Annotated in this window: 54 protein-coding genes, 1 tRNA gene, 1 pseudogene and 1 other annotated feature (1 of these 57 cut by a window edge); of the genes and pseudogenes, 49 read left to right on the top strand and 7 right to left on the bottom strand. The window is 43.6% G+C overall.

Annotated features, from left to right (window positions below; all coding sequences use genetic code 11):
• Window positions 1-304 precede the first annotated feature (304 nt).
• From B6K08_RS03985 to recO, 9 genes and pseudogenes are all read left to right on the top strand, one after another.
• Window positions 305-3319, top strand: a complete 3015-nt coding sequence (locus tag B6K08_RS03985) for a flagellin (protein ID WP_080325439.1) — start codon at window positions 305-307, stop codon at window positions 3317-3319.
• A 160-nt stretch (window positions 3320-3479) separates the two neighbouring features.
• Window positions 3480-3836 carry a hypothetical protein gene (locus B6K08_RS03980; protein ID WP_080325438.1) on the top strand — a complete coding sequence of 119 codons (357 nt, stop codon included), beginning with the start codon at window positions 3480-3482 and terminating at the stop codon, window positions 3834-3836.
• Between the two features lie 68 nt (window positions 3837-3904).
• Entirely contained in the window at window positions 3905-4243 is a 339-nt protein-coding gene (locus B6K08_RS03975) for a hypothetical protein (protein WP_080325437.1), read from the top strand.
• Window positions 4244-4398: 155 nt separating this feature from the next.
• Window positions 4399-5019 carry a hypothetical protein gene (locus B6K08_RS03970; protein WP_080325436.1) on the top strand — a complete coding sequence of 207 codons (621 nt, stop codon included), beginning with the start codon at window positions 4399-4401 and terminating at the stop codon, window positions 5017-5019.
• 12 nt (window positions 5020-5031) lie between these two features.
• A complete protein-coding gene (locus B6K08_RS03965; RefSeq protein WP_080325435.1) occupies window positions 5032-5478 on the top strand; it encodes a hypothetical protein in 447 nt (148 codons plus the stop codon).
• Between the two features lie 246 nt (window positions 5479-5724).
• Entirely contained in the window at window positions 5725-6648 is a 924-nt protein-coding gene (locus B6K08_RS03960; RefSeq protein ID WP_080325453.1) for a PhoH family protein, read from the top strand.
• A 15-nt stretch (window positions 6649-6663) separates the two neighbouring features.
• Window positions 6664-7128: pseudogene (gene ybeY / locus B6K08_RS13940) on the top strand (rRNA maturation RNase YbeY); the annotation flags it as partial.
• 114 nt (window positions 7129-7242) lie between these two features.
• Window positions 7243-8136: a GTPase Era gene (gene era, locus B6K08_RS03955; protein ID WP_234985204.1), complete on the top strand. Its 894-nt coding sequence runs from the start codon at window positions 7243-7245 to the stop codon at window positions 8134-8136.
• Window positions 8136-8873 (top strand): DNA repair protein RecO, encoded by a 738-nt coding sequence (gene recO, locus B6K08_RS03950; RefSeq protein ID WP_080325433.1) that lies wholly within the window; start codon window positions 8136-8138, stop codon window positions 8871-8873. The genes era and recO overlap by 1 nt, the downstream gene beginning before the upstream one ends.
• A gap of 106 nt (window positions 8874-8979) precedes the next feature.
• Here recO and B6K08_RS03945 read toward each other — a convergent pair whose 3' ends face one another.
• Together B6K08_RS03945 and B6K08_RS03940 are read right to left on the bottom strand one after the other, a co-directional pair.
• A complete protein-coding gene (locus B6K08_RS03945; RefSeq protein ID WP_027397212.1) occupies window positions 8980-9528 on the bottom strand; it encodes an NADH peroxidase in 549 nt (182 codons plus the stop codon).
• A 114-nt stretch (window positions 9529-9642) separates the two neighbouring features.
• Complete coding sequence (locus B6K08_RS03940) at window positions 9643-10641, bottom strand: phosphatase domain-containing putative toxin (RefSeq protein WP_080325432.1); 999 nt, start codon at window positions 10639-10641, stop codon at window positions 9643-9645.
• A gap of 198 nt (window positions 10642-10839) precedes the next feature.
• Between B6K08_RS03940 and tsaE the strand changes: the two genes are divergently transcribed.
• From tsaE to rny, 20 genes are all read left to right on the top strand, one after another.
• Complete coding sequence (gene tsaE / locus B6K08_RS03935; RefSeq protein ID WP_080325431.1) at window positions 10840-11316, top strand: tRNA (adenosine(37)-N6)-threonylcarbamoyltransferase complex ATPase subunit type 1 TsaE; 477 nt, start codon at window positions 10840-10842, stop codon at window positions 11314-11316.
• On the top strand, window positions 11304-12071 hold the full coding sequence (gene tsaB / locus B6K08_RS03930) for a tRNA (adenosine(37)-N6)-threonylcarbamoyltransferase complex dimerization subunit type 1 TsaB (RefSeq protein ID WP_080325430.1): 768 nt from the start codon (window positions 11304-11306) through the stop codon (window positions 12069-12071). The genes tsaE and tsaB overlap by 13 nt, the downstream gene beginning before the upstream one ends.
• Window positions 12068-12517, top strand: a complete 450-nt coding sequence (rimI, locus tag B6K08_RS03925) for a ribosomal protein S18-alanine N-acetyltransferase (RefSeq protein ID WP_080325429.1) — start codon at window positions 12068-12070, stop codon at window positions 12515-12517. The genes tsaB and rimI overlap by 4 nt, the downstream gene beginning before the upstream one ends.
• A gap of 26 nt (window positions 12518-12543) precedes the next feature.
• Window positions 12544-13584: a tRNA (adenosine(37)-N6)-threonylcarbamoyltransferase complex transferase subunit TsaD gene (gene tsaD, locus B6K08_RS03920; RefSeq protein ID WP_080325452.1), complete on the top strand. Its 1041-nt coding sequence runs from the start codon at window positions 12544-12546 to the stop codon at window positions 13582-13584.
• Between the two features lie 21 nt (window positions 13585-13605).
• The gene (locus B6K08_RS03915; protein WP_080325428.1) at window positions 13606-15033 is read left to right on the top strand and encodes a histidine kinase N-terminal domain-containing protein; all 1428 of its coding nucleotides are present in this window, start codon (window positions 13606-13608) and stop codon (window positions 15031-15033) included.
• A gap of 2 nt (window positions 15034-15035) precedes the next feature.
• A complete protein-coding gene (locus B6K08_RS03910; protein WP_080325427.1) occupies window positions 15036-15611 on the top strand; it encodes an ANTAR domain-containing response regulator in 576 nt (191 codons plus the stop codon).
• A 178-nt stretch (window positions 15612-15789) separates the two neighbouring features.
• Window positions 15790-16074, top strand: a complete 285-nt coding sequence (gene groES / locus B6K08_RS03905; RefSeq protein WP_027397220.1) for a co-chaperone GroES — start codon at window positions 15790-15792, stop codon at window positions 16072-16074.
• A gap of 64 nt (window positions 16075-16138) precedes the next feature.
• Entirely contained in the window at window positions 16139-17773 is a 1635-nt protein-coding gene (gene groL / locus B6K08_RS03900) for a chaperonin GroEL (protein WP_080325426.1), read from the top strand.
• A gap of 365 nt (window positions 17774-18138) precedes the next feature.
• Complete coding sequence (gene glmS, locus B6K08_RS03895; protein WP_080325425.1) at window positions 18139-19968, top strand: glutamine--fructose-6-phosphate transaminase (isomerizing); 1830 nt, start codon at window positions 18139-18141, stop codon at window positions 19966-19968.
• Window positions 19969-20120: 152 nt separating this feature from the next.
• Window positions 20121-21629, top strand: coding sequence for an IMP dehydrogenase (locus tag B6K08_RS03890; RefSeq protein ID WP_080325451.1), 1509 nt, complete (start codon window positions 20121-20123; stop codon window positions 21627-21629).
• Between the two features lie 174 nt (window positions 21630-21803).
• Complete coding sequence (locus B6K08_RS03885; RefSeq protein ID WP_027397224.1) at window positions 21804-22478, top strand: response regulator transcription factor; 675 nt, start codon at window positions 21804-21806, stop codon at window positions 22476-22478.
• Window positions 22450-23796 (top strand): sensor histidine kinase, encoded by a 1347-nt coding sequence (locus B6K08_RS03880; RefSeq protein WP_234985202.1) that lies wholly within the window; start codon window positions 22450-22452, stop codon window positions 23794-23796. The genes B6K08_RS03885 and B6K08_RS03880 overlap by 29 nt, the downstream gene beginning before the upstream one ends.
• A gap of 176 nt (window positions 23797-23972) precedes the next feature.
• Window positions 23973-26546: an ATP-dependent chaperone ClpB gene (gene clpB / locus B6K08_RS03875; RefSeq protein ID WP_080325424.1), complete on the top strand. Its 2574-nt coding sequence runs from the start codon at window positions 23973-23975 to the stop codon at window positions 26544-26546.
• Window positions 26547-26840: 294 nt separating this feature from the next.
• Window positions 26841-30005, top strand: coding sequence for a helicase-related protein (locus B6K08_RS03870; protein WP_080325423.1), 3165 nt, complete (start codon window positions 26841-26843; stop codon window positions 30003-30005).
• A gap of 3 nt (window positions 30006-30008) precedes the next feature.
• Window positions 30009-33731 (top strand): Eco57I restriction-modification methylase domain-containing protein, encoded by a 3723-nt coding sequence (locus B6K08_RS03865; protein ID WP_080325422.1) that lies wholly within the window; start codon window positions 30009-30011, stop codon window positions 33729-33731.
• Window positions 33732-33746: 15 nt separating this feature from the next.
• Entirely contained in the window at window positions 33747-33977 is a 231-nt protein-coding gene (locus tag B6K08_RS03860) for a YdbC family protein (protein ID WP_080325421.1), read from the top strand.
• Window positions 33970-34986 (top strand): PDDEXK nuclease domain-containing protein, encoded by a 1017-nt coding sequence (locus B6K08_RS03855; RefSeq protein ID WP_200810380.1) that lies wholly within the window; start codon window positions 33970-33972, stop codon window positions 34984-34986. Before B6K08_RS03860 ends, B6K08_RS03855 begins: the two co-directional genes overlap by 8 nt.
• Before the next feature lie 122 nt (window positions 34987-35108).
• Window positions 35109-35365 (top strand) — a binding site (T-box leader).
• Window positions 35366-35465: 100 nt separating this feature from the next.
• Window positions 35466-37136 carry a 2-isopropylmalate synthase gene (locus B6K08_RS03850; protein WP_027397227.1) on the top strand — a complete coding sequence of 557 codons (1671 nt, stop codon included), beginning with the start codon at window positions 35466-35468 and terminating at the stop codon, window positions 37134-37136.
• Between the two features lie 284 nt (window positions 37137-37420).
• Window positions 37421-37870 (top strand): D-aminoacyl-tRNA deacylase, encoded by a 450-nt coding sequence (gene dtd / locus B6K08_RS03845; RefSeq protein ID WP_039210758.1) that lies wholly within the window; start codon window positions 37421-37423, stop codon window positions 37868-37870.
• 156 nt (window positions 37871-38026) lie between these two features.
• On the top strand, window positions 38027-39562 hold the full coding sequence (gene rny / locus B6K08_RS03840; RefSeq protein ID WP_268761928.1) for a ribonuclease Y: 1536 nt from the start codon (window positions 38027-38029) through the stop codon (window positions 39560-39562).
• Between the two features lie 72 nt (window positions 39563-39634).
• On the opposite strand, the gene B6K08_RS03835 is transcribed toward rny, so the two are convergent.
• From B6K08_RS03835 to B6K08_RS03830, 3 genes are all read right to left on the bottom strand, one after another.
• Window positions 39635-39919 carry a HigA family addiction module antitoxin gene (locus tag B6K08_RS03835; RefSeq protein WP_080325419.1) on the bottom strand — a complete coding sequence of 95 codons (285 nt, stop codon included), beginning with the start codon at window positions 39917-39919 and terminating at the stop codon, window positions 39635-39637.
• A gap of 17 nt (window positions 39920-39936) precedes the next feature.
• Window positions 39937-40098 carry a hypothetical protein gene (locus B6K08_RS13695; RefSeq protein WP_159446681.1) on the bottom strand — a complete coding sequence of 54 codons (162 nt, stop codon included), beginning with the start codon at window positions 40096-40098 and terminating at the stop codon, window positions 39937-39939.
• A 211-nt stretch (window positions 40099-40309) separates the two neighbouring features.
• Window positions 40310-40741, bottom strand: coding sequence for a helix-turn-helix domain-containing protein (locus B6K08_RS03830; protein WP_080325418.1), 432 nt, complete (start codon window positions 40739-40741; stop codon window positions 40310-40312).
• 169 nt (window positions 40742-40910) lie between these two features.
• Between B6K08_RS03830 and B6K08_RS03825 the strand changes: the two genes are divergently transcribed.
• The 9 genes from B6K08_RS03825 (at window position 40911) to B6K08_RS03785 (ending at window position 47789) form a co-directional block, all read left to right on the top strand.
• On the top strand, window positions 40911-41594 hold the full coding sequence (locus B6K08_RS03825) for a class I SAM-dependent methyltransferase (RefSeq protein ID WP_080325417.1): 684 nt from the start codon (window positions 40911-40913) through the stop codon (window positions 41592-41594).
• Between the two features lie 224 nt (window positions 41595-41818).
• Window positions 41819-42631, top strand: coding sequence for an Rpn family recombination-promoting nuclease/putative transposase (locus B6K08_RS03820; protein ID WP_080325416.1), 813 nt, complete (start codon window positions 41819-41821; stop codon window positions 42629-42631).
• Window positions 42632-42756: 125 nt separating this feature from the next.
• A complete protein-coding gene (locus B6K08_RS03815; RefSeq protein WP_039210686.1) occupies window positions 42757-42939 on the top strand; it encodes a hypothetical protein in 183 nt (60 codons plus the stop codon).
• Between the two features lie 75 nt (window positions 42940-43014).
• The gene (gene budA, locus B6K08_RS03810; RefSeq protein WP_052212446.1) at window positions 43015-43833 is read left to right on the top strand and encodes an acetolactate decarboxylase; all 819 of its coding nucleotides are present in this window, start codon (window positions 43015-43017) and stop codon (window positions 43831-43833) included.
• A 54-nt stretch (window positions 43834-43887) separates the two neighbouring features.
• Window positions 43888-44571, top strand: a complete 684-nt coding sequence (locus B6K08_RS03805) for a lipid-binding SYLF domain-containing protein (RefSeq protein ID WP_052212449.1) — start codon at window positions 43888-43890, stop codon at window positions 44569-44571.
• A 113-nt stretch (window positions 44572-44684) separates the two neighbouring features.
• Window positions 44685-45203, top strand: coding sequence for a hypothetical protein (locus B6K08_RS03800; RefSeq protein ID WP_027397232.1), 519 nt, complete (start codon window positions 44685-44687; stop codon window positions 45201-45203).
• Window positions 45204-45217: 14 nt separating this feature from the next.
• Entirely contained in the window at window positions 45218-45994 is a 777-nt protein-coding gene (locus B6K08_RS03795; protein ID WP_039210688.1) for a TIGR00282 family metallophosphoesterase, read from the top strand.
• A gap of 71 nt (window positions 45995-46065) precedes the next feature.
• Window positions 46066-46893, top strand: coding sequence for a PHP domain-containing protein (locus B6K08_RS03790; RefSeq protein WP_039210689.1), 828 nt, complete (start codon window positions 46066-46068; stop codon window positions 46891-46893).
• Window positions 46894-46919: 26 nt separating this feature from the next.
• Complete coding sequence (locus B6K08_RS03785) at window positions 46920-47789, top strand: Asp23/Gls24 family envelope stress response protein (RefSeq protein ID WP_039210691.1); 870 nt, start codon at window positions 46920-46922, stop codon at window positions 47787-47789.
• A gap of 74 nt (window positions 47790-47863) precedes the next feature.
• Here B6K08_RS03785 and B6K08_RS03780 read toward each other — a convergent pair.
• A tRNA-Gln gene (locus B6K08_RS03780) sits at window positions 47864-47939 on the bottom strand.
• 63 nt (window positions 47940-48002) lie between these two features.
• A complete protein-coding gene (locus B6K08_RS03775) occupies window positions 48003-49643 on the bottom strand; it encodes a DUF4127 family protein (protein WP_039210693.1) in 1641 nt (546 codons plus the stop codon).
• Between the two features lie 412 nt (window positions 49644-50055).
• Between B6K08_RS03775 and rsmD the strand changes: the two genes are divergently transcribed.
• The 11 genes from rsmD to cysS all read left to right on the top strand — a co-directional run.
• Entirely contained in the window at window positions 50056-50622 is a 567-nt protein-coding gene (gene rsmD, locus B6K08_RS03770; RefSeq protein WP_039210695.1) for a 16S rRNA (guanine(966)-N(2))-methyltransferase RsmD, read from the top strand.
• Window positions 50619-51098, top strand: coding sequence for a pantetheine-phosphate adenylyltransferase (gene coaD / locus B6K08_RS03765; RefSeq protein WP_039210697.1), 480 nt, complete (start codon window positions 50619-50621; stop codon window positions 51096-51098). Before rsmD ends, coaD begins: the two co-directional genes overlap by 4 nt.
• Before the next feature lie 45 nt (window positions 51099-51143).
• The gene (locus B6K08_RS03760) at window positions 51144-51662 is read left to right on the top strand and encodes a hypothetical protein (protein ID WP_051555462.1); all 519 of its coding nucleotides are present in this window, start codon (window positions 51144-51146) and stop codon (window positions 51660-51662) included.
• Window positions 51663-51812: 150 nt separating this feature from the next.
• Window positions 51813-52262: a CtsR family transcriptional regulator gene (locus B6K08_RS03755; protein WP_039210700.1), complete on the top strand. Its 450-nt coding sequence runs from the start codon at window positions 51813-51815 to the stop codon at window positions 52260-52262.
• A gap of 19 nt (window positions 52263-52281) precedes the next feature.
• Window positions 52282-52434: a hypothetical protein gene (locus B6K08_RS13690; protein ID WP_159446680.1), complete on the top strand. Its 153-nt coding sequence runs from the start codon at window positions 52282-52284 to the stop codon at window positions 52432-52434.
• On the top strand, window positions 52434-53813 hold the full coding sequence (radA, locus tag B6K08_RS03750) for a DNA repair protein RadA (protein ID WP_039210702.1): 1380 nt from the start codon (window positions 52434-52436) through the stop codon (window positions 53811-53813). The genes B6K08_RS13690 and radA overlap by 1 nt, the downstream gene beginning before the upstream one ends.
• 255 nt (window positions 53814-54068) lie before the next feature.
• Window positions 54069-54560: a CarD family transcriptional regulator gene (locus B6K08_RS03745; protein ID WP_039210704.1), complete on the top strand. Its 492-nt coding sequence runs from the start codon at window positions 54069-54071 to the stop codon at window positions 54558-54560.
• Between the two features lie 110 nt (window positions 54561-54670).
• Entirely contained in the window at window positions 54671-55840 is a 1170-nt protein-coding gene (locus tag B6K08_RS03740; RefSeq protein WP_039210765.1) for a PIN/TRAM domain-containing protein, read from the top strand.
• 79 nt (window positions 55841-55919) lie between these two features.
• Window positions 55920-56678 carry a 2-C-methyl-D-erythritol 4-phosphate cytidylyltransferase gene (ispD, locus tag B6K08_RS03735; protein WP_080325415.1) on the top strand — a complete coding sequence of 253 codons (759 nt, stop codon included), beginning with the start codon at window positions 55920-55922 and terminating at the stop codon, window positions 56676-56678.
• 11 nt (window positions 56679-56689) lie between these two features.
• The gene (ispF, locus tag B6K08_RS03730) at window positions 56690-57163 is read left to right on the top strand and encodes a 2-C-methyl-D-erythritol 2,4-cyclodiphosphate synthase (RefSeq protein WP_039210709.1); all 474 of its coding nucleotides are present in this window, start codon (window positions 56690-56692) and stop codon (window positions 57161-57163) included.
• Window positions 57164-57219: 56 nt separating this feature from the next.
• Window positions 57220-57671, top strand: the beginning of a protein-coding gene (gene cysS, locus B6K08_RS03725; RefSeq protein WP_039210711.1) for a cysteine--tRNA ligase. The gene runs 988 nt beyond the window's last position; 452 of the gene's 1440 nt are visible here — the first part of the coding sequence; the start codon lies at window positions 57220-57222; the stop codon falls past the right edge of the window.

Genomic DNA, 57671 nt, shown 5'->3' with positions numbered 1-57671 from the left:
TTCCTGCGAGTCATTGTTGATAGTGAGCATGATAAAATAGTATAATTATATCGAAATCTGATATGCACTGCATGAGTGATGAATATCTCGTGCAGGAGCTAATGATGGAATAAATAATAATTGTCAAATTTGCAGTTGAACTATAAATTTGCCATGGAATGTAGGAGTCGTTGCGTTGCAATGGCTTCTTTTTTTATTGGGCTATTGGACTCAGAGTACAACACTTTTAAATGTATATTTGCTAAAGTAGTCTTAACATAATTTGAGTTTTGTGCTTAGGTTGTAAGTCTTGGGGGGAAGGCAAATGGTAATTGCAAATAACATTTCCTCAAATATGATCTTGGGGGAGTTACATAAAAATACAAAGAAGAAGTCCAAGGCTGCTGGTGAGCTATCTTTGGGGGAAAAGATACGCAATGCGGGGGATGATGCTTCCGGGTATGCTATTTCTGAGAAAATGAGAGTACGCATCAGAGCATTGGACCAGGATGACCAGAATGTTCAGAAGGGTTCGTCAATGCTTCGAATAGCAGAGGGGGCTATTCAGAGTCAGCTTGATATAATGAAAAAAATCAAGGAAAAGGTTATTGATGCCCATAATGATACCAATACTGATATAGACAGAGCTACTATTCAGAAGGAGCTGAACCAGAGCTATGATGAGATACAGCAGATAGCCTGGGAAACCACCTTTAATGGTAAGCTCCTTTTGGTGGGCAATACCAAGGCAGGTAAAATGTCCTCGTGGAAGGTGCTGGATAAGCCTATAAGGATTCCTGAATCAGAATATAATTTTATAGATGATGTATATGATGATTTGGATGGTATTTTTGGCCCATTTGATGTATTTTCACGTTATGGCACCCATGAGTCTACGATTGAGCCACTTTTGGGAGATAAATCCAGCGTAAATCTGGCTGGTGGCGTGAATAATGAGTATATTCAGCACGATCCACAGGAGATTACACCTGCCACCTTTACATGGGATTTGAGCAGCTATTTGGTGGGGGATTTAAATGGCAAAGGCTTTTCTTGTGGCGGATACAATTACGTGCTGACAACTGATACCAGTAAGAATTATAAAAATGCGATACAGATTGATATTAGCGGGTTAAGTACAACAGAGGAGATTGCGTCCAAAATTGCCAGCACCCTTTCAGGAAAATCACCGGTAGCCAGTGCTTCTGTTGAGGACTCTAAAATCACATTTACTACAACGAATCAGTACAATGATATAAAATACATAGATGGTTACAGCAGGTCAGCTAGTGAAGAGCCTGTTGTTGTTAAGCCAGGCGTGCCAGCTAAACCAGCCCATAATGGGCGTACGGCAGCGAATAGCACCAATGTATTTTCCAATGAGACTATTTATGGAACTAAAGAGGAAGTTATATATCATCCAGCTATAACGCATAAGGAACGGGATCCTGCTACAGATTTGGAAAAAATTGTGACTGACAAAGAGGAGTGGAATGAAAAAATCAAGGATGCCACTTCGGCTGTTTTGACAAAGAATATTTCCGGTGTAACAGCAGATACCGGCATTACCATAACAGGTTGCGGGGGTACAGCTTATCTAAAGATTGAGGAAGGTAATGCTGCTTTGCACCAGGATGACGAAGGAGTTTGGGTAGTGGGGAAAAATGCCAGCATATCTAAAACTCAATTAAAGTCTTGGGTGGAGATTGGAGACCCTAAAGCTGGTTCCACTATTGGTGTTACTTTTACAATGTCCGGGGGAGTGGTGACATTGGAGACTACAGGTAAAGGCGGGTCTTATTATATCACTGTAAAGGATGGGATTGCAGGGAAAGAGGCAATACCGGCAGAACCAGAAGTCCCGGCAGAATATGGTACTCCCAAATATTATGAGACAGTTACTGCTTTGGATACCAGTTCCGTCTCTCTTTCATCTGGTGGTATACCAAAAGGGCCAATCGAGACGCTGCCTGGCAAGGAAGCAAGCTATACCATGGATTTAACAGCCTATGATACCACCGACGAAGATAAATTAACTGAATTTGTGGATGCTTTGGTAGGAAAATGCTTAAAATCTACTAATGGTAGCTACTATGGATTCATTGACACAACGGAACCGAATTCCATGGAAGCAGTTCAGCAAAACAAGCCTGGACAATATGGCACAGTATATGATGTTGATTTGAAGATACTGCGGCAGACTGTAGAAGGCGGTACTAGCATAGCAGATGCCTTTATAAATTTAATGACATCGAAAGACAGCAGGCATTTTTCCGATGGAAGCGATGGTGGAGCAGGAACTAAAGCTTTAATCGCAAAGGCTGGTTATATTGGCGAAAGCGGTAACGACTTGACACTGGAAATTAGTGAAAGTAAGCTGGCTCAATATACTATAGATTTTAAAAAGGTTTTTGATGAAAAAAATCCAAAGCTGCCAGATGATTTGGTGGGTAAGGGGTTTCGGGTTTATTGTTCAACTTGTCCGGAGCAATGGGTTAATTTCTATTTTTATGATGGCAGTGATGAGGCAGAGGAATTTCGTCCAGCGAGCGGTTCATCGGGGGCAGATATTATGAACGTGAGGGTGGATGTTATTAACCTTGCTCATGTAACGGATTTAGAGTCCTTTGTTGAAGCTGTCCGTACCCAGGCAGGGCAGGCTATTCAAACTATACGAGATGGACATCCCCATATGTTGGCTGTGGCTGGCAATGTGGAAAAGGGTACTGTAACTATTTATGATACACGGCCATTTGATGTTCTGTCATATCCATACAATACGATGTATCCTGCCTTACGGGAAAAGGGGGCCAAACTGGCTGACCAAACCATGGATGATGTTATTAAAATCGATAAGGATATTTATGTAAATGATTTGGTGATTCATCATACTGACCGGTCCAGCCAAAATATCCATGTGAGAATTCCTCAGACATCTCTGGATCACCTGTTTGATTATGTAGAAGAGTATGGGGGGATAGAAGATTATAATGTAATGACGAAGGAGAGTCGGGAGCTTCTCTTGGGGACTGTTAGTACAAAAATAGAAAATGGTCAAACAGTAACGAAAACTACCAGAGGTTATCTGGATATGGCTATTGATTACCTGACGGGGGCAAATACTTTAGTGGGGGCTCAGATTAGCCGTTTGGAAATGACGGATAACAATATTATTACTCAGGAGGAAAATACCCAATCCAGTGAAAGTACCATTCGCGATACAGATATGGCTAAAAGTGCCATGAGTCTGGCAACGGCCCAGATATTGGCTCAATCCGGTCAGGCAATGCTCAGCCAGTCCAACAAGAACAGCTCTATGGTGCTGAGTTTATTACAATGAAAAATATTATTCTGGGAACTGTCACATATTTTGCGGCAGTTCTTTTATGGTGCATCCGATATTTTTTCCAAAATCATTAACACTTTTCGATTTCAGACATATAAAGAATAGAAAGAAGAAATAAAACGCTTTCGGGCGAAGGAAACGAAAGGGTGATTTTATGAAAATGGATAAATTAAACAAACTCAGCAATGATGAACTTAAGCAGGTAGCCGGAGGATGCGACTATGAAACATCCAATGATAGCAAATTTTTGAATGTTTTGCTCAGGGGAACCGATTATCATCGTTGTGATCGCTACGGTAAATTTAAAATTTTTTGGGGGAGCAGCAAACGTTATGGCCCATGTGAAGATATTGAAAATTCTTGGAGGGTGCTTGGCATTGAGATGGTTCCTTACGCCGTTGATCATAATGAATACTGGCTGAACGGCAAACTACTCACGAGGGACGAGGCTTGGGATTATGCGGAAAAATTAGTGGGCAAGCACTTGGAACGCAAAGATTGGGATTGGTGATTAAAATTACTGAACAGGTACAGAAAGATGAGATGACTGGTTGATGTGAAATAAAGGAGATGTTGAAAATGATGAAGAATATAGCGATGAACAAATTAAACAATAGCCAGCTTGAAGCTGTTGTGGGCGGCGCTAGCTATGAGTCATTTGAATTATTCCACGCTTTAAGAGACAACTATGCTTTTCAGAAAGATTATCCCAGTCTTTTTGCCCCTCCGGTGAATCAGGAGATTACCATAGATGATAAAGCTATGGCGAAAGCACTCTTGGAAAAGCTGGGAATTAAAGCGCAGATTAACTGGGGTGCTGATACCTGGTCTGATTGCAATATCTACACGGCTGCGGACACTGGCAAGATACTGTATCATAGGGATGTTATAAATGCCATAAAGAATTACAAAGGTTAATATGGCCGTTGTAAAAACAGAAAAACTAATTGATTGAAAAAAGGAATTAGCTACATTGAGCACGAATACATGTTAAGAAATGAGGACAAAACAGCCGATTATTATTTCATAAGGAGATTGCCTTTAGAGGATTAAAGCTAAAGGAGGATAGCTTGATGAGCAAAAAAACAATTTTGGCAGTTGTGGTAGCTTTGTTTTTAGGAATTGGTGGTACAGTGGCCTATTTCTATATCCATTCACTATATGTGGCCAATACGGCTCCTATAGTTCCGCCGGCTACTACCCAACAGCCAGCAGGAACAGTTCCACCGGCTGGTAATACAACCATACCGGCGGCAACTCAGACTCAGGTAGCAGCAGCGGGGGGCGTGCAGATTCAGCCTTCGGCAGCGGCAACCTTAACGGATGACCAGTTGGTCTTAGGACAGATTTCCTATGGGGCGTCAATTGATGCGGTACGTCAACGACATGGTGAACCAAACGAAATTGACCGAGATGATGGAATGATGAAATACGAATATAAAAATGTATTTGATTTGTATGTGGCAAATGGAATAGTTCAGCGAATTAAAGTAGACGATTTAAATGCTCTTGGTACTCCAAAAGGCATAAAGGTTGGTTCGTCTGTAGATGATGTGGTAGCGGCTTATGGGCAGCCTAATGCCGTAGTAGGTGACCACATTATATATCATTCTGCCAATAATCCGTCAGTAGGACTGAATTTTGAGATAGAATCAAATCATGTAGAAAAGATAGTGTGTGGTATGTTGCAATAAGGTGGGGGTTGTATGAAAAAGAAAATGATAGCATTGGTGGCCGGTCTTACCATGGCAGCTTCAGCAGTTTGTTGTGCCATGATTTCTCCTGAGGGAATAGCGATTTCTGGTGTGGCTCCTGGTTCTTCTGTAGCTGATGCTACAGCTAAACTTGGTAATCCTCAGTACGCCGGGGATAAGATTTACTTCACCAACGGGATCGTTATTGAGCGTTCGGATTACAATCCGAACATGGTAGAGGAAATAGAGACCACTGCTGCCGGCAATGCCACCCCGGGGGGATTGGCTGTGGGTATGCCAGAGTCATCGATTACTGCTACCTATGGGGCTCCGGATAAAATTGACAGGGATTATAATGATACGGAATATACCTATTATAGTACTGATTATTTTAAAAAGCTGGAATTTAAGGTAGTGGGTGGCAATATTGTAAAGATACAATGCAAGCTTCGCGACTAAATTATGTTAGTTTCAGACAACAAAAATATCCTCCGAGGGGTTTGAAGCCTTTGGGGGATTTTATTTTTTGTTACTCAAATAAAATACCATTGTGTTAGGATACCAGTTGCGGTAAAATAATATGACTGAGTATTTGAAGCATTTTATAAGCGAGGTGAAAACACCGTAGTTGGCAGATTAGACTACGGTGAATAGTTGCAGAATATAGCAGAAGAAATTATTGAATTTGCCGATAGAAGCGAAGCAATGGCTTTGCTGGGAGAAAGAGACGAGTATGTTCGTGTATTGATGGAGAATTTTGACGCGCGGTTCATTAGCCGTGGAGAGGTGCTTGAAATCAGCGGTGAGGCCTCACAGGTGGAGCCAGCGGCAAAGATTATGCGGGAGCTGCAGTACCTGTACAGACAGGGCAATGCCATCACCATGCACGAAGTAAGATATAGTATAGGCTTGGTAAAGGGTGGCAAGGGCGAGGCCCTTCACAGCTTATTTGGGGATACCATTTTGGTAACCTCCCGTGGCCGTCATGTACGCCCTAAGACTTTGGGCCAGCGTGTTTATGTGGACGCTATTAAAAGGAATTCCATTACCTTCGGTGTGGGGCCTGCGGGAACGGGCAAAACATATCTGGCGGTGGTTTTGGCCTGTGCCGCCCTTCGCAATCGTGAGGTGGAAAAGCTGATTCTTACCCGCCCGGCGGTGGAGGCTGGAGAAAAGCTGGGCTTTTTGCCAGGAGATTTGCAGGAAAAGGTTGATCCATATCTTCGTCCTCTTTACGATGCCTTGCAGGATATATTGGGACAGGACACATATCAGAAGCTGATGACCAAAGGGGTTATTGAGATTGCTCCCTTGGCCTATATGCGTGGCCGCACTCTGGAAAATGCCTATGTTATTCTCGATGAGGCACAGAACACCACTGCCAAGCAGATGAAAATGTTTTTGACCCGTCTGGGCTTTGGCTCCAAAATGGTGGTAACCGGTGACCCAGGGCAGATTGATTTGCCAAGGGGAGTTACCTCAGGCTTGATAGAAGCAACAAAGGTCCTTGAAAAGGTAAAGGGCATTGAAATAGTACGTATGGAAGCCATGGATGTAATCAGACATGACGTGGTATCAAGAATAGTGGAGGCCTATGACCGTTATGAGGCTTCCCGCAAAGAAGATTAATAGGAGAATTTGCCAATGGATGTTATTATCAGCCGTGAGCCTGAAGATTTAAAGCTGGAGCCGGAAATCGAGGAAATTGTGCGCAATGCCGCCGAGGTTACCGGGCCTCTTTATGGAGTGGAAAATGGGGAGGTAAGCATTACTCTCACCAACAATGAATATATCCATGAGCTTAATAATAAATATCGTGGTCTGGACCGTCCTACTGATGTACTGTCCTTTGCTTTTGCAGACAGTCAGGAGGATGAGCCTGAAATTGAGGGGGGGCTGGAGACTGAGATTTTGGGAGATATTATTATTTCCGTGGAGAAGGCTCAGGAGCAGGCCAAGGAATATGGACACAGCCTTAAAAGAGAGCTTTCCTTCCTCACCGTTCACGGCATGCTTCACCTTATGGGGTATGACCACATGGATGAGGAAGAGCGACTGGAAATGGAAGAAGAACAGCGTTATGTAATGGGAAAGCTGGGGATCAGCCGTGATGACGGTGATGATAAGGATATGCAGCTGCCATTGGCTCAGGTCCCTGATGTTGTAAAGGGCAAGGGGGTAGAAATCGACATAAACTCTATTCCTAAAAATGAGCCCAAGAAATTGCCAAAGAATTATAAATCCGGCTTTGTGGCAGTAATCGGCCGTCCAAATGTGGGTAAGTCCACTCTGATAAACAGCCTTATCGGTCAGAAAATCGCCATTATGTCCGATAAGCCTCAGACTACCCGCAACAGAATTATGTGTGTGCTGACCAAGCCAGATGCCCAGCTGGTATTTTTGGATACTCCTGGTATTCATAAGCCTATTGATAAGCTGGGAGAATACATGGTAAAGGCTGCTGAAGGTACTTTGCAGGAGGTTGACGCCATTATTTTCGTGGTGGATGCCAACGAGAAGTTTGGTCCTGGTGAGCATTATATTCTTGAGCGCCTCAAAGCCACTAAAAAGCCTGTTGTGTTGGCTATTAATAAGGTGGACTTGCTGGAGGATAAGGAAGCATTGCTGCCGATTATCACCAATTATAACGGTAAGTACGATTTTGCGGCTACCGTTCCTATTTCAGCTCTGGAGGAAAACAATCTGGAGGGCTTATTGGATGAGGTAAAGAAGTACCTTCCAAAGGGACCTCAGTATTATCCGGAGGATATGGTTACGGACCAGCCGGAGCGTTTGATTATTGCGGAAATGGTTCGTGAAAAGGTACTGCATCTCACCCGTGATGAGGTACCTCATTCCATTGCTGTTGATGTGGATGAAATGAAGATTCGTGATAATGGGGACAACTATGTTCGGGTAACCATTTATGTGGAGCGTGATTCCCAAAAGGGTATCATAATTGGCAAGAAGGGTGCCATGCTGAAGGAAATCGGTGCCCAGGCCCGCCAGGATGTTCAAATGCTCCTGGGAGGTAAGGTGTTCCTTGACCTTTGGGTTAAGGTAAAGAAGGATTGGCGTAACCGCGACAATATCCTTAAAGGATTCGGTTTTGAATAATGGGACAGTATCAGACTGATGCCCTGGTGCTGGGGGTAAAGAACTGGGGCGAAGCAGATAAAATAATTACCCTGCTTTCCCGTGAGCATGGGAAAATAACGGCAACGGCCTTTGGCTGTCGTCGCCCTAAAAGCCCTTTGGCGGGAGCCTTGCAGATGTTCAATGAGGTGGATATCCAGCTTACCAAGGGCAATCGTCTGGATACCGTTCGCCAGGCTTCCTTAAAGCATGCCAACCGCACCATGAGTACGGACTTTTCAGCCATGGCCTATGGTGCCTTTGTGGCGGAACTGGCCACAAATTTGGCGGTGGAGGGCTTTCCTCAGAGTGATATGTACGATAAGCTGTTGGAGGTCTTTGACGCCTTTGGCAGTCGCAATCCAAGAATTGCGGCCCTGGCAGCGGCTTTTCAGATTCTGGAATTTTCCGGTATGCAGCTTTCCTATGAAAGATGTGTCAGAAGCGGCCAGAATATTGAGGGGGATGCCTTTTTTTCCATCCAGGAGGGGGGAGCATTGCTTCCGGAAATGGTGCAGCCAGATGATAAGGATATTATGGAATACCCTGAAGCTATGCGGGTATTTATTGGCCAGCTTTTAAAGCTAAATTGGCTGGAAAAGCCAGCCTTTAAGGTTAGCGGCAGTATTATGGTCCAGGCTGAATCCCTGTTATTGGGGTATTTATACAGCATGTTTGGCAAGCCTATGAAATCCTTGAAATTTATCCAGCAGCTGTGATACCTCCTACGCTCTTCGGGCATCTCCCCCAGAGGGGAAGACTATTTTTGAAAAAAAGAGGGATGAACCCAAATATCACATTTGGGACATCCCTTTTTTCTTTTAATTATTTTCCGAAGTATCTCTTTAGCAGACCTTCAAAGCCCTTGCAGTGGCGCGCCTCATCCTTGCACATTTCATGCACGGTATCGTGGATAGCGTCCAGATTCAGCTTCTTGGCATGAACTGCCAGCTTTTTCTTGCCCTCGCAGGCACCAAACTCAGCATCAACACGCATCTTCAGATTTTTCTCTGTGCTGTCGGTTAACACCTCACCCAGCAGCTCTGCAAATTTTGCTGCATGCTCAGCCTCTTCCCAAGCATAACGCTTGAAGGCCTCTGCTACTTCAGGATAGCCTTCACGGTCAGCTACACGGGACATTGCCAGATACATACCAACCTCGGTGCATTCGCCGTTGAAGTTCTGCTTCAGCCCTTCAACAATTTCGGAGTCAACACCCTGAGCTACACCCAGCTTGTGCTCATCAGCTAACTGCTGACCGCCTTCTTCCATTTTGTTGAACTTTTCAGAACCAACATGGCAGATAGGGCACTCATCTGGTGGAGCATCTCCCTCGTGAACGTAACCACAAACGCTGCATACATATTTAGCCATACTGTACCTCCTTAATAATAGTACACACACTCAGCTTCTTACATATAATTATATCGAAAATGGTGCAAAAATAAAGAATAATTTGACATTTTTCACGAATCGTATTTGCTATTTTTAGGACTTACTTTTTTGAGCGTTATCTTCTCTGCTATTTTGGGCCTTCATCCATTGGGAGTAAGATTGTGCAAATTTGTCACCGCGGTTGGCCTGTACATATGCATAAAAGTTGCGTATTTGCTGGGCGCGTTTACTAATTTCCTGGCCCTTCCAATTATTCTTTTTACCTGGAGCAAACAAATCAGTTCCACCAAGAGCATGCTGGCGGGCCACAATATCCTCCAAAGCTACATCCGGATTGCACAAAATGTCATAGAACACCATGAAGGTTGTGGTGCGTCCATGTCCTGCATGGCAATGAAAATGCAGCCAGGATTTGGAAGGCAGATTTTTGTAGAATGTCATGAAATCATCGATATCTTCATCGGTAGGTGCGCACTGGTCCGGAATAGGAATGCGTTTGTAGTGTAGTCCCAGCCGTGCAGCGAGAGCTTCCTCTGTTTCAACTTGCACCACTTTTATGTCGCAGGCAGTAAACAGCTTTGTATCGGTTTTGCCCAAAGGAACAAAGGTTATCTCCTGGCCCACAATGGATTGCAAATCTTTTTCCTCAGCCTGTGGTACTTCAGCTGAATTAAGATTACGGTTGCCCAAATTATTTTTTATGTAATAACTTACGGGAATGCCGCCGTTGACAAAGCCATGGGATTCTTTACGCAGATCCACCACATAGATGATCGCATCTTCCCCTGCAAGGTTGTTTATTTTGTCCCTAATCATAGAGAGACCTGAACCGGAAAATTCAGCACTGGCAGAGCATCTCAAGGTATCCATTCCCTGACGGGAGGGGAACGAATTATAATCTTGCGGAAATTCATCCTTCATAAAACGCAAGCTGCGGGGGAATACGGCCCCTGACTTAGCATCCAATCGCCAAACAGGTGCCTTTGGCTTTTCGGCAGCCTGGGCTGTTGCCATCAGCATAATAAGAAGAGAACAGATCACAGCAAATACACTGCAAGCGGATTTCTTTATTCGATTTTTTTTCATTAGCATAAATTATGCAACCTCCTATCGTTTTGAAGCTTCATTCGGTTTTGTACCTAGGTACATTCTACATGGGCAGAAAAAATCCTGCTGCCCCTTCAGTATACGAGGGATATAATTTGTAGTTGTATGGTAAATATGATAAAATTGCATGTTAGTATTATTTTGTAATATGCGTACAGAGCATGGAATTTCTAGGAGAAAACAATGTTTGAAATAATTACAAAATCCCCGGAGGAAACGGCGGCCATAGGGGAGAAAATCGGCAGGCTTTTTTCCGCCGGGACAGTAATTTGTCTATATGGTGATTTGGGAGCCGGCAAGACACTGTTTGTGCAGAATTTGGCCAAGGGCTTGGAGATAGATGAGGATGTTACCTCTCCTACATTTAATATAATGAATGTTTACGAAGGAAGGCTACCCCTATATCATTTTGATTTGTATCGTCTGGAGCAGGAATATGAGCTGGAGGATATTGGCTTTTACGACTATGTAGATGATCCAGAGGGGATTGTGGTTATTGAATGGGCAGATAAGTTTGCCGATTGTCTGCCTGATGATTTTATACTGCTCACTATTGAGAGAACAGAGGCAGAGGAAAATGAGCGTCGCCTGATTTTTGATATCAGAGGGGACGTTTATAAAGATATTTTCCAGGAGGTGGAAGGGCTGTGCCAATTTTAGCAATGGATACTGCTACCATGGTTTCCAGCGTGGCAGTTGCAGATAATAAAAAATTACTGGCTGAATTAATCGTAGAAAATAAACTGACACATTCTGAGACTTTGCTTCCACATGTGGAGCAGGTTCTCAATATGGCAGGAACCAAGAAAGAGGATTTGGAGGCTGTGGCCGTAAGTATTGGCCCAGGTTCCTTTACGGGACTTCGTATTGGATTGGCTGCGGCTAAGGCTATAGCCTATGGCCTTAATATTCCAATTATTGGGATTCCAACCATGGAGGGGCTTGCCTGGCATTATCCTGTTCCTGGAATAAGGGTGGCAGGCTTTATAGATGCCCAAAAGGGAAATGTTTACACTGCCCATTACAAGTGGAATGGCAGTGACTTTGATGAGGTAAAGTCTATTGAGGTGGTGGCCTTGGAGGACGCCATTAAAATTTGCAGTGAGCTTGATGGGCCTGTGGTGGCTGTGGGAGATATGGTTTCCAAAAAGATGACCAAGCTGGATAATCTTCCGGAAAATCTCATCATTCCACCGAAGCATACAATGATGCCAAGGGCAGCTAATATTGCCATGGCGGGATTAAAAAAGCTGGCAGCGGGCCAGGTTGGTTCAGTGATGGACATGGAGCCTATTTATATAAGGAAGTCCGAGGCTGAAGTACTTTGGGAAAAGCGTCAGTCAAAGCTGACCTCATCCGTCAGCCAGTCGGCTGACACCTTCCCCGGAGGGGAAGGTAAGGGGAGCATAAAATGATTAGCTTTCGTAAAATGGTGCCTGAGGATGCTGATGCAGTGGCTGAGGTGGAAAAGCAGTGCTTTGCTACGCCATGGTCCCGTGAATCCTTTTGGCGTGATGCCTCCAGCAGTGATACCTATTACCTTCTTGCCATTGATGAGGAAGACGATAACAAGGTAATAGGTTATGTAGGATGTTGGATTTTGGCTTATGAAGGCAGTATTACCAACGTGGCCATAGCTCCAGACTATCGTCGTCAGGGAATAGGGCGCCGGATGCTTCTTAAATTAATTGAGGAGGTCAAGGCCCGTGGGGTTACGGCTATGACATTAGAGGCAAGGGTTTCCAATACTCCTGCGATTAAATTATATGAAGGCCTGGGCTTTAAAAGTGTAGGCCAGAGACCGAAATATTATACCAGTCCTGTGGAGGATGCCGAAATAATGTGGAATACCCATATTTAAGGCTGGTTATTGATATGGAGAAAAATATGGATAAGGTTAATAAGGATAAAGAAAAGATTGTTACACTGGCAATAGAGTCCAGCTGTGATGAGACCTCGGCGGCTGTGCTGGTGGGGGGCAGGACTGTGCTTTCCAATATCATAGCAACCCAGATTCCAATACATAGAAAATTCGGCGGGGTGGTGCCGGAAATCGCCTCCCGCAAGCATATTGTCAATGTGATGCCAGTTATTGATGAGGCTTTGGAAAAGGCCGGGGTGACTCTGAAGGATATTGATCAGGTGGCTGTAACCTACGGCCCGGGCTTGGTGGGAGCCTTATTGGTAGGTGTATCTGCGGCAAAGGCGCTGGCTTTTACCTTGGGGGTACCACTTATAGGGGTTAATCATCTGGAGGGGCACATTTTTGCCAATTTCCTCAGTGCTCCTGATTTAAAACCGCCATTTATGGCATTGGTTGTTTCCGGTGGCCATACCTCTTTGGTTCATGTAAAGGATTATAATTCCTTCAGCCTTATGGGGCAGACGAGGGATGATGCAGCAGGAGAGGCCTTTGATAAGGTGGCAAGGGTTATGGGATTGCCATATCCGGGTGGTCCTCAGATAGATAAGCTGGCCCAGGAGGGAAATCCTATGGCCATTGATTTTCCTAGGGCATTGCAGGAAAAGGGCAACTATGAGTTCAGCTTCAGCGGTTTGAAGTCTGCGGTACTTAACTACCTTAATAGCATGAAGCTGAAGGGAATTGAAGTGAACAAGGCTGATGTGGCGGCCTCATTCCAGCATACTGTTATAGAGGTGTTATTGGCCAAGGCACTGGATGCAGTGAAAGAAACGGGCTGTGACACCTTGGTATTGGCCGGTGGTGTGGCGGCAAACAGCTCTTTGGAGAGCCGTCTTCGTGAGGTAACAGCCAAGAATAACATTAAATTCTATTTCCCGGATAAAATCCTTTGCACTGATAATGCTGCCATGATAGGCTGCCGGGGATACTATCAGTCCTTGGCGGGTAATTACTCAGACTTATATTTGAATGCGGTGCCGGGGCTGGCGTTACAGGATTTGTAAAAAAACGAGGAGTTCTTTCTTATGAGCCACAATGAAAGTGATACTTCAATATATAGACAAAATACGAATCTTACTGCGGTGCAGATAGAGCTGATACGGCGCATGAGCGGCTGCTTTGGCTTTATAGCGGATTTTGCCCATGCCCATCTTCTTTTGTATGTGAAAACCAAGAATCCTGATGTTTACATGATTATGAAGCATCATAAGCCCCATACCTTTTACAGTCAGGTGGAGCTACCAAAGGTGGGAAGCACGGTGCAGGCCCAGATGGAGCCATTGGTGGCCTATGTATTTGAGAAGGAAAAATCCATTCATGGCCGTAGAGAGTGGCGTTTGGGCATGACCCTTGATATGTATGCCTATCCTATCAAAGAAGGCAACGATGTTATTGGCGTTATTACCCTTGAAACCAGCAAGGAGTATGCCTCTGGCAGTAATTATTACCAGACTCTGGATACAGTGGAGCTTCTTATGCAGTATTCCAAGCGGAATATTGATATGGAAATGTTTAGTCCTATTTTCGCTGGAACCGGCGTGGTTATTGCGGATAATAAAAATCGCATTACATACGTAAATCTTTCCGCCAAGAGAATATATCGGGCTTTGGGTATAAATCATCTTTTGGGGGCAAGACTTCCGGATCGGGAGATTAGTGCCATGCTTCATCGGGAAACCTTTGACAGCAGCCGTCCCTTTGAAAAGGAAATCCAGATAGGGGACATGATACTGCTTCAGCGGGATATTAAGCTGGAGGAAGCGGGGATATTGCAGCGGCGTATTTTGCTGCTTTCCGATGTTACGGAGGTTCGCAAAAAAGAGCGGGAGATTAAGATAAAAACCGCGGTAATCCAGGAGATTCATCATAGGGTAAAGAATAACCTTCAGACTATTGCCAGTCTTTTAAGACTTCAGGGGCGGCGGTCCAAGTCCCCGGAGGTTAAGGCGGCCTTGCAGGAAAGTACCAACCGAATTTTGAGTATGGCTGTGGCCCATGAATTTTTGTCCCAGCATGATAGAGAAGAAATTAATGTAAATGAAGTTACCAAGGGGATAATTGAACGGGTGGCACCTAATATGGTGGACAAGGATTTTGTTCTTACCAGCAAAATAGAAGGCCCGGAGGTGGTGCTGCCATCTCAGAATGCCAGTAATTTGGCAGTAATAATAAACGAGCTGATATTAAATGCCATAGAGCATGGCTTTGAAGGTCGCAGTCATGGTATGATTGGTCTCAGGACTGCCATTGAGGAAGATGGTTATCTGATAGAGCTGTATGATGATGGCGTAGGCTTGCCTGATGATTTCGATATTAGCAAGTCCAAATCTTTGGGACTGCAAATAATAAAGACTTTGGTGCAGGATGATATAGGTGGCAGCTTTGAAATGAAGAACGATCAAGGCACCCGTTGTATTTTGCGTATACCAGTAAGTAATGTGGGAGGAGAGTAAGTATGAATCCCTTGAAAATCCTTATTGCCGATGATGAAGCCTTAATCCGTATGGATATGAAGGAGTTGCTGGAAGAAGCCGGCCATGAAGTGGTGGGTGAGGCTCCAAATGGCCGCAAGGCTGTGGAGCTGGCCAAGAAGCTAAAGCCAGACCTTTGTATATTTGATGTGAAAATGCCGGAAATGGATGGCATTGAGGCGGCCAAAATCGTCAGCAAGGAAAAAATTGCTCCAGTGGTGCTGCTGACAGCCTTTAGTCAGCCGGAATTTGTAAAGCGGGCCAGTGATGCTGGGGTGCAGGCTTATCTGGTAAAGCCGGTGCAGGAGGCAAATCTTTTCCCTGCCATCGAGGTGGCCATGTCCAGATATCAGGATTTGCAGGGCCTGGAGGATGAGCTTTTCAAGGTAAAGGATACTCTGGAAATGCGAAAGCTGCTGGACAGAGCCAAGGGAATTCTTATGGATGCCCACAACATAAGTGAAAGTGAAGCCTTTAATCGTATTCAGAAATACAGTATGGCCAAAAGAAAGACAATAAAAGAGGTTGCCGAGGCCATTATCAGGGCAGCAACCAAATAATTCAATAATATATGCACATATAAACTTCGTTTCCATTTTGGGAACGAAGTTTTGTTTTTTTGACTTTTTACTTGATTTTTTGCTCAAATAGATTTATCATAATACTCGGAGTTAGCACTCAACTATATGGAGTGCTAACAAAATAGTTTACAAACTATCTTTTAGGAGGCAGATAAATATGATTAGACCATTAGGTGACAGAGTCGTTATTGAAGTTGCTGAGGCAGAAACTAAAACTGCCAGCGGTATCATCCTTGCAGACACTGCAAAGGAAAAGCCTATGAAGGGCAAGGTTATTGCAGCAGGCCCAGGCAGCATTGATAAGGACGGCAACCGTATTGCTATGGAGGTTAAGGCTGGGGACAGCGTTCTCTATTCCAAGTATGCCGGCACTGAGGTTAAGATTGATGGTAAGGATTATCTCATTATGCGCCAGAGCGATATTCTTGGCGTAATCGAGTAATCACAATAAGCCTGAAACTATCGGTTTATCTTATTTCTAATATATATTATTGGAGGCATTTAAAATGGCAAAGCAGATTTTATTTGATGAAGAAGCTCGTCGTGCTCTGGAAAAGGGCGTTGATGCATTGGCAAACGCAGTAAAGGTTACTCTTGGTCCAAAGGGCCGTAACGTAGTTCTTGATAAGAAGTTTGGTGCACCTACCATTACTAATGATGGTGTTACCATTGCCCGTGACATTGAGCTGGATGATCCATTTGAGAATATGGGTGCACAGCTGGTTCGCCAAGTTGCTACCAAGACCAACGATATTGCCGGTGATGGTACTACCACTGCAACTCTCCTGGCTCAGGCTATGATTCATGAGGGTATGCGTAACGTAGCTGCTGGTGCTAACCCTATGGTTCTGAAGAAGGGTATTGAAAAGGCAGTTAAGACTCTGGTAGCTGAGCTTAAGAAGGTTTCCAAGCCAGTAGAGTCCCAGAAGGCAATTGCACAGGTTGCAACTGTATCCTCTGCTGATGAGGAAATCGGTCAGTATATTGCTGACGCTATGGAGAAGGTTGGTAAGGAAGGTGTTATCACCGTTGAGGAGTCCAAGGGTATGGAGACCAGCCTTTCCGTTGTAGAGGGTATGCAGTTCGATCGTGGCTACATCTCCCCTTACATGGTTACTGATACTGATAAGATGGAAGCTGTAATGAACGATCCTTATATCCTCATTACTGATAAGAAGATTTCCGCCGTTAACGATATACTCCCAATTCTTGAGCAGGTTGTTAAGATGGGCAAGGAATTGGTTATCATCGCTGAGGATTTGGATGGTGAGGCTCTGGCTACCATCGTTGTAAATAAGCTCCGTGGTACCTTCAAGGCTCTGGCTGTTAAGGCTCCTGGCTTTGGTGATCGTCGCAAGGCTATGCTGGAGGATATTGCAATCCTCACCGGTGGTCAGCTGATTTCTGAGGAGCTGGGCCGCAAGCTGGACAGCGTAACTATCGAGGATCTTGGTCGTGCCCGTCAGGTACATTCCTCCAAGGAAAATACTACTATTGTTGATGGTATGGGTGAAAAGAGTGCAATCACTTCTCGTATCGAGCAGATTAAGAAGCAGATTGCAGACACTACCTCCGACTTCGATAAGGAGAAGCTCCAGGAGCGTCTGGCTAAGCTCTCTGGCGGTGTAGCTGTTATTGAAATCGGTGCTGCTACCGAGGTAGAGATGAAGGATAAGAAGCTCCGCGTTGAGGATGCTCTCCATGCTACCCGTGCAGCTGTTGAAGAAGGTATCGTTGCTGGTGGTGGTACTACCTTTATCGATATTCTCCCTGCTTTGGATGCTCTTGAGGCTGAGGGCGATGTTAAGACTGGTATCAACATTGTACGCCGTGCAGTTGAGGAGCCAGTTCGCCAGATTGCAAACAATGCAGGTCTTGAGGGTTCTGTAGTAGTTGCTGAGGTTAAGAACAGTGCTGTAGGTGTTGGCTTCGATGCTTACAAGGGCGAGTATGTTGATATGATTGCCAATGGTATTGTTGACCCTGCAAAGGTTACCCGTTCTGCTCTGCAGAATGCTGCTTCCATCGCTGCTATGGTTCTCACCACTGAGACCTTGGTTGCTGATAAGCCAGCTCCAGAGGGTGGTGCAAATCCTATGGCTGGTGCAGGTGCAATGGGCGGCATGCCAGGTATGATGTAAAAAAGTCGGATGGTATCCATACGGTGAACGCTCGCGCTCTGTATTCTCCTATGTGTATATAATACTTGACTTAGATATTTTAATAGTCTATAATACGTACCGTGATTTTGGCTTTGGGGTCAAAATCACGGTAATATTATTTTTGAAGTCCTTATGTTCATATTAATGAAAGAACTTATTGTTCTAGCGCATGGCCTTGCTTTGGAATAAAGCAAGGTGACGAGGAAGAGGTTGTCGATTTATCAGCGGATGCCTCTCGGCTTGCCGGTCGTTAGAATGCTGTTAAAACTGTTGGGTGACTGACAGGACAGAGCGGCATTTGGGCAGGACATGGGACTTCCAGTTTTATATTGGAGGTTTTTATTATGTGTGGTATCGTTGGTTACATTGGTAGCAAGCAGGCTACCCCATTCCTTATTGAGGGACTTACCAAGCTGGAGTATCGTGGCTATGACTCTGCTGGTATTGCAGTTCTCAACGGGGAGAAGATTCGCGTAGAGAAGTCCGTAGGCCGTCTGGCTGCTTTGGAGGAAAAGATTGAGAGCAATGTTCCTGAGGGTAATATCGGTATCGGTCATACCCGTTGGGCAACCCATGGTCGTCCATCCGACAATAACTCTCATCCACATACTGACTGTCATGGTGATTTTGCGGTAGTACATAACGGTATTATCGAGAACTACATGACTCTTAAAGAGGATTTGATTGCAAAGGGCCATAAGTTCCTGTCTGACACGGATACTGAGGTTTTGCCCCATCTTTTGGAAGAAGTTTATAACGGCGATTTCGAGGCATCCGTTCGTGAGGTTATTAAGCGCATTGAGGGTTCCTATGCCATCGTATTCATGAGCAAGAATGACCCTGATAAGCTGATTTGCACCAAGCAGGACAACCCTATGGTAATTGGTCTGGGGGATGATGAGAATTTCATCGCTTCCGATATTCCTGCTATTATTTCCCGTACCCGTCGCACCTATATTGTAAATGATGGTGAGGTTGCTGTTGTAAAGAAGGATTCCGTATGGATTACCAATAGCTTGGGCGAGCCTATTACCAAGAAGGTATTTGAGGTTAACTGGAATGCTGAGGCAGCTGAAAAGGGCGGCTATGAGCATTTCATGCTGAAGGAGATTCACGAGCAGCCTAAGGCAGTTCGCGACACCTTGGCTTCCCGTATTGCCAAGGACAATTCTGCTGTAGTTCTTGAGGAGCTCAGCTGGACTGAGGAATATGTAAATTCCTTCTCCAAGATTTTCATTGTTGCCTGTGGTACTGCATATCATGCAGGTCTTGTAGGTAAGTATTATATTGAGCGTTTGGCCCGTATCCCGGTAGAGGTGGATATTGCTTCTGAGTTCCGTTATCGTCAGCCTATTATTGATGATAACACTCTCTGTATTGTGGTAAGTCAGTCCGGTGAGACCAGTGACACCATGGCTGCCATGAAGGAGGCCAAGCGTCTTGGTGCCAAGACCTTGGCTGTAACCAACGTTGTCGGTTCTTCCATTGCCCGTGAGGCAGATCAGGTTATTTACACCATGGCAGGCCCTGAGATTGCTGTAGCTTCCACCAAGGCTTATACTACCCAGCTCATCGTTATGTTCCTGCTGGGGGCTTATATGGCAGGCCTCCGTGGCACTGTTGCTCCTCGTCGCATGAAGGAGCTTCTGGGCAAGCTGCGGGAGATTCCTTCCCAGATCAGTGAGACTTTGGAGGATGTGGAGCCTATTAAGGTATTTGCCAAGAAGTATGGCTTCAATACCGACGTATTCTTTATTGGCCGTGCCCTTGACTATGAGGTGGCTTTGGAGGGCTCCCTGAAGCTGAAGGAGATTTCCTATATTCACGCCGAGGCCTATGCCGCAGGTGAGCTGAAGCATGGTACTCTGGCTCTTATCACCACTGGTGTGCCTGTAGTGGCTCTGGCTACCCAGAAGAGCGTCTATGAGAAGACCCTCAGCAATATCAAGGAGGTTAAGGCACGTGATGCTGTTGTTATCGGTATTGCTGCCGAGGGAGATACTGAGCTGACAAAGTATGCTGACCATGTTATTTTCGTGCCTAACACTGATGAGCTGTTGATTCCGCTTTTGGCTGTTCTGCCGCTCCAGCTCCTCAGCTACTACACCGCAATTACCCGTGGTGCAGATGTTGATAAACCAAGAAATTTGGCTAAATCTGTAACAGTAGAATAAGGTTGAATAGAGGACTGTCCTTCATGAAAGGACAGTCCTTTTTTTGTTGACAAGGTGCATGGATTGTACTAGTATAGTAACAATATCTTTTGCCCCGGCTGGGGCTAAAGGCTGAAATATATAAAAAAATTTACAGAAAAGAAGGGATTAAGTTGGCATTCTATTTTGAAGAACCATCACACACTTTTGGAGAGTATTTATTAGTTCCTGGTTATTCTTCTGATAAGTGCATTCCTGCGAATGTTTCTCTGAAGACTCCTCTTGTAAAGTTCAAGAAGGGTGAAGAACCAAAGATTTCTATGAATATTCCTATGACCTCTGCTATCATGCAGTCCGTATCCAACGACACTTTGGCTATTGCACTGGCTCGTGAGGGCGGTGTGTCCTTTATCTATGGTTCTCAGACAATAGAAGAAGAAGCAGCTATGGTGGCCAAGGTTAAGAACTTTAAGTCCGGTTTCGTTCGCAGCGATTCCAATATTATGCCTTCCACCACCCTGGGTGAGATTCTCGATTTGAAGGAGAAGACCGGCCATTCAACTATGGCAGTTACCGAGAATGGTGAACCAACAGGCAAGCTGCTGGGTATCGTAACCTCCCGTGATTATCGCATTACCCGCATGACTATGGACACTCCTGCTTCTGAGTTTATGACTCCTTTCGATAAGCTGGTTTATGCCGGTGCAAACACAACTCTGTCCGAAGCCAACGACCTTATTTGGGAGCACAAGCTGAACATGCTGCCATTGGTAGATGCAAATCAGCGTCTTGTATATATGGTATTCCGTAAGGATTACACTGCCAACAAGGAACACGAGCTGGAGCTTATTGATTCCAACAAGCGTTATATCGTTGGTGCCGGTATTAACACCCGTGACTATGCTGAACGCGTACCTGCTCTGCTGAAGGCTGGTGCCGATGTATTGTGCATTGATTCCTCCGAGGGCTTCTCTGAGTGGCAGCGCATTACCTTAAAGTACATTCATGAACACTTTGGTGAGGATGTAAAGGTTGGTGCCGGTAATGTAGTTGACCGTGATGGCTTTATGTTCCTGGCAGAGGCTGGAGCAGACTTTATCAAGGTTGGTATCGGTGGCGGTTCCATCTGTATCACCCGTGAGACCAAGGGTATTGGCCGTGGCCAGGCAACTGCTCTTATTGATGTTTGCAAGGCCCGTGATGAGTATTACGAAAAGACCGGTGTATATATTCCTGTATGCTCCGATGGTGGTATCGTACACGACCATCACATGACCCTGGCTTTGGCTATGGGCGCTGACTTCATGATGCTGGGCAGATATTTCTCCCGCTTCGATGAGTCCCCAACTGACCGTATTAAGATTAATGGTACTTACTACAAGGAGTATTGGGGCGAAGGCTCCAACCGTGCCCGCAACTGGCAGCGTTATGATTTGGGTGGTGCCAAAAAGCTGTCCTTTGAGGAAGGCGTTGACTCCTACGTACCTTATGCAGGTTCCCTCCATGACAATGTTGGCGTAACCTTGAGCAAGATTCGCTCTACCATGTGCAACTGCGGCGCCCTTACTATTCCTGAGCTTCAGGAGAAGGCCCGTCTGACTCTGGTATCCTCTACTTCCATCGTAGAGGGCGGTTCCCACGATGTAATTTTGCGTGATCAGTTTACCCGTTCAAATGTTTAAAAAGTAATTATTACGGACTGTAACTGCAGTGGTTGCAGTCCTTTTTTACATGGTGAAAAGTTGCGTGTTATTTCATAAAGTTTTCAAAATATGATACTATTATTATTACAGTGGAGCGGTGGCTCCAGAATGTTTAAATAGATTGTTTTGACAGATAATAATGAGGTGATATATATGCGGGTTTTATTGGCAGAGGATGACATGAAGCTGGGTAAGCTCACCCAGTATATGCTGGAGCAGGATGGTATCAATACCGAATGGGTCACCACAGGTGATATGATATATGAGTGTGCTATGTATGATGATTATGATGTGCTGATTTTGGACTGGATGATGCCCAAGGAAACTGGCGTGGATGCCTGCCGCAGACTTCGTGCTGAGGGGTATCAGAAGGCAATATTGCTTCTTACAGCCCGTGATGCGGTGGAGGACAGGGTTACTGGCCTTGATGCAGGTGCGGATGATTATCTGGTAAAACCATTTGAGTTTTCTGAGCTTATGGCCCGTCTGCGTGCTCTTAGCCGCCGCAGCAGCCAGAAGATTCAGCAGGATGTGGTGGAGTTAGGGGGCTTTACCCTGGATCGTACATCTAAGCTGCTTTTAAAGGGAGAGCAGGAGATACAGCTTTCCCCAAGGGAGTTCCAGATTTTTGATTTGCTGGTACAGAATATTGGTATCGTTGTGCCCCGTGAAATTATTTTGGACCGCATCTGGGGTATTGAGTCTGATGTTAGCTCCAATAACATCGATTCCTATGTAAAACTTATTCGTAAAAAGCTGGATACTGCTGATGGTAAGATTATGATCAGCACGATTAGAGGTGTTGGCTATAAACTGGAAACAAAATAGGCTAAAGTTTGGCGGCTTGTTTTCCCGCAGCCGCATGAGGCTCACCTTTGCCTATTCCCTGTTGATGTTTGGCTTGTTTATCATAATTATTTTTTTGGCTCATCAGACTATGGAATGGGCAGTAACCTCCGAGCAGGCCAGGGAGCTTTCTGAAACGGTACATGCAGTATCGGAAACGGAGTCCACAATGATACGCAATGGCGTTTATGTGGGTAACGATGATATGGGAAAGCGGGAGAGAATGTTTTTTTATACCTACGACAAAAGCGGCAATCTGCAGAATTATTCCAGGGCACCGGAGCGTATAGAGGATGATGTGCTGGAGGTAATAAAGCATGGTGATGTGCCAACTGGTGAAGTGGCTATATACGTTCAGCAACAGGATGAGGATAAACCAAAGGTGCTGATGATGACTGCTTGTGATGTACGTCTGGTTACCGGCGAAAAAATAGGTATGGTTTATTTGGGCAAGGACGTGTCGGCTCTTTATAAAGGTATAAAAAAGGCTACGTATTTTTATGGGGCCATTTCCTTTATTGCACTGCTTACGGCTATTATGCTGGGACATGTGGTTTCTGGCAGGGTCGTGGCCAATATGCAGCAGGCCTATATAAGGCAGCGTCAGTTTGCAGCAGATGCTTCCCATGAGCTTAGGACCCCCCTTAGTGTTATTATGGCGTCAGCGGACCTTCTTTCAAACGACAAATCCATTCAGTCGCCATTCCTGCAACAGGTAATTCAGGACATGAAGGATGAGGTTAAGAAGATGTCCAACCTTGTGGGCTCTCTTTTGCAGATTGCCCGTTCGGACAATAACGCTGAATCTCTGGACATCAAGGAGTTTGACATTATCGCCATGATGGAACAGCTGGGGCGGAAAATGCAGCCATTGGCGGAAAAGAAGAACATTACCCTAAATGTAAATGCTTCTGGTGAGGTTATGTACAGAGGGGATGAGCAGAAGATTCAGCAGCTAATGCTGATTTTGGTGGATAATGCCGTGAAGTACACCCCTGAAGGTGGAACTGTTACCCTGTCCTATGATGGCAAAGGGCTGGGAAATTTGGGCGGTATTCATTTTTCCGTAAGGGATAATGGTATCGGTATATCTGCCGAGGACCTGGACAAGCTCTTTCAGCGCTTCTTCAGGGTAGATAAGGCCCGCTCCCGCTCCATGGGTGGTAATGGCCTGGGACTTGCCATAGCCAAGACTATCGTTGATGCACATCATGGTAATATCGGTGTGGACAGTGAATTGGGCAAGGGGACTGTTTTCAAGGTTACCCTTAAAAATTTGAAAATCCCCAAGAAAAATTAAATTATAATGCATAATTAAGAGCTGTTTTTTCTCAAAATCAGGGAGAGGACAGCTTTTTCCTTTGATTAACTTAAAAGTCAAAAAGTCTAAAATATTAATTGACTTTTTGACTTATTCGGCTATAATAACCTTAGAAGACTAAATATCACTTTCATGGAGAATGGAGGGAGCAGAATATGGAACAGGAAAAATACACTCAGAGAGTTTTAAATACCTTACAGTCCGCACAACAGAATGCGGCACTTCGTTATCATCAGGAAATCACCTCATTGCATGTGCTTATGGCACTGGCTCAGGAGCCTGAGGGACTTCTTGGAACTATTTTCCAGGAGGCCGGAGTGGATAACAGAATGCTGCAGACAAGTGTTGAGGAACATTTAAAGAAGATTCCTAGTGTCAAGGGACAGGACCGCCTGACTATGAGCATTGAACTGGGACGGGTTATGGCAAAGGCCGAACAGCTGGCTGGCAAGATGGGAGATTCCTATATCAGCACTGAACATTTGCTGTTGGCCATCTGCGAGGATGGTGGGGATGAGGCACAGGAGATTTGCAAGAGCTTCGGACTTACCAGCGGCAAGGTGAAGGATTCCATCAAGAAAAACAGAAAGCAGAATGTTAACTCCAGCAACCCGGAGGAAAGCTATCAGGCACTGGAAAAATATGGCCGTGATCTGACCCAGGTGGCCCGTCAGGGGAAGCTGGATCCTGTAATTGGCCGTGATGAGGAAATCCGTAGAACAATTGAGATTTTGTCCCGTCGTACCAAGAACAATCCTGTGCTTATCGGTGAGCCAGGTGTTGGTAAAACTGCCATTGTGGAGGGCCTGGCCCGTCGTATTGTGGCTGGGGATGTGCCTGAATCATTAAAGAGCAAGACCCTTTACTCACTGGATATGGGTGCCCTTATTGCCGGAGCCAAGTATCGTGGTGAGTTTGAGGAGCGCTTAAAGGCTGTGCTTAATGAGGTAGTAAAATCTGACGGCCAGATACTTCTCTTTATTGATGAGGTTCATACCGTTGTCGGGGCAGGTGCTTCCGAGGGCTCTATGGATGCAGGAAATCTCCTGAAGCCAATGATGGCCCGTGGTGAGCTTAGATGTATTGGTGCCACAACATTAAATGAATACCGCAAATACATTGAAAAGGATACTGCCCTGGAGCGTCGTTTCCAGCCGGTTATGGTTGGTGAGCCAAGTGTTGAGGATACTATTTCCATTCTCCGTGGCTTGAAGGAGCGCTATGAGGTTCATCACGGAGTAAGAATTCGTGATGCGGCTCTGGTTTCAGCGGCAGTTCTTTCAGACAGATATATATCTGATCGTTTCCTGCCAGATAAGGCCATTGATTTGGTGGATGAGGCTGCGGCCAAGCTCCGTACAGAAATTGAGTCTATGCCGGCTCCTCTTGATGAGGTTCGTCGTAAGATTTTACAGCTGGAAATTGAAGAACAGGCCCTGCAGAAGGAAACAGATGAGGCTGGTAAGGAAAAGCTGGCAGCTATTCAAAAGGAAAAGGCCCAGCTTCAGCAGGAGCAGGAGGCCTTACAGGAGGAATGGGATTCTGAGCACCAGGCCATTCTCCGTATCCGTGGTATAAAGAAGGAAATGGATGCAGTCCGCAGTCAAATGGAAGCAGCAGAGCGTGACTATGATCTTAACCGCCTCTCTGAGCTTAAATACGGCAAACTGCCGGAGCTGGAAAAACAGCTTAAGGAGCAGGAGGAGGAAATGGCTGCCAAGGCCGGCGATGAACAGCTTCTGAAGGAAGAGGTCGGCGAGGAAGATATTGCCAAGGTTGTCAGCCGTTGGACTGGTATTCCTGTTACCAAGATGATGACAGGCGAACGGGAAAAGCTGCTGCATTTGGAGGATAATCTTCATCAGCGGGTTATCGGTCAGGACGAGGCTGTAACGGTGGTAAGTGAGGCTATACTCCGTGCACGTGCTGGTATCAAGGCACCGGACAGACCAATTGGTTCCTTTATATTCCTTGGTCCTACTGGTGTGGGTAAGACTGAGCTGGCTAAGACACTGGCAGAGTCCCTCTTTGATTCTGAGCGCAGCATGATTCGTATTGATATGAGTGAGTACATGGAGAAGCATTCTGTGGCCCGTCTTATCGGTGCGCCTCCTGGTTATGTGGGCTACGAGGAAGGTGGACAGCTTACAGAAGCAGTTCGCCGTCAGCCGTACAGCGTAATTTTGCTGGATGAAATTGAGAAGGCCCATCGTGATGTGTTCAATGTATTGCTGCAGATATTGGACGATGGCCGTCTTACTGATGGCAAGGGACGTGTGGTAAACTTCAAGAATACCGTAATAATTATGACCTCAAATTTGGGCTCCCATGAGATTCTTAATAAGGATTACGAGGAGGCTGAGGCAGCTGTAAAGGAAATTTTGAAGGATTATTTCCGTCCTGAGTTCCTGAATCGTGTAGATGATATTGTGGTATTCAAGGCTTTGGCAAAGGCACAGGTAAGGGAGATTGCCGATTTGATGCTGAAGAACCTCAACGAGCGTGTAAGCAGACAGGTTAAGATTACCCTCAGCTGGGATGATGAGGTATTGCATTACCTTTCCAATGAGGGCTATGAACCAAACTTCGGTGCCCGACCTCTCCGCCGTCTGTTGACCCGTGTAGTGGAAACGGAGCTTTCCAAGGCCATTATCAGAGGAGATGTGGCTGAGGGGGACAATGTAGCTATGACCATGCAGGAGGGCGAGATTGCCTTTAATAAGGCTTAAAAGAATCATTGTATTTGTGCTTCAGTGTACGCCGCCCAAATGGGCGGCTTTTTCTTTTGCTGTGTTAGAAAGGAGTTGCAATAAGTATTTAATGTGATTAAATACTATAGTATAATAAAATAATTAGTTTAATTAAAAATTGTAGAGGATATATAGCCGAGTGGGTGAAAAAATGGTTATTGAGAAAATTAAATCTGTTTGAGTGTATTACTTGGTGAAAATCAATTTAGAGGAAAACTGAGTTCTATGTAGAATTAGTCTTAGCAAATAATCATTGTATGGGGAGGAACTTTAATGGTTCAAAATGACCTGAAATTTTTTACAAATGAGCCGGAGCGTGATTTATATAGCCGGTTTTGCAATATTTTGAAGGGACATACCCAATTTTTTGATATATTGGTGGGCTACTTCCGTACCAGCGGTTTCTTCAAGCTGTACCCAGCCATGCAGGAATTGACAAAGGTTCGTATCTTGGTGGGGCTGAACGTAGATGCCAGGACTGTCCAAATCATAGAGCAGTCGAAGCAAGGCAATTTATTTGGAGGCGTGACCATCAAGGAGGCAACTGAGAAGTTTTCAAAGGCCGTAGTTGATGAGTTTGCGGATGCAGATCCTTCCATGTCTGTGGAGCAGGGTGTGCGTACCTTTATAGAATGGTTGAAATCTGGGAAAATCGAGATGCGTATGTACCCTGACGCGCCTATTCATGCCAAGGTCTATATATTGCGTAAAGACCCTGAGCACGTTCCGGACCAGTTCGGCAGTGTCATTACTGGTTCAAGTAACTTCTCTATGGCAGGATTGCAGAATAACCTTGAATTCAATGTAGAGCTAAAAGATAGCTATGATGTAAAGTTTGCCTTGGATAAGTTTGAAGAACTGTGGAAGCAGGGCGTTGACATTACCGAGGCTTATATATCAACCGTAGATGACAAGACATGGATGCGGGGAGATATTACGCCTTATGAGATTTATCTCAAGACCATCTATGAATACTTCAAAGAGGAAATCAATACTGATAAAGAAGAACTGGCAGAAAATATTCTGCCGGATGGCTTTATGCGACTGCAATATCAGTTGGATGCTGTTATACAAGCAAAGCGGATATTAGAAGCCCATGACGGCGTATTCATATCAGACGTAGTAGGTCTAGGCAAGACATACATCTGCTCAATGTTGGCCAAAATCCTAAAAAAGGGACGTAAACTGGTGATTTGCCCACCTGTGCTGGTTGATTATTGGAAAGAAGTCCTCTTAGAGTTTGATGTGGCCGCTGACGTTGTCTCTCTAGGAAAACTGGAGTCTGTTTTAGATAGGGCTGATAGGTATAAATATGTATTTGTGGATGAGGCTCATAGGTTCCGCAATTCAGGGACAGATGCTTTCGGCAGACTTCATGCCATTTGCTACGGCAAGAGAGTGGTGTTGATTTCAGCTACGCCAATCAACAACTACACCAGCGACATAGAAAACCAGATATATCTTTTCCAGCCCAAGCATAATTCCAATATTGTTGGTGTGAAGAATCTGGAAGAATTCTTCCTGCAACTTCGCAAAAGCCAGAACGAGGCTAAAAAGCAGGGAGGAGCTGCCTACCTTGCCCAGATAAGCGCAAACTCAGAAATTATCCGTGATAAACTGCTCCGCCATATCATGATCCGCAGGACACGTAGCGAGGTAGCTAAATATTATGCTAAGGACATGGAAAGGCAAGGATTAAAATTCCCTCGTCTGGATGCACCTGAAAAAATCATCTATGAATTTGATGAACTGACAGATGGCGTTTTTACGGAAACCATTAATGCCATCAAGGATTTCAATTATGCGCGTTATAAGCCGCTCACCTACCTAAAGCCAGTGGCTGCGGAGCCGTATACCCAAATGATGGTAGCCCAGCAAAACATGGGTGGTTTCATGAAGGGGATATTGGTAAAACGTTTAGAGAGCAGTTTTTATGCGTTCAGACTGACATTAGGTAGGTTCGTAACATCTTACGAAAAATTTATTGATATGTTTGATAAAGGCGAAGTCTATATCAGCAAAAAGGTTGATGTCTATGACCTCATGGATAACGGTGATGATGAACTGCTGCTTAGTTACATCGAGACGGAAGATGTAATGCACTTCAAAACCAGTGACTTCCGCTCTGATTTCATCATAGATTTGAAGCGAGACTTGCAGAAGCTCTGCTATTTGCAAGACCTGTGGAAATCTGTCAAGACAGACCCAAAACTCATCGAGTTTGAAAAAGACTTGAAAAACGTGCCTGTTTTGGACAGAGCTAAGAAGATTGTCTTTACGGAGTCCAAGGAGACTGCACAGTATCTTACGGAAAATCTGGACAAGATTTATGGTGAGCGTATCATTTCGTACTCAGGGGATAGCAGTGCTGCTCTGAAAAAGGAGATAGAGTACAGTTTTAACCCGAAGTATATAAATAAGGGCCGGGATAAGTACGATATCCTTATTACCACTGATGTGCTGGCCGAAGGTATCAACCTCCATAGGTCTAATGTCATTATCAACTATGATCTGCCGTGGAACCCTACACGAATCATGCAGCGTGTAGGACGTATCAACCGTGTCGGTACGGCTTTTGACAAAATATATGTATTCAATTTTTTCCCTACCTCCCAAGCCAGCAAACAGCTTCCGCTGACAGATCGTATTTTGGAGAAGCTTCAGGCTTTCCATGATACCTTGGGTGAAGATTACAAGTTTCTGTCCGAAGAAGAAAATCCAAGTCCGCAAAAGCTGTTCAAGGATTTGTCCCAGACGTTGGAGGAAGAAGAGGGAGCCAGTCCTGAACTGGAATATCTGGCTAAAATCCGTGAGGTACGGGACAATAATCTGACCTTGTTCAACAAAATAAAAAGTTTGCCAAAGAAATCCAAGACGGGCAGAATGAGCGACAATATTCAGCAAGAAGCAACCCTTACCTTTATCCGTAAAGGGGCATTAAAGAGCTTTTGCTTGTCAGAGGACCATGATACTCATGAAATAAGCTTTATGGATGCTATGGGATATCTGGAATGTGAGCCGAATGAGAAAAAAATTCCCGTGGGCAGTATCTACTATGATCAGTATCAAGCTAATAGCAAGTATTTCGATGACTCACTTATGGTGGAAGATGTTATCACCACCAAAAGAGCAGCTATCAGAGGTAACGACGCTACTATTGTCAAGGCATTAAAGGGGGCATTAGCTTCGGGAGAGCTCACTGATGACCAAGAGACGATAGCCGGGCGTATTATGCAAGCTATCGAAAATGGTGATATACCAAAGAATACCACTAAGGAAATAGTCAAACAAATGAAAGCAGCCAGCAATATAGTAGCAGCCTTCGCTATCATACGGGATAATATTGATGATACTTATCTGTATGAGCGGAAGAATGTTGTGCGCCCCGAGGGGGATAAAGAGGTTATTCTCTCATGCTACATGAAGGAACAGGAGTAAATCATGATAGAAAACAACAAGAAAAAAGAGTTATTCTTGCAAACGCTGACACGAGCCTATAATCATCAAGAATATGTGCGTTTTTTGCAGGAATTATTAAACGATGTACAAATGGTGGCTCCAACACGGTTCAACAAGGAGTTCAGTAACTTATCCGGGATAATTGCCGGACATTACCATATTGGCAATTACAAGGGGGCTGACGGGAAGAAAATGGCTCTTTTTGCCGTACAACTGCAAAATAAAGGAAATGTAGAGAATGCCCGTAGCTCTCAGAGGTCATTTATAAAGACACTACTGGATAATTCCGGCTGTGATGGTGCGCTGGCAGCCTTTTTTACCATGGAAAAAGATGCTAGCGGTCAAGAACGCCCCAGCGATAAGTGGAGACTATCCTTTATCCGCATGGAATATGGCTTTGCTGATGGGAAACTGAGCACGAAGCTTACTCCTGCCAAGCGTTACTCTTACCTTGTAGGTGAGGGAGAGCCCTGTCACACGGCTCAGGAGCGGCTCTATGGTATGTTTGTGCAGGATGAGGTTAACCCTGGCCTTGCCGAATTGGAAGAAGCCTTCAGCGTTGAGACTGTTACTAAACAGTTTTTCAACGACTACAAGGAGAAGTATCTGGCCGTCAAAGAGTATTTGGAAACTACCCCTGACTTTATGGCAGAGGCGAAGCGTTGTGGCTTCACTAGCGAGCAGTTTACCAAAAAACTTATGGGGCAGATTGTCTTTTTGTACTTTGTACAGAAAAAGGGTTGGCTGGGAGTATCGGTTTTTCCCGTACGCCTAACGGAAAAAGCGTATAAGAGTGCTCTGTTCCGCAATGCTAAAGCTCACAACATAGTGGAAAATGTATATTCTCAGCCTAATGGGGATGGTATTTCCTTTATCAATCTTGAGGCTTTATTTGCCCTGTCCGATGAGGATGCCAAATTCCTGTCTACGTTGGTCAAAGGAAAGTCATGGGGCGAGGGGCCGAAGAATTTTATGCGTGCCCTGTACGAATCTTGTGTGAAGCAAGGTCGGAATTACTTTGATGATTATTTGGAGCCACTGTTTTATGAGGCTCTGAATGTTGACCGTGGGGAAAGTGGCTTCTATGCCCGTTTCCATTGCCGTGTGCCTTTCCTGAATGGTGGCCTGTTTGAGCAGCTGGATAACTATGATTGGGTAAACTCTGACTTTCACATTCCCAACGACATGTTCTCTAATAGGGACACGAAAGGCGAGGATGAAGCAGATGGTATTCTTGATATATTTGACCGCTACAACTTCACCATGGCTGAAGATGAACCCATGGAGCGTGAAGTGGCTATTGACCCGGAAATGTTGGGAAAGGTATTCGAGAATCTGCTTGATGTGAAGGATAGAAAATCTAAAGGTGCTTTCTATACGCCGCGTGAGATAGTGCATTATATGTGCCAGGAAAGTTTGATTAACTATCTGACCACCACTACCGGCATCGAAGAAGCAGACATCAGAAAATTTATTCTCTACGGCGAATACTTCCGTGACAACGATTGTCTAAAAACAAAAGAAGTTATAAAGAACGGCAAGAAAAGCCATACGGTGGACAAGGCTCGTGAGTTGGAAATGCCAGAGAGCATCTTTAGCTTCAAGCAAGGGGTAAACCGCCTAAAAGAACTGGATGAACTGCTGGCAAATGTCAAGATAGCTGACCCAGCGGTAGGATCCGGGGCGTTCCTGTTGGGGCTCTTAAATGAAATTGTCAAGGCGCGACAGACCCTCACCGCCTATATGACCATAGAAATGAACAGTTTTGAGAGGTTTAATTTCTACGCCTATGGCCGTAAAGCTTATGATCTCAAGGTGAATACTATCAAAAATTGTCTATTTGCCTGTGACTTGGAGCCTAGTGCCACGGATATCACCAAACTACGGTTGTGGCTGTCTATCGTTATTGATGATGAACTGGTAAAGCAGGATGATTCCGAAGGTTTGTATGATGCTCATACAGAGCCGAGACCCCTGCCAAATTTGGACTGCAATATTATTTGCGGTAATAGTCTCATGGATGAGTTTGAAGGAATAAAGCTAATTACTGAAAGTAGTATCTTGAATAATCAAGCAGCAACAGGTATGGATAGCTTCTATCAGGCTGGTTTTGACAATATGTTACAGGAGCTTATCAAGTTGCAGGATGAGCTATATTTTACCAAGCAACATGAAACCAAACAGGAAATAAAAAAGAAAATCCACGATATCTATGACAGAATTATTCTGCACCAGTTGGAATGTAATCCAACAGCAGTAGAGAAATATAAGGAAGTCAAAGATTTAGCACAGCAGCCATTTATTTTGTGGCAGTTATATTTCCCTAATGTCTTTAAGGAAAAACAAGGTTTTGATATTGTAATTGGTAATCCCCCGTATATAGGTGAAGAAGGCCACAAATATTTATTTCAGGAAATAGCCAACACTAACTTTGGAAGTCAATATTATATTGGTAAAATGGACTTCTGGTATTTCTTCGTATCTAAAGGTATAAATATATTACATAATCAGGGGTCGTTGTCTTTTATTGCACCTAATAACTGGATGTCCACTGCTGGCGGTAAGAAAATGAGAGCACATATAGCTCAAGAAATGAAAATAAAACAATTAGTTACATTTAACAATGTAATGATTTTTGAGAGTGCAAGTCAACAAACTATGGTTTTTCTTTTAGAAAAAGAAAAACCTGTATCGGAATATAGTTTAGATTATAAAGAAATTGGCAATCAACAATTAGATGCCAAAGATTTACAAAAATTCCTAGATGGCGATGATATTGGAAAACATTATGTGTCAGTCTATGACCCAGAAAAACAGGCTAATGGAGAAAGTATACAATTTCTAAACACACAAATAGATGCTGTTATAAAAAAAATTAAAGGTGGGGATAGATTTTATCTTGAAAAGAATGAAATATTAAATGGAATTCACCCTCATCATGCATCAGTAACAAAGAAAATGTTAGCAATTCTACCAGATAGCGTAAATGTAGGTGATGGCATATTTGTATTAAGTAACGATGAGGTTAATAGATTAAATTTACCGAACAATGAACATACTTTATTAAGACCGTATTATGATACTAAAAATATTAGAAGATATTATTTTGATACTGAAAATAAGTATCAAATAATTTATACTACATCTGATTTCAAAGATGCATCCATGATGGATGATTACCCTATACTAAAAAAACATCTGGATTTTTATGCAAAAGTTATAACATCAGATAATAAGCCATATGGATTACACCGTGCTAGACAATCTGAATTCTTTGATAACCCTTCAATAGCCTCATTAAGGAAATGTTCAACACCAACATTTGCCTATCTTAATAAACAGGCATATCTAACAGCAGAATGGTATTTAATTAAGACAAAAAGACTTAATATGGTTTACTTAACATGTCTTTTTAATTCTTCCTTAGTTAAATTCTGGTTACTAAAGATGGGAAAAATGCAGGGAAATATTTTTCAAATAGATAAGGAACCATTGCTTAATATTCCTATTGTTTCCCCTTCTTCATCTGGCGAATCAAAAATAATAGAATTACACAATAAGCTAACTAGCATGATGTTAGCGAACAACAACAGTATTATCGTAGACATAGAAAAAAGAATTGATGAGATAATTTATAAGGAATATGAATTAAGCGATAATGATATTGCAGTCATCAAAGATGAGTTGATGGCCTGGGGAAACTAGAAAGGTGATAACAAAATGTCAATTGTTAAATTTGAAATCAAGCACCATATAGGTGTTCTCTCCGAAAGTGCTAAAGGTTGGCGTAAGGAACTTAATCTCATTTCATGGAATGGCCGTGACCCTAAGTATGATATCCGGGACTGGGCACCAGAACATGAAAAGATGGGCAAAGGAACTACTCTTTCCAGTGATGAAGTTGAAAGTCTTTATGCCTTGCTAAAAAACATAATGGAGACTCATGATTGATATGTTGATGAATCAAACAGATTATCTTGCTACGATACAGGAAATCAAATCTGAAATCAAAAAAGCACAGTATAGGGCAACAGTAAAGGTCAACAGTGAATTGCTACTGCTGTACTATCACATAGGACAGGCCATTAACAGGCATAAGGTATGGGGGAACAAGTTCATCGAGAATCTGTCCCGTGATCTGCGAATGGAATATCCTGATGCCAAGGGATATTCCGTGCGTAACCTCAAATATATGGCCAAATTCGCTGCACTTTTTCCAGAAAAAGAAATTGTGCAAGAGGTGCTTGCACAATTATCATGGTACCATGTTGTTACCCTCATGGATAAGGTAAAGGAACGACCTGTTTTGCTTTGGTATGCAAAGCAGAATGTTGAAAATGGCTGGTCCCGTAATGTATTGGTTCACCAGATAGAGAGTAATCTGTACGCCAGACAGGCCACTGCCGATAAAATCAGCAACTTTGAAAACAGGCTCCCGGCACCACAGAGCGAATTGGCTACCCAGATGATGAAAGACCCCTATATCTTTGATTTTATTCCCTTCAAAGCGGATATGCTTGAACGAGATATAGAAAACGCTATGGTGGCCGAGGTAACCAAGCTGCTATTGGAGTTGGGGGCTGGCTTTGCCTTTCTGGGCAATCAGTATCATCTGAATGTGGGTGGCGAGGATTTCTACTTGGATTTGCTCTTCTACAACCTGAAGCTGCGATGCTATGTGGTCATCGAGCTAAAGACAGGCGATTTCAAGCCGGAATATGCTGGCAAGCTGAACTTCTACCTGACAGCAGTAGACAATATCCTGAAAACAGAGCAGGATGCTCCCACCATCGGCTTGCTCTTGTGCAAGGGCAAGAACGATTTGATTGCCGAATATGCCCTGCGGGACATAAACAAGCCTATTGGCATCAGTGAATATAGGATAACAGAAGAAATACCGGAGAAATTCCGCCAGCAATTACCATCAATAGAAGATATTAAGAATCGCATAGGAAAGTAAATAGGGTGAAATGAACAAATGGGTATTTGTAGAGGACAAAAACTTTACAGATACCCATATTTTTTATAAAAATTCTTGAAAAACACTTAGAGCTGTGATATATTTAACGGGTAAGTAAATATAAGAATGTGTTGATGAGGAATACTAGCATGAGGGAGCCTTTCAGAGAGCTGTCGGGAGGTGTGAGACAGCAGGTGAGCTTTTGTGAACTGGCCTTTGAACAGCCAGCTGAATTCATCTTGCAGGTGATAGTAGGTGACGCCGGGTCTGACCGTTATATCAGGGGGATATGAAGTCATGGTGTTTGACCGTATCCGTTGAGTGCGTGCTTTGGCACGAAATTGAGTGGTACCACGAAAGACAGCCTTTCGTCTCTTTGGAGATGAAGGGCTTTTTTATTGCAAGCTGGCCTCATCCGTCACGCTTCGCGTGCCACCTTTCCCATAGGGGAAGGCAATACAACATAGGGGGAGAATATGATGAAGAATTTTACAAAATATTCCAAGGGGTATTATATGCCACCAAAGCCAGATATGAGCTGGATGTACAAGGAGCATCCGGAAAAGGCACCTAAATGGTGTTCTGTGGATCTTCGAGATGGCAATCAGGCCCTTATTATTCCTATGAGTTTGGATGAAAAGATAGAGTTCTTTAAGATGCTGGTGGAGGTAGGCTTTAAGGAAATCGAAGTTGGCTTCCCTGCTGCTTCCGAGACGGAGTACACCTTCCTGCGTAAATTGGTAGAGGATAATCTTATTCCTGATGATGTAACGGTTCAGGTGCTGACCCAGGCCCGTGAGCATATTATAAAGAAAACCTTTGAGGCTTTGGAGGGTGTAAAGAACGCCATTGTTCATGTGTACAATTCCACATCTGTGGCCCAGCGTCAGCAGGTTTTCAGAATGTCCAAGGAAGAAATCAAGCAGATTGCAGTGGATGGCGCCAAGCTGTTAAAGAAACTGACGGAAGAGGCTGGGGCAGATTATCGCTTCGAGTATTCCCCAGAGAGCTTTACTGGCACTGAGCCAGAGTACGCTTTGGAGGTTTGTAATGCGGTATTGGATGTATGGCAGCCAACTCCTGATCACAAGGCCATTATTAATATTCCCGTAACTGTGGAAATGTCCATGCCCCATGTATATGCCATGCAGGTGGCATATATTTCCCAGAACCTTAAATATCGTGATGCAGTGGAGCTTTCACTTCATCCGCACAATGACAGAGGCTGTGGTGTAGCAGATACAGAGTTGGGGCTGCTTGCTGGTGCTGACCGCGTTGAGGGGACTCTCTTTGGAAATGGCGAGCGTACTGGTAACGTGGATATTGTAACCCTTGCCATGAATATGTTTGTTTTAGGCGTTGATCCTGAGCTGGATTTTACTGATATGCCAAAGCTGGTTGATCTTTATGAAAAGGTAACCCGTATGCAGGTGCCACCTCGTCAGCCTTATGCCGGGGCTCTGGTATTTGCTGCTTTCTCCGGCTCCCATCAGGATGCTATTGCCAAGGGAATGAAGTGGCGTGATGAAAAGGATCCTGACCACTGGACTACACCATATCTTCCTATTGATCCACACGATGTGGGCCGTGAATATGATGGGGATGTTATCCGTATCAATAGCCAGTCCGGCAAGGGCGGCGTGGCCTTTATTATGGAGCAGAAATACGGCATTACCATGCCTAAGAAGATGCGTGAGGATTTTGGTTATTGCGTAAAGAGTGTATCTGACCACAAGCATAAGGAGCTTATGCCGGATGAAATCTATCAGATTTTCCATGATAATTATGTAAATGTGGAGACTCCATATAAGTTAATTGACTTCACATTGAGAAAGGATGTGGATGGCAGCCGCTGTGGCGTTGTTGATCTGGAAATCGACGGTAAGATGGTAACCTTCAATGCCCGCGGTAACGGCCGTCTGGATGCTGTGTCTAACGCTATTCAGGAGAATACCGATATTAAATACACAGACCTGACATACAGTGAGCATGCTTTGGAAATCGGTGCAAATTCCCGGGCCATGGCCTATATCGGTATCACGGGCACCGATGGTAAGATTACATGGGGTGCTGGCATGGATACAGATATTATCACGGCGTCCATTATGGCTCTCTTTAGTGCCATGAATCGTATGAAGGCTGGAAAATAAAACGAAACTATCAGGGACAAGGACAAGTATCTATCGCACAGTTTCGTTGCTAAAACTATTGTTTTGCTTTTAATTAGTCATTGAGAAAAATCCAAACTCGCTTCGCTCAAACAATGGATGTTTTCTCAATGTGTAAGAATGCAAAAAATAGTTTCTTAACGCCCCGAAACTTAACTGCGCTATCTACTTGTTCTTGTCCCATATTATTCACTATAATTGTATTATGTACTTTTAAGAGGAGTATTTTGCTCCTCTTTATTATTGTCAGTAAGCAGGAGGAAAAAATGAGAGCTGTTGTTACCCGTGTTAATTCTGCTTCCGTGGAAATTGATGGTAAAATTCATGGAGCTATAGATAAGGGCTTTTTGGTATTGCTGGGGGTTGGACCGGATGATACAGAGGAGGATGCGGCTACTATGGCGGAGAAAATCTGCAACTGCCGTATTTTTCCTGATGAAGAGGACAAGATGAACCTTAATTTGGAGGCAGTAGGGGGAAGCTTGCTGGTGGTGTCCCAGTTTACCTTGTTTGCTGATGTGAAAAAGCGCCGTCCCAGCTTTTCAGGAGCAGGCAAGCCTGATATAGCCATACCTCTTTATGAGAAATTCATGTCTATTTGCCGGGAAAAAGGATTTAGGGTGGAGCATGGTGAATTCGGTGCCATGATGAAGGTTTCTTCCGAAAATGATGGCCCTGTAACCTTATTGTTTGATACTGCCGAATGGCGCAAATAATAGGCTAAATTAGTGATGCTTTAGCCCCTGCCTTCCTTGACACTATTTGCATATTTCAGTAAAATAAAATGGTATGGCTGGGTAAACCATTCCAGTCAAAAATAATGATAATTAATGCTTAGAGAGGCTTAAAAATTAGTAGGGAGGTGTGTTATTATCATTGAAATAGTTGGAGCAGCTGTTGTTGCCCTGGTATTGGGCGGCTTTGGCGGATATATGATGCGTAAGCAGGCAGCCGAGCAGCAGATTGGTTCTGCTGAGGAAGAAGCAAAGCGTATCGTTCGTGATGCTGAGGAAAAAGGTGAAGCAGCAAAGAAAATGAAGCTGCTGGAGGCGAAGGAGGATGTCCATCGTCTGCGTCAGGAGCTTGATAAGGATACTCGTGAGCGTCGCTCCGAGATTCAGCGCCATGAGCGCCGTATAGTTCAGAAGGAAGAAAATCTTGACCGCAAGATTGATGCCCTGGAGAAGAAGGAGGAGAACCTTGCTTCTCGGGAGGCCAAGCTGGAAAAGAGCCAGGCTGAGATTACGGAGCTGCATGAAAAACAGAAGGAAGAGCTGGAGCGTATTTCCGGTCTTTCTCCTGAAGAGGCCAAGAACATGCTGTTGGCAGAGGTAGAGGAAGAGCTGAAGCATGAAAAGGCCATTATGATTAAGGAATATGAGCAGCAGACTAAGGACGAGGCTGAAAAGAAGGCAAGAAATATTATTTCTTTGGCAATTCAGCGTTGTGCTGCTGATCATGTTGCAGAGACTACAGTTTCTGTTGTAGCCCTGCCAAATGACGAAATGAAGGGCCGTATCATCGGTCGCGAGGGCCGTAACATTCGCGCTCTTGAAACCATGACTGGTATTGACCTAATTATTGATGATACCCCAGAGGCGGTTATCCTTTCCGGTTTTGATCCAGTTCGCCGTGAGGTGGCACGTATCGCACTGGAAAAGCTCATTACCGATGGCCGTATCCATCCGGCAAGAATTGAGGAAATGGTTGACAAGGCCCGCCGTGAGGTGGAGCAGCGTATTAAGGAAGCCGGCGAGCAGGCAACCTTTGATACCGGTGTTCATGGCCTGCATCCAGAGATGATTAAGCTGCTGGGTCGTCTGAGATATCGTACAAGCTATGGTCAGAATGTACTGAATCACTCTGTTGAGGTTTCTCACTTGGCTGGTATGATGGCCGCAGAGCTGGGCGTAGATGTTATGTTGGCAAAGCGTGCAGGTCTTATCCATGATATTGGTAAGTCTATCGACAATGAGGTTGAGGGTACTCATGTTACTATTGGTGCTGATATTGCCAAGAAGTACAGAGAGTCCAAGAATGTTATTAATGCCATCGCCGCTCATCATGGCGACGAGGAGCCTATGACTGTTGAGGCAGTTTTGGTGGCAGCAGCGGATGCTGTATCTGCTGCCCGTCCTGGTGCCCGCCGTGAAAGCCTTGAAACTTATCTGAAGCGTCTTACCCGTCTCGAGGAAATCGCCGAGTCCTTCAATGGTGTTGAGCGTTGCTTCGCCATTCAGGCTGGCCGCGAAATCCGCGTAATGGTTAAGCCGGATAAGGTTGATGATGTGGAAGCAGTTGCACTTGCTCATGATATCGTTAAGAAGATTGAGGCTGAGCTGGAATATCCAGGCCAGATCAAGGCAACCATCATCCGCGAAACCCGCGTAGTAGATTACGCAAAATAATTTAAAAATTGAACTTTAAAACCGGTTCAGTATATCAGTTAATGATGTACCAGAACCGGTTTTTTGTTGCTCTTATAATTCCATGGCGACGATATCGTTCAAATCTGATTCAATAGAGAATTTGGCATTTCGTATATCAATATCGGTTTGCATATCCAGAAAATATCTGTCAGACACTCCAAAGTATTTTCCTAAACGCAGTGAAGTATCAGCTGTGATTTTCCTCCTGTCGTGAAGTATATCCTGTATTCTGCTGATAGGGACATGTATATCCTTGGCAAGTCTATAAGCTGTAATTCCATAAGGTTCCATAAATTCTTCAAAAAGAATCTCGCTGATTTTAGGAGTTTCAATCATATTTATCCCTCCTCGTTTTATTTTAGTCGTCTTAGTAATCTTTCTTTGGCTTCAGCAATAGATAGAGTTTTATCTCCGCGTAGTCGTTCCTGTTCTGCCAGCATAACCTTTTTCCTTAAATCGATTATGTGCTGCAGTTTCTCATAGTTGATATTCTTGGCATCATCTTTAAGTTTCATAAAATGACAGTGCATGGAATGTATCACCACGTTAACTATTGTCTCTTCAGCTCAATAATAACTATAACATTACTTTCTGTAATTTTAACATAAATTATATAGAAAGATTGAATATGAACAGTAAAGCTTAAATATTAAAATAGCAATGTTTGGACCAGAAGCAGAAAAATAAGTAGAATATAATAAGGTCCAGTACCATCTCTGTTGATGCTTACTGGTTATTGTTTTTTGTTTTGATTTTGGCAATCTCAATTAGTTCGCGTTTATCTTTTTCGGAAATTATATGGAAATAGTACAATAGCTCTTTTTCTAGATTAGAGTGGTGCAGATATTTTTTTTGGTTTTTAGGGTCATTAAAAAAACTAAGGTAAGAAGCTAAATTATCACTACTTTGAGTGGGAATAGGCGCCTCATAGAAGACATCCTTATCTAAAACAACAGATAAACGTAGCAAATCATCTACTGATATATTATACAAGGCTGCAAGCTTAAAAATGGTATCGGCTGAGGGAGTTCGTCTTCCTGTTTCATAATGGGAATATGTTTGCCTCGTGATACCAAGGATTTCAGCTACATAATCTTGTGTATAGTTATAGACCTTACGTAATTCTTTGATGCGTTGCGATAATAAGGAGCTTTTCATTAAAATATCACCTCAAAAATAATATATGTTTACTGTGAGATAATATTTATACAAATTGTAGCGTAAATAGATAAATTATGTTAATATTTGTATACACTTAATACGATAATGCTACATTAAGTGTCAAAAACCTAAATATTGTAGCAAGCATCTTTGGGGAGGTATTTTAATGAATACAGAAGAGAAAGTTATAGAGGAAGCAAATAAATATTTTGAGAGAAATAAAAATGCTATCACTGATGTAAACGAAGCTTCTAAAAATGCCTATCTTGCGAATGATTTTATAAGAAAATACATAACATCATATCCGGGAACTATTAAGAGTATTTTGGAAGTTGGATGTAATTATGGTTACAATTTAAATTTTTTATCAAAGCAGTTAGGAGTAGAATGTTGGGGAATTGATCCGTCAGATAAGGCAATTGAATATGGCAATGCTAGATGGAAAAATGTTAATAAAAAAGTTCATCTTGCCCAAGGTATATCTAATAGACTGCCATACAATGATTCAGAGTTTGATGTTGTTATGGTTGGCTTTTTGATGTATGTGACTCCAAGAGAGATGATTTCAGATACTGTGTTAGAAGTAAATCGTGTTTTAAAAGCAGGCGGTTTTCTCATACTTACAGATTTTGATACACCTATCAATTATAAACGCTCAAACAAGCATAACTCAGGGATGCCAGTGTATAAGGAAGATTATGCTAAAAGATTTCTTCCAATGGGGTACTCAATTATTGAAAAAAATAGCTATTCTCACTCTGGAGATTGTTTTAATCCAGATGTTCAGGAAAGAGTATCTACCCAGGTTTTATATAAGGAAGAATTGGAGAGTCTTTATTTAAAGGCGTAAGAAGAGCTTTTTAGGTATACTACTTGTTGATAGCAAACTGGAACTTATTGCGTTCATTAATGGCTGTTGCATTTTATCAGAGCAACAGCCATATTTCTATTGCAAAAAGAACATATATTTGCTACAATGAAGTTACAAAACAAATGATCGTTATTTTAGGGGATCTTCTATTATAGAAGACAACAGATATTTATGATAAAATTACAGAAAGCGGTGGGATTGTTATGGATGAAGAGGAGAGACAGGAGCTGTTGGAAGCGGTTCAGAAGTTTTGTCTTATGGATGATACCTTCTTCAACTGCTTTATGGCAGATAACATTGAGGGTATGACTTATGTTTTAAATGTTATCATGAAGAGGAATGACTTGGTTATCAATCGAATTGAAACTCAGCATACCATTCCTAATCTTTATGCCAGAGGCGTACGGTTCGATGTATTTGCAACTGATAGTAAAGGTCGCGAATATGATTTTGAAATTCAAAACGCTAATGATGGATCTGTACCAAGAAGGGCCCGTTATAACAGTGGTATGATGGACTATCGTTGTTTAAGCAAGGGAGCCGATTGGTCAGATTTGCCAGAAACATATGTTATCTTCATAACATCTAAAGATGTATTGAAATACAAAAAACCGTTGTACCATATTAATAGAACGATAGAAGAAACGGATACCAAATTTGATGACGGAGCCCATATTATTTATGTTAATGGTGAATATGACGATATAAACTCTGAATTAGGAAAGATGTTAAGCGATTTCAAATGTCGAAAAGCAAGTGAAATGAAATCATCTATACTTGCTAGTAGAATGAGATTTTTAAAAGAAACCAATGAGGGGGTGACTGAGGTGTGTGAAATTATGGAAGAATATGGTGCTAAAAGAGAAGCGCGTGGTGAAGCAAGAGGCGAGGAAAAAGGCAAATTGAAATCTGTTGTTTCATTGCTTAAAAAAGGAATAATTACAGAGAAAGAAGCAGCCGATGAAATTGGTATGACTGTAGACGATTTTAAAAAGGCAATGGGAGCGGTTTCTTAATTAATGTAAATCATAAGGGGGACTACACTAGTTGATTGTGGTAACCCTTTTTTGCATTTCGTATGTCAATATAAAAGGGTAAGCTAAATTACATTTCGTTGCTTTTATAATCTGGAGGGGTGAACATGACACATTTTATGCCTATGGAAGAAGATAATGATACTACTAACTCCGAAAGACAGCATGAGATAATCGTTTTAAGGAAAAAAGTTATGACGGCGGAGCAGTACAGAATAGAAGGAAGCGAAACTATTTCCATAGCCGAAGCCAAGGAACGATTATATAGGCGTTATAAGCAAAATAAATAATCAAAATAGAGGAATGTTTACGGCTAATGGCGAAATTAACAAAAGTTAATATCTGTATTGTGGAGGTTGAGTATTATGAGTATAAAGAAAAAGATAGCAGTTACCTTGTTAGCCGGTCTTTTAACTGGAAGTGTGGTAAATGCCACTCCGTCAATTGTGGAGCGGGAAAGCATTAATCAGGTAGCTCTCCTGCAATCCTTGGCCCAGGGCTATTTAGGGGGCACAATTAAAGTAAAGGACATAAGAGCCGTCGGGGATACTGGTATCGGAACCTTTGAAGGGGTAAATGGTGAAATGATTGTATTGGATGGAACCGTTTATCAGGCTTTGGGGGATGGCAGAGTCGTTGTGGCTGATGATAAGGTGGTAGTGCCATACGCTACTGTGACGATGTTTGATGACGATGTAGCCTTAGATTTAACCAATGTTGCAGATAAAACTGCCTTTGAAAATGCCTTGAATAAGGCCGTAAAGGAATACGGTGAAAATAGCTTCTACATGGTGAAAATGCATGCTGAATTTTCTTCCATACTGTTTCGTAGTGAGTATGGCAGCCAGCAACCTTATCCAACATTATTGGAAGCGCTAAAGGGAAAGCAGACAGAATTTACGGCCAAGAATATCAAGGGGACTTTGGTTGGTCTGTATTGTCCAAACTATATGGGCGGCCTTAATACACCTGGATGGCATTTCCATTTCATTTCCGATGATAAAAAACAGGGAGGACATATTCTGGAGCTGTCATTGAATAAGGGCACTGTACATTTTGATAAAACGGACAAATTTACCATGATGTTGCCTGATGATAAGCATTTTCATGAATTTAACCTGGCAAAGGACATGAAAGAGGAAATCCGAAGTGCGGAGCAGGATAAACAGGCAGGCATGAAATAAAATGCAAGGTTTTGGTAAAATAGCAATAGTATATGCAAGGATAGGGAGGATTATATGCGTTACTTAAAGGTTTTTATGACGATGTCTCTGGTATTTTTGCTCTGTGTAGTGTTGCCTATGCCCGTATATGCGGCCAATAATGATAATGGTACAGAAACGGTAACGACCAACACGTCAAAAGAACAAAAGGAACTTGATAAAAAAGCTGAAAAGGAACGCAAACAGCTTGAAAAGGCTCAAAAAGAACGGGCTGAAATTGATGAGCTGTCAAAAAAAGCCTTGGAACGCCTATATGAAAAGGTTCCATCGGCCCAGCGGGTTATTGGCGAATCTTACGCCTATGCCACTCTTAGTAATACGGGTATGAAGCTGGGACTTTTCGGAAGTGCTCACGGACGAGGGGTGGCCATCAACAATAATACCGGAGAACGGGTATATATGCGGATGAGTGAAGCTGGGGTTGGCATAGGACTTGGCGTAAAGGAATATGATCTGGTATTTGTCATTGCCAATGAGCAAGCCTGGAACTCCTTTACCAAGGATGACTGGAAGGTTGGCGGTTCTGCAGAAGCATCTGCTAATGACGGCGAAGATGGTGCCTCACTGGAAGGTGCCACTGTTATAGATGATGGATTATGGGTTTACCAGATAACCAAAAAGGGATTGGCATTGGACGCATCCATTAAGGGGACCAATATTTATCCAGACAAAAAGTTAAATGATGTAAAAAATACATAAAGCTCTGGGGAAATATGGTATAATATAAGAGTATTGTAAGTAGAAATAATTGAGCCGGCATTAGCCGGCTCTTTGGAGTTTTTTTATACTGTTTTGCAAAGGAGGCGGGAAATATGGATTATTCTAACGGCACTGAGAGTGAAGTGAGCATGGACAGCGTACAGCTGGTGGCAGGGCTTCTTATCTGTTTCCCTGAATTTTCCAAGATTCGCCTGGACTCCAAGGAGAAGGCTGTTATTATGGAGATTTCCGTCAGGGAGGCTCCTGAGAAAGAAAAATTTGAAGAGGCTGAACGACTTATTGAGGACAGCCTTATGCTTTATCATAATATTGAGCATACCAGTGGTGGAAAATTGGGATTTACATACGAGAATTTTTCTCTGCAAATATATAGAGATATTGCCAGTCTTTCCAGAGGAGAGGTTGGTCTGATTGTTAGCTTGCTAAAGGAAAAATTTGCTGATATTATCATAACCGATGAGGTGAGAAATCCTGATGAGGATTTGATCTACATGCAGTCGGAAATGATAGACCATCGCATCAGATTTCTAAAGGAGAACAAGATTCCTGAGTCCATGGTGGGAGTCCGTGAAGAGGGCAGGGTCATGGTTTATGACAATGATTTAATATAAATGAGGTATTGTCTGTGAAGATTTTAATTGTTGGTGACGTGGTGGGACGTCCGGGCCGTAAGGCTTTCAAGAAGTACACCAAGGAGCTTCGCGAAAAAAATAATATAGATGTGGTTATTGTAAATGGTGAAAATTCTGCTGCCGGAAAAGGGGTAAGCCGTAAATCCCTTGATGAGCTTTATGCCGGCGGAGCAGATATTGTTACCTCGGGCAATCATATTTGGGATAAGCGAGAGGTATATGAGGTTATAGATACTGATCCTTATCTTGTTCGCCCTGCCAATTATCCTGAGGGGGCTCCTGGCAAGGGCTGGTGTCTGTATCCGTTTAAAGCAAAAAATCTGGCAGTGATTAATATGTCCGGACGTGCTTTTATGCCAGAGATGGACTGCCCGTTCCAGAAAATTGAGGACGTGCTCTCCGAGATTGGGGATAAAGCGGATATAAAGATTTTGGATTTCCATGCAGAGACTACTTCGGAAAAGATGGCCATGGGCTTTTATCTCGATGGTCGTGTACAGGTGGTGGTGGGAACCCATACCCATATTCAGACCGCTGATGAGCGGATTCTGCCAGAGGGTACGGCCTATATTACCGATTTGGGCATGGTGGGACCATGGAATTCCGTATTGGGAGTAAAATCCGATATTATCATCAAGAAGTTTACTACCTGTATGCCGGCAAGATTTGATTTGGCAGATGGACCGGCTGTGTATTCGGCCATTGTGGTGGAAATTGATGATGCTAGCAATAAGCCAGTGGGCGTTGAGCGGATTCTGATTAAAGAATAAGTATTTTAGCAGGATATTTAGTCCTTTTATACGAATATATTATGCTAAGGTATGTTATGGGGAGAAAAATCATGTCTAGTGATTTACACATGCATACTACCAGTTCTGATGGTCGTTTGACTCCTGAGGAGCTGGTTGATGCAGCTAAGGCTGCTGGCCTTAATTATATTGCAATTACTGACCATGATACAGTTGACGGCATTCGCCAGCTGTATGAGGCAGGGCTGTATCCTGCCAAGGGCATCAAGATTATTCCGGGTATTGAATTCAGTGCTCATCATGAGATACATGAAATTCACATTCTTGGGTATAATATTGATATTTATGACAAGGTGCTGGCTGACAGGCTTAATGATGTGGTGGAGGCCAGATGGCTGCGCTTTTCCAGTATAGTGCAGAAATTACAGGAGCTGGATTATGATATTTCCGAGACGGATGTTTTGGAAATCGCCGGTGACAGCACCTCCATAAGTCGTTCCCATATCGCACAGGCACTGATGAAGAAGGGAGCCTTCGGCTCGGTGAAGGAGTGCTTTGACAAGGTGTTGGGCAAGGGGTGTCCTGCTTACGTTTCGCATTTTCTGTTGGAGCCTGAGGAGATTATTGACTTAATAAAACAAAGCGGTGGAATTCCCGTGTTGGCTCATCCAAGACTGATTCACGATGATGAGCTGGTGGAGGAGCTGCTGAAGAAAGGCATTGAAGGGGTAGAAGCCATTTATCCAAAGCATAGTCCTGAGGATACTCAGCGTTATATGGATATGGCCAATAAATACAATCTTATGATTACTGGTGGCTCTGATTTTCATGGTATTCCGGGCCGCTTGCCTGAAAGGTTAGGCGAGTTTGTTATTGAGGACAGCTATGCGGCGGAGATATATCGCGAGCCGGGAATGTGAGCAAGCCGTTAAATAGAGGTGGTTACATGGACGTTATTGCATTTGTTGGTCCCAGCGGGACAGGAAAAAGTCATAGAGCTCTTTTGGTAGCCCACAATAATCAGGCTGATGCCATTATTGATGATGGCCTTTTCATTAAGGATGGCAAAATAATTGCCGGCAGCTCTGCCAAAAAGGAGCAGAATAAGGTGCTGGCTGTTAAAAGAGCTATTTTTGTGTTGCCAGGCCATGCCAAGGAAGTAAGCAGGGCCATTGAGGAAACTCAGCCAAAGCGGATTCTTATTTTGGGAACATCGGAAAATATGGTTATTAAGATTGCCAAGGCCCTTAATTTGCCTGAAATATCCAAGTTCGTTCACATTGAGGATATTGCTACCCAGGGAGAGATGGATAAGGCCAGAAAGCATCGTCTGGAGCAGGGCAAGCACGTCATCCCGGTGCCTACCATTGAACTGAAGCCCCATTTTTCCGGGTATTTAGTGGATTCTTTGAAGTCCATGGTAAAAAGAGAGGATGAACAGAAGCGCCGTCAGCGCCACCTGCTGGGAGAAAAATCCATTGTCCGCCCGGTATTCAGCTACTATGGCAAGCTGATTATTGATGATTCCTGTATTGAGGCCATCGTGCGTCGTATTCTCACAGATAGCGGAAATGTTACCAAGGTGGCTGATGCAGAGGTGCGTCATGTGTATCGGGGGGATGGTGCAGTAGGGTATGAATCTCAAGGCATAGAGCTTGATTGTTCAGTTATTATATCCTTTGGCAAGCACATACCTACTTTGGTTCAGCAGATGCAGTTGGAGATAAAAAAGGAAGTGGAGCGGTTGACAGGTATGGCAGTGAAAAAGGTCAATATCACCATTAAAGCATTGTTTGTGCAGCCGAAGAACTTATAGAAATTCAAAAGAATACAGATTTTAAACATAGTAAAAAAGGGTTCTGCATTAGCAGAACCCTTAAGTTTTTTATATGGCAGGGGTAGCAGGACTCGAACCTACGAATGCTGGATTCAGAATCCAGTGCCTTACCAACTTGGCGATACCCCTATGCTGTTTTCACAACGATAATTAGTATAAGTGAAAGAAAGGGTATTGTCAAGAATAATTTACCTATTTTTTACGAAGAGTTGGGGAAGTTTTTAGATTTATTTCGAAGGTCCTTGGCCAAGGGAAGTATGAGCTTATCTGCATATCAGTTACAGCATACTCGGTGTTTTGTAACCAAAAAGATTTGGTGAAAGCATCTGAAGTCTTATATTGAACAAGCCGTTGATTCATGGCGGCTTCCATCATATCCACTGCCCATTTATAATTGTGCTCCAAATCCAGATCGTATACGTTGCTGTACCCCTTTTTCTTAAGGTTGATGTTCACCAGATCAATTACATCCTTCAAATAATAATAGTCTTCGCAAATTCGATTGTTAAGATTGTTTAGGTTGCTGTATACTACTCTATCTTGTTCCAAGCCTTGATTAAGCGCAGTAAGATATATTTCTGCCTGGGATACGGCTGTGCCTATGGAGTTGCTGGCAGTGTTCCAGCCAGCGTAGGCTATTAGGGAGTTTACAGGAAAATTTTCCTTTAGGAGGATAGGCAACAGTGCCTCCTGGGCTATGAAGCTTTTGCTTAAATCCACCAGTGCCACTGGCTTTCCCCTTTGCTGATAGTCTAACAGCTTTTCTGCGTTGTAGCGCCGCCTATCCATAGTTTCTTCATCTGTGGCACTTATAAAGAGAATATAATCTGCTTCTTCAGGGGTGCTTACAATAATATCATGATGGAAATTCAAGCGTTCGTTGGCTGTATCCTGATTGCAGATAGCCATGTATGGCATAACCTTAATGGCGGCTTTTTCGCTGCTGTAATCCACATATACCTTGAAGCTGTTTGACCTTGATATAATGTTGGTCAGTATGGACAGGGCCACCTCGTCGGCACCGTGCACAATGGCCAGCTTGTCTTTAGCAATCTGATTCTTGTGGAGATAATGCATAAATTCCTTTAGTTTCAGATTTGGCAGGCTGTAGACTTCGCCGTCATCCTGCCCAAAGCTCAGATCCTCCAGCGTTCCGTCAGCTACAAGATTTGCCAGCAGGCAGTTAAGACGTAGATTTCTGTTGTATATTTCAATATATGCTTTTATTTGCTCTGATGGAATTTCTCGCTCCAGTACTTGAATTTTCTCAGCAGTTTCAGACAGGGGATTATCATCGTATTTGTGAACCAGACGAGACCATTCCATTAGCTTTTTGCGGTCCTGATATTTTTCCACAAAATCAGGAGGGTTCATGCGAGGGAGAATGGAAAAGGCATGTATTTTTATGTTAGGGTTATCTCCATGCAGCTTTTTCAGATATTCTGCCAGAGCAGTGATATCCTCATCCTTTATGGTCTTATTTCTGGATGCTATAAGCCCTCCATAAAGGAGCTGGTCGATGGAAATAATGGCTTCGTCGCAGTTCTTTATTTCGTCGTAAAGCCACTTCCGCATTTTTGAGGTATCTCCCGGCAGGGTGTAAAAGTCCATGGTTTCACTTGGGGGGAGGATAATTTCAATGCCGGCGGTGCGGCCGTTGTCTGCCACCAGCTGTCCACATGGTGGGCGGCTGTCCAGAGGTACCAGCAATATCTTCTTGGTGGTTGCTGGCATCTGATCTATTATTTCTCCCTGTTGCTTTTGGGACATGAGGAAGCCCGAGCCAAGCAAAAAACATATTATTATTAAAAATATAGGAATGTATCTTTTCATATTAGCCTCTGTTATACAATAAAATGATAACTTATTCAGCTGGAGTTTTAAACTCCACCTGAATTTAGTTGAATTTTACCCAGGGCTTTACGGGTGCTTAACTCCACCTTAGAGGAGGGAGTCTTAGCACCCGTTAGCATCGGATAAAGATTCTTGCTATATTATACCCTATCTGTGTAAAATGTACCCTTTAAAAGCAAAAGAAAAGGAAGCCACGGGCAATGGCTTCCTTTTCGAGGGATGGAATATGAAAAAATGGGTTGTATAGCGATTTGCTATGGTCATATAATACTAAAGAAATATGGAAAAACCATGGAAGACTATGGAAATAACATGAAAATTTTAATATTTTTTTGTGGCAGTATTTTGTGTTAGAATTATGAAGGAAAAAATAATGTAATGAGGTTTATATATGCGTATAATTACTGGCTCGGCCCGGGGCTGCAATTTAAAAACACCCAAAGGAATGAATACCCGCCCAACATCTGACAGGGTAAAGGAGTCACTATTCAGTATTTTGGGGCGCGAGGTCGTAGGCAAGAGAATACTTGATATATTTGCCGGTACCGGAGGCTTGGGGCTGGAGGCACTTAGCCGTGGGGCGGAGCATGCCTGCCTGGTCGATAAGGCTACAGCAGATATTTTGAAATACAATGCAGAGCATACACATTTGGCGGACAGAACAGAGATTTATAAAGGTGATGTATTTGCCATAATGCAACGTCTTTCCACTCAGGGAAAGGAGTTCGATGTGGTATTTTGTGATCCGCCATATCATTTAGGGCTTTGGGAGAGGGCTCTTTTATGGCTGGATTCCAGTGATATTCTGGCAGATGATGCTTTGATTATTGCCGAGATGGGTGGAGATGAGAATGATATTCCGGAGCTTCCCCACATGAGAATTTTGAGAAATCAGAAATATGGCAAAACAACCCAGATTTATATTTTCGAGTACAAGAAGGCAGGTGCGGACAAATGAGTTCAGCAATTTTTCCAGGAAGCTTTGACCCAGTTACCAATGGTCATCTCGATATAATAAAAAGAGCTGCCAAAATATTTGACCGGCTGGTGGTAGGGGTATTTAACAATATCAGAAAGCAGTCATTTCTGCCAGTGGAAGCCAGGGTGAAAGCCTTGAAGGAAGCAGTAGCGGATATAGGAAACGTGGAAGTGGTTTCCTTTGATGGGCTTTTGGCGGATTATATGATTGAGAATGATATCCAGGTTATTGTCCGTGGCCTTCGTTCCGTTACTGATTTTGAGTATGAGCAGGGACAGGCACAGATTATAAAGAGTATGCACCCTGAGCTGGATACATTTTTCCTGTTAACAAAGCCCAAATTGTCTTATGTAAGTTCTTCAGTGATAAGGGAAATGCACAAATTCGGTGGCGATATTAGCACGTTAGTACCAGAATCGGTCTTAATAGCTATTGAACATTTTAACAATAAATGATATCCTAATAAGGTAGATTATAATTAAGAAAGTGGGTTTGGGCTCATGGAAATGGAAATAGATAAGATCTTAGAAGAAATTGAGAATTTGGTTGCTTCTTCCAATCGAGTTCCTTTTTTGGATAAAGTTATGATAGATGACGTAGAGCTGTTTCGCCTGATGGATGTTTTGAGGAGTGAGCTTCCTCGGCAGATTCAGGAGGCAGGAGATATTGTCAATCGTCGTGATGAGATTATCAGTGCAGCTCAGATGGAAGCAGAGCGTTTGGTAGATGGTGCGAAGCGTGAGGCTGAGCAGACCATTGAGCGTGCTAATGCTTATGCCCAGAAGGCAGTTGACGAGAATGAGATTGTTGTGAGAGCCAAGGAACAGGAAAAGGCTATTATGGATCAGACTATGGCTGCCGCTCAGCAGATGAAGGATGAAACTGAGCAGTATGCTACTCAGCTCAGAACCAGTGCTGATGATTATGCCAACCAGATTTTTGACCATGTACTGGAGACTGTGGGCAGTGCCCTGCAGGCTGTTCAGGAGGCCAAGGGTCAGCTTAATAATCAGCAGTAATATAGGATATGTTTTGATTAGGATGTCGCAGATGCGGCATCCTTTTTTGCTTTGACAGAGGTAATTTTGCTTATGGCAAAATATGAAATATTGCGTTATAATAAAGTCAAATAGTCAATTAATCAATTAATTGTATAAGAAGGTGAGCTTATGAGCAATATTGCAGATTTGATTGAAGAATATATCCTGCGTCGGCTGGCTGAACAGCAGAATGGTCAGGTGGAACTGAGGCGTACCGATATAGCAGACGAAATATCCTGTGCGCCATCTCAGATCAGTTATGTTCTGAATACCCGCTTTACCCATGATAAGGGCTTTGCCGTCGAATCCCGTCGTGGTCTTGGTGGCTTTATCCGAATTGTGCGGGTACCTTTGCAGAATATTATTTATGAGGATATGGTCAGCAAAATTGACGCTGATACAGAATTTATAGAAATAAAGGGCATGGTACGTTATCTCATTCAACATCAGATGATTAATTCCCGGGAGGGAGCTCTGGTTATTCAGGCGGCAAACTGTGCCTATGATGGTATGGAGACTAAGGACAGGGTAAATATGCTAAAGACGTTGTTTATAACCCTGGCGGAATTTTCCCGTTAAATGACTTCGTGATAAGCTTATGGGAAGAAACAAATTGGCTCCCACAGAAGGGGGCATTCTAAAGGGTATTGTTAATTTTTTGCTTAGCTTTGGCATAGCGGTGGTATGGTTGTTCAGGTCACTTCTTAGGCTGTTGGCTAAGCCGTTTATCGGGAAAGGGAAGCAGCGGTAATGGCAAAATCAAAGACCATGTTTGTTTGTCAGGAGTGCGGCTATGATACTCCTAAATGGCTGGGAAAGTGTCCTGGTTGCGGTCAATGGAATACATTGGTGGAAGAGGTAATAAAGCCTGATAATACAAAACAGAGAGGGCTGAATTTGGGCCTTTCCAATCAGAGCAAGCCTTGTCCCATCAGCGATGTGGTGCTGGAAAAAATGCCCCGCATCACCACTGGTTCTGCTGAGCTGGACAGGGTGCTGGGAGGCGGCTTGATACCGGGCTCCATGGTGCTGATTGTGGGCGATCCTGGTATAGGTAAGTCAAGTCTTACGCTTAGAGTATGTGCCAATGAGGCCAGAGATGGCCGAAAGGTGCTGTATGTAACCGGCGAGGAAAGCGTACAGCAGGTTCGCATGCGTGCCGACCGTATTGATGCGGTTTCGGAGACCTTGATGGTGGTAAGCGAGACAAATCTTGAGGTTATAGAAAAGCATATTCTTGATCTTAAACCAGATATATTGGTTATTGACTCTATTCAGACCGTATTCCGCCCGGATATTCAAAGTGCTCCGGGTAGTGTCAGCCAGGTGCGGGAGTGTGCTGTGGAAATCCTGCGTGTAGCAAAAACAAATGGTATTGCAGCCTTTATCGTGGGACATGTGACCAAGGATGGGACCTTGGCTGGGCCAAGGGTTCTGGAGCACATTGTGGATACGGTGCTTTATTTCGAAGGTGGCAATAATGCCGAATACCGTATGCTGCGGGCCATAAAAAACCGTTTCGGCAGTACCAATGAAATTGGTGTATTTGAAATGCGTGATGTGGGCCTTGTGGATGTTTCCGATGCCTCGAAGCTGTTTTTGTCTGAGCGTCAGGATGATAATGGCAGCGTAATCGTGCCAACGGTGGAGGGATCACGACCTTTGTTGGTGGAGATTCAGGCCCTGGTGGCCAAGACACCCTATGTGCCACCTAAGAGAATTTCCGATTCAGTGGATCTAAAAAGACTGCAGCTTTTGTTGGCGGTCCTTGAAAAGAAGGTTCATCTTGCCATGGGGGCATGTGATGTATTTGTAAAGGCTGCGGGGGGAATACGCATCGATGAGCCAGCAGCGGATTTAGGGATTTGTGTTGCCATGGCCTCCAGCTTCGCCAGCAGACCCCTTCGCCCAGCCACAGTGGCCTTTGGTGAGGTGGGGCTCTCTGGGGAAATTCGAGCTGTAAGTCAGGCCGAAAACAGGGTTCGGGAGGCAAAACGCCTTGGCTTCAAGAGTATCGTATTGCCTCAGAAAAATTATGAGCAGCTTTTGGCTGATAAAAAGTTTACTGATATGACACTTTATGGAGTATCAAATATAACGGAAGCATTATCAAGTGCTATGCCAAGATAGCAAATATATACGGATAAAAGACACAGGGGCGGTTGCCTGGAGCAATTAGGAACCGTAACGTATAGAAACTTTTATTGCTTTTTTTCGCTATTGTTAATAGCAATACAAAGTTTTAGTTACGGTGATGTGCGACAGGGAATTGCCCCTGTGTCGTTTCTTGACATATTTTTTTTTATATGATAAAATTCATTCTTTTTTATTGACGAAATTTTTGGTATAATTTTACGTGTAGAGATGTCAATAGGGGGTGAATGTTTGCTGCAGATTGGTGACCGGGTAGTGTACCCGATGCATGGTGCTGGAGAAATCACTGGCATTGAAGAGTACGATGTTATGGGGCAAGGACAGATGAAGTCGTATTATGTCCTGGAGATGCCCATCGGCGGAATGAGAATTATGCTTCCTGCTGATAATATTGATAAGGTTGGTTTGCGAGAGGTCAGCCCAACTGACATGGTGGATAAGATCGAAGAAGTGCTTAAGGGCGACCCTGTCAAGGCTGTAGGAAGCTGGAATAAAAGGTTTCATGCAAACCTGAACCGTTTAAAGACTGGTGATATTTTGGAAGTAGCCGCTGTCCTTCGTAATCTTGTACTTCAGGACAGGATTAAAAAAATATCCAGCGGCGAACGTCGCCTATTAGATACGGCGAAGCAGATTTTTTTGACGGAAATGGTATATGTCCTGGATGGCACCATGGAGACGACTGAAGCATGGCTTCAGAAGATGTTAGAGCGAGAAAATTGATTTTATGGTTGCAATGGAAAGATTTAGGCTGCACTGCCATAGCGTTGGGTAATGGTATCGCAGCCACTTTTCATTTTATTTTAAATTATGTGGTAAAGGAGGTGAGAAAGATGTTGGAAAAAGTTTTAAGAGTATTTGTGGTTGCATTGCTGGCGATTATTGGCGGTATTGCAATGCATATTGCCAGCCCGTTTTTGACGGAGCTTATCAGTACAGAGGTATTAAAGAGTGAGCTCGGCCTTTTCAAGATGACAGCGGCTCATCTGATATTTCTACTGTTGGGTATTGCAGCTGGTGCAGCAATAGGTTATACAACATCACCTTATTTCGCTTCCAAGCTTCAGAGATTTTCAGTCTGGGTTGAGGGGCAGCTAAACAAAATGCCATTGCATGATGTTATAGCTGGACTTATTGGCCTGGCAATAGGACTTATAATTGCTAATTTGTTAGGTATAGCATTTTCCAAGATACCTGTTGTGGGAGATTATATTCCTGGTATCTTCAGTATCATTTTTGGTTATTTAGGGATTCATATAGTTATTCGTAAGCAGAAGGAATTAGGTGACCTTATTGGCAAGCTCCCGAGATTTTTCAAGGAAACCAGCCAGCATGTGGAACAATCTCGCAACAATAAAAAGATTAAAGGGGCAGGCCTTGATGCCATTAAGGAATTTGCTTCATCTCAGATTCCTTGCAAGCTGCTGGATACCAGCGTAATCATCGATGGACGCATTGCAGATATTTGCCGCACTGGCTTTATAGACGGTAAGCTGCTGATTCCGGTTTTTGTGCTGGAGGAATTACAGCATATTGCTGATATGTCAGATTCTCTTAAGCGGGTTCGTGGAAGACGGGGACTGGATATTTTGCAGCAGCTTCAAAATGAATTCGGCTCTCAGGTTGAGATTGTAAATCACGATTTTGATGATATTACTGAAGTGGATTCCAAGCTGGTGGAGCTGGGGCAGCTTACTGGGGGGAAAATCATAACCAATGATTATAACCTTAATAAGGTGGCAGAGCTTAGAGGTGTTTCCGTTCTTAATATCAACGAGCTGTCAAATGCCATTAAGCCAGTGGCTATTCCAGGTGAGAGCATGAAGGTTCAGATTGTTCGTGAAGGAAAGGAACAAGGCCAGGGCGTGGCTTACTTGGAGGATGGTACCATGATTGTGGTGGAAAACGGTCGTCGATACATTAACGAAAACATTACGGTGGAGGTTACTTCTGCTCTGCAGACTGCTGCTGGCAGAATGATTTTTGCCAAACCGGTGGTTTGATTATTGTTTGATTCAAAAACTAAAGGTTTAGGGCTCCTTTGGAGCCCTTTTCTGATATTTCGGTAATTCTGGAGGTACTATGGTTACAGTTATTTTTCCTGCCGCAGGCAAGGGGAGCAGAATGCAGGCCGGCATGAATAAAGTGTTTATGCCATTAGGTGGTGTACCAATACTCATCAGAACCCTGTTGCAGTATTCCAGCTGTTCTGAAATTGATCAGATGGTGGTCGTTGTGGCTGCTGCAGAGGTGGATTTTGTTAAATCCGTACTGAGTAAGGTGCAGAGGTTGAAGCCTTATAATGTTGTGGCGGGAGGCAGTGAACGACAATACTCTGTACTGAATGGTATAAAAAGCGTCAATGGAAGTGATGATGATATTATTCTGGTCCATGATGCAGCCCGTCCTCTTATCAGCCATGAAACCATAACTGCAGTAATTGATGGTGCCAAAAAGTATGGCGGTGTAATTGCGGCGGTGGCTGCCAAGAATACCATTAAGGTCTGTGATAATGAAGGGGTGGTCAAGGAAACCCCGGACCGTTCAACTTTGTGGGAAATACAGACACCTCAGGGATTTACGAGAAAAATACTTCTTGAGGCCAACGACAGAGCCCAAGCTGAAGGCTTTTTGGGTACAGATGATGCCAGTCTGGTGGAGCGTATTGGTCATCCGGTTCATATAGTAAAAAGCGATTACAGGAATATAAAGATTACCACACCGGAGGATATAATTGTGGGGGAGGCTTTTATTAAGAGCCAGGAGCAAAGCCGGCTTATTGAGAAAAATAAACGGATTATGGTTGAAATAAATGATTTAATCAAAGATTGCTGGCAATAGGAGGCGGTTTTATGACAAGATTTGGTATGGGCTATGATGTTCATCAGCTTACTGAAAATAGAAAGCTTATTATTGGTGGCGTGGATATTCCCTTTGAAAAGGGATTGTTAGGCCATTCTGATGCGGATGTGCTGCTTCATGCCATTGCAGATGCCCTGTTGGGGGCGGCAGCCCTGGGGGATATTGGCAAGCATTTCCCGGACACAGATGCTCGTTACAAGGGAATATCCAGTATTATTCTTTTGGAGCATGTGGGCAAGCTTCTGCATGAAAAGGGCTATTCCGTTGGCAATGTGGATGCCACCATTGTGGCTCAGCGTCCAAAGATGCTGCCACATATTCCACAGATGCGGGAAAACATTGCCAAAGCCCTGAATGTGGATGTGGACAGAATCAATGTAAAGGCCACTACGGAGGAGCATCTTGGCTTCACTGGCAATGGACAGGGGATTTCCTCTTACGCAGTTGCAGGAATAGAGGGCTAATGATAAAATGAGATTTATTCAGTTGAATTTACCCATCAAAGGAGTATATAGAGGTTATGTTGAAAGTTTATAATACCTTAACACGCAAAAAAGAGGAGTTTATTCCACAGGAGCCGGGAAAGGTAGGCATGTATGTCTGTGGTGTAACTCCTTATAACTATCCTCATATTGGTAATGCCCGTCCCTTTGTGACTTGGGATGTTATTAAGCGTTATTTGAGAAATCGTGGCTTTGAGGTAAAGCACATTCAGAACTTTACTGACATGGATGACAAGATTATCAAGGCTGCCAATACTGAGGGAGTTTCCTGGGAGACCATTACCGAGCGCTATATTGACGGCTATTTTAAGTCTATTGATGCCCTTAATGTTCAGCGTGCAGATCTCTATCCTAAGGTTACGGAGCATATTCCTGACATTATCAATATGGTTCAGCGAATTATTGATAACGGCTTTGGCTATGTCATTGACGGGGATGTATACTTCAGTGTTGAGAAATTCCCTGAGTA

The sequence above is a fragment of the Anaerovibrio lipolyticus DSM 3074 genome (assembly GCF_900141865.1).
GTDB classification, from domain to species: Bacteria; Bacillota; Negativicutes; order Selenomonadales; family Selenomonadaceae; genus Anaerovibrio; species Anaerovibrio lipolyticus.
This window is presented reverse-complemented; position numbering and strand designations above follow the sequence as displayed.

Coding starts and splice junctions, on each gene's coding strand:
- B6K08_RS03805 (WP_052212449.1), top strand. CDS start 43,888: ATGCGTTACTTAAAGGTTTTTATGACGATGTCTCTGGTATTTTTGCTC.
- B6K08_RS03980 (WP_080325438.1), top strand. CDS start 3,480: ATGAAAATGGATAAATTAAACAAACTCAGCAATGATGAACTTAAGCAG.
- rimI (WP_080325429.1), top strand. CDS start 12,068: ATGATTAGCTTTCGTAAAATGGTGCCTGAGGATGCTGATGCAGTGGCT.
- B6K08_RS03985 (WP_080325439.1), top strand. CDS start 305: ATGGTAATTGCAAATAACATTTCCTCAAATATGATCTTGGGGGAGTTA.
- B6K08_RS03970 (WP_080325436.1), top strand. CDS start 4,399: ATGAGCAAAAAAACAATTTTGGCAGTTGTGGTAGCTTTGTTTTTAGGA.
- B6K08_RS03945 (WP_027397212.1), bottom strand. CDS start 9,528: ATGGCTAAATATGTATGCAGCGTTTGTGGTTACGTTCACGAGGGAGAT.
- B6K08_RS03790 (WP_039210689.1), top strand. CDS start 46,066: ATGTCTAGTGATTTACACATGCATACTACCAGTTCTGATGGTCGTTTG.
- glmS (WP_080325425.1), top strand. CDS start 18,139: ATGTGTGGTATCGTTGGTTACATTGGTAGCAAGCAGGCTACCCCATTC.
- B6K08_RS03760 (WP_051555462.1), top strand. CDS start 51,144: ATGGAAATGGAAATAGATAAGATCTTAGAAGAAATTGAGAATTTGGTT.
- groL (WP_080325426.1), top strand. CDS start 16,139: ATGGCAAAGCAGATTTTATTTGATGAAGAAGCTCGTCGTGCTCTGGAA.
- B6K08_RS03835 (WP_080325419.1), bottom strand. CDS start 39,919: ATGATTGAAACTCCTAAAATCAGCGAGATTCTTTTTGAAGAATTTATG.
- tsaD (WP_080325452.1), top strand. CDS start 12,544: ATGGATAAGGTTAATAAGGATAAAGAAAAGATTGTTACACTGGCAATA.
- tsaE (WP_080325431.1), top strand. CDS start 10,840: ATGTTTGAAATAATTACAAAATCCCCGGAGGAAACGGCGGCCATAGGG.
- B6K08_RS03975 (WP_080325437.1), top strand. CDS start 3,905: ATGATGAAGAATATAGCGATGAACAAATTAAACAATAGCCAGCTTGAA.
- budA (WP_052212446.1), top strand. CDS start 43,015: ATGAGTATAAAGAAAAAGATAGCAGTTACCTTGTTAGCCGGTCTTTTA.
- B6K08_RS03910 (WP_080325427.1), top strand. CDS start 15,036: ATGAATCCCTTGAAAATCCTTATTGCCGATGATGAAGCCTTAATCCGT.
- ispF (WP_039210709.1), top strand. CDS start 56,690: ATGACAAGATTTGGTATGGGCTATGATGTTCATCAGCTTACTGAAAAT.
- rsmD (WP_039210695.1), top strand. CDS start 50,056: ATGCGTATAATTACTGGCTCGGCCCGGGGCTGCAATTTAAAAACACCC.
- B6K08_RS03915 (WP_080325428.1), top strand. CDS start 13,606: ATGAGCCACAATGAAAGTGATACTTCAATATATAGACAAAATACGAAT.
- B6K08_RS03740 (WP_039210765.1), top strand. CDS start 54,671: ATGTTGGAAAAAGTTTTAAGAGTATTTGTGGTTGCATTGCTGGCGATT.
- ispD (WP_080325415.1), top strand. CDS start 55,920: ATGGTTACAGTTATTTTTCCTGCCGCAGGCAAGGGGAGCAGAATGCAG.
- B6K08_RS13690 (WP_159446680.1), top strand. CDS start 52,282: ATGGGAAGAAACAAATTGGCTCCCACAGAAGGGGGCATTCTAAAGGGT.
- B6K08_RS03865 (WP_080325422.1), top strand. CDS start 30,009: ATGATAGAAAACAACAAGAAAAAAGAGTTATTCTTGCAAACGCTGACA.
- B6K08_RS03830 (WP_080325418.1), bottom strand. CDS start 40,741: ATGAAAAGCTCCTTATTATCGCAACGCATCAAAGAATTACGTAAGGTC.
- B6K08_RS03800 (WP_027397232.1), top strand. CDS start 44,685: ATGGATTATTCTAACGGCACTGAGAGTGAAGTGAGCATGGACAGCGTA.
- clpB (WP_080325424.1), top strand. CDS start 23,973: ATGGAACAGGAAAAATACACTCAGAGAGTTTTAAATACCTTACAGTCC.
- B6K08_RS13695 (WP_159446681.1), bottom strand. CDS start 40,098: ATGAAACTTAAAGATGATGCCAAGAATATCAACTATGAGAAACTGCAG.
- B6K08_RS03940 (WP_080325432.1), bottom strand. CDS start 10,641: ATGCTAATGAAAAAAAATCGAATAAAGAAATCCGCTTGCAGTGTATTT.
- B6K08_RS03775 (WP_039210693.1), bottom strand. CDS start 49,643: ATGAAAAGATACATTCCTATATTTTTAATAATAATATGTTTTTTGCTT.
- B6K08_RS03850 (WP_027397227.1), top strand. CDS start 35,466: ATGAAGAATTTTACAAAATATTCCAAGGGGTATTATATGCCACCAAAG.
- radA (WP_039210702.1), top strand. CDS start 52,434: ATGGCAAAATCAAAGACCATGTTTGTTTGTCAGGAGTGCGGCTATGAT.
- B6K08_RS03965 (WP_080325435.1), top strand. CDS start 5,032: ATGAAAAAGAAAATGATAGCATTGGTGGCCGGTCTTACCATGGCAGCT.
- recO (WP_080325433.1), top strand. CDS start 8,136: ATGGGACAGTATCAGACTGATGCCCTGGTGCTGGGGGTAAAGAACTGG.
- B6K08_RS03815 (WP_039210686.1), top strand. CDS start 42,757: ATGACACATTTTATGCCTATGGAAGAAGATAATGATACTACTAACTCC.
- B6K08_RS03870 (WP_080325423.1), top strand. CDS start 26,841: ATGGTTCAAAATGACCTGAAATTTTTTACAAATGAGCCGGAGCGTGAT.
- B6K08_RS03825 (WP_080325417.1), top strand. CDS start 40,911: ATGAATACAGAAGAGAAAGTTATAGAGGAAGCAAATAAATATTTTGAG.
- B6K08_RS03785 (WP_039210691.1), top strand. CDS start 46,920: ATGGACGTTATTGCATTTGTTGGTCCCAGCGGGACAGGAAAAAGTCAT.
- dtd (WP_039210758.1), top strand. CDS start 37,421: ATGAGAGCTGTTGTTACCCGTGTTAATTCTGCTTCCGTGGAAATTGAT.
- B6K08_RS03960 (WP_080325453.1), top strand. CDS start 5,725: ATGGCTTTGCTGGGAGAAAGAGACGAGTATGTTCGTGTATTGATGGAG.
- B6K08_RS03855 (WP_200810380.1), top strand. CDS start 33,970: ATGATTGATATGTTGATGAATCAAACAGATTATCTTGCTACGATACAG.
- coaD (WP_039210697.1), top strand. CDS start 50,619: ATGAGTTCAGCAATTTTTCCAGGAAGCTTTGACCCAGTTACCAATGGT.
- B6K08_RS03885 (WP_027397224.1), top strand. CDS start 21,804: ATGCGGGTTTTATTGGCAGAGGATGACATGAAGCTGGGTAAGCTCACC.
- B6K08_RS03755 (WP_039210700.1), top strand. CDS start 51,813: ATGAGCAATATTGCAGATTTGATTGAAGAATATATCCTGCGTCGGCTG.
- groES (WP_027397220.1), top strand. CDS start 15,790: ATGATTAGACCATTAGGTGACAGAGTCGTTATTGAAGTTGCTGAGGCA.
- B6K08_RS03820 (WP_080325416.1), top strand. CDS start 41,819: ATGGATGAAGAGGAGAGACAGGAGCTGTTGGAAGCGGTTCAGAAGTTT.
- B6K08_RS03860 (WP_080325421.1), top strand. CDS start 33,747: ATGTCAATTGTTAAATTTGAAATCAAGCACCATATAGGTGTTCTCTCC.